Origin of the sequence: Curtobacterium sp. MMLR14_006 (assembly GCF_001864985.1) — a bacterium.
Taxonomy (GTDB): Bacteria; Actinomycetota; Actinomycetes; order Actinomycetales; family Microbacteriaceae; genus Curtobacterium.
On the sequence record NZ_MJGU01000023.1, the window covers coordinates 397,718 to 455,388 of the forward strand.

At 73.1% G+C, this 57,671-nt stretch carries 43 protein-coding genes, 3 tRNA genes and 1 other RNA gene (2 of these 47 running past the window's edge); 36 read left to right on the top strand and 11 right to left on the bottom strand.

Annotation, left to right across the window (positions count from 1 at the left end; all coding sequences use genetic code 11):
- Together BIU94_RS13760 and BIU94_RS13765 are read left to right on the top strand one after the other, a co-directional pair.
- Positions 1–937: the 3' portion of an MFS transporter gene (locus BIU94_RS13760; protein ID WP_071261243.1), read on the top strand. 443 nt of this gene lie to the left of the window's left edge; 937 of the gene's 1,380 nt are visible here — the last part of the coding sequence; the start codon falls outside the window, past its left edge; its stop codon occupies positions 935–937.
- A 10-nt stretch (positions 938–947) separates the two neighbouring features.
- On the top strand, positions 948–1,502 hold the full coding sequence (locus tag BIU94_RS13765) for a substrate-binding domain-containing protein (protein ID WP_139196399.1): 555 nt from the start codon (positions 948–950) through the stop codon (positions 1,500–1,502).
- Between the two features lie 7 nt (positions 1,503–1,509).
- Here the strand turns inward: BIU94_RS13765 and BIU94_RS13770 are convergent, their stop codons facing one another.
- Entirely contained in the window at positions 1,510–2,091 is a 582-nt protein-coding gene (locus tag BIU94_RS13770) for a TetR/AcrR family transcriptional regulator (protein ID WP_071261249.1), read from the bottom strand.
- 212 nt (positions 2,092–2,303) lie between these two features.
- Here BIU94_RS13770 and BIU94_RS13775 point away from each other — a divergent pair, with 212 nt between their 5' ends.
- Positions 2,304–3,557 (top strand): multidrug effflux MFS transporter, encoded by a 1,254-nt coding sequence (locus BIU94_RS13775; RefSeq protein ID WP_175472228.1) that lies wholly within the window; start codon positions 2,304–2,306, stop codon positions 3,555–3,557.
- 151 nt (positions 3,558–3,708) lie between these two features.
- Positions 3,709–5,817 (top strand): helicase HerA-like domain-containing protein, encoded by a 2,109-nt coding sequence (locus BIU94_RS13780; protein ID WP_083404840.1) that lies wholly within the window; start codon positions 3,709–3,711, stop codon positions 5,815–5,817.
- A gap of 44 nt (positions 5,818–5,861) precedes the next feature.
- On the opposite strand, the gene BIU94_RS13785 is transcribed toward BIU94_RS13780, so the two are convergent.
- A complete protein-coding gene (locus BIU94_RS13785; RefSeq protein ID WP_071290567.1) occupies positions 5,862–6,506 on the bottom strand; it encodes a hypothetical protein in 645 nt (214 codons plus the stop codon).
- A 308-nt stretch (positions 6,507–6,814) separates the two neighbouring features.
- A tRNA-Ser gene (locus tag BIU94_RS13790) sits at positions 6,815–6,902 on the bottom strand.
- 123 nt (positions 6,903–7,025) lie between these two features.
- On the opposite strand from BIU94_RS13790, the gene pta reads away from it, so the two are divergent.
- Together pta and BIU94_RS13800 are read left to right on the top strand one after the other, a co-directional pair.
- The gene (gene pta, locus BIU94_RS13795) at positions 7,026–9,134 is read left to right on the top strand and encodes a phosphate acetyltransferase (protein ID WP_071261253.1); all 2,109 of its coding nucleotides are present in this window, start codon (positions 7,026–7,028) and stop codon (positions 9,132–9,134) included.
- Between the two features lie 51 nt (positions 9,135–9,185).
- Positions 9,186–10,382 carry an acetate/propionate family kinase gene (locus BIU94_RS13800; protein WP_071261255.1) on the top strand — a complete coding sequence of 399 codons (1,197 nt, stop codon included), beginning with the start codon at positions 9,186–9,188 and terminating at the stop codon, positions 10,380–10,382.
- A gap of 165 nt (positions 10,383–10,547) precedes the next feature.
- Here the strand turns inward: BIU94_RS13800 and BIU94_RS13805 are convergent, their stop codons facing one another.
- Entirely contained in the window at positions 10,548–11,222 is a 675-nt protein-coding gene (locus tag BIU94_RS13805) for an NAD(P)H-binding protein (RefSeq protein WP_071261257.1), read from the bottom strand.
- Between the two features lie 37 nt (positions 11,223–11,259).
- On the opposite strand from BIU94_RS13805, the gene ffs reads away from it, so the two are divergent.
- The 13 genes from ffs (at position 11,260) to BIU94_RS13870 (ending at position 33,515) form a co-directional block, all read left to right on the top strand.
- Positions 11,260–11,356, top strand: an RNA gene (ffs, locus tag BIU94_RS13810) — signal recognition particle sRNA small type.
- A 438-nt stretch (positions 11,357–11,794) separates the two neighbouring features.
- Positions 11,795–19,222, top strand: coding sequence for a choice-of-anchor G family protein (locus BIU94_RS13815; RefSeq protein WP_071261264.1), 7,428 nt, complete (start codon positions 11,795–11,797; stop codon positions 19,220–19,222).
- A gap of 154 nt (positions 19,223–19,376) precedes the next feature.
- Positions 19,377–22,109, top strand: a complete 2,733-nt coding sequence (locus BIU94_RS13820) for a DNA polymerase III subunit gamma and tau (RefSeq protein ID WP_071261267.1) — start codon at positions 19,377–19,379, stop codon at positions 22,107–22,109.
- Positions 22,109–22,708, top strand: coding sequence for a recombination mediator RecR (gene recR / locus BIU94_RS13825; RefSeq protein WP_071261271.1), 600 nt, complete (start codon positions 22,109–22,111; stop codon positions 22,706–22,708). Before BIU94_RS13820 ends, recR begins: the two co-directional genes overlap by 1 nt.
- Positions 22,709–22,824: 116 nt before the next feature.
- Entirely contained in the window at positions 22,825–24,090 is a 1,266-nt protein-coding gene (locus BIU94_RS13830) for an aspartate kinase (RefSeq protein WP_071261273.1), read from the top strand.
- Positions 24,091–24,133: 43 nt separating this feature from the next.
- Entirely contained in the window at positions 24,134–25,186 is a 1,053-nt protein-coding gene (locus BIU94_RS13835) for an aspartate-semialdehyde dehydrogenase (RefSeq protein WP_071261275.1), read from the top strand.
- Between the two features lie 404 nt (positions 25,187–25,590).
- The gene (locus BIU94_RS13840; RefSeq protein ID WP_083404841.1) at positions 25,591–27,078 is read left to right on the top strand and encodes a malate:quinone oxidoreductase; all 1,488 of its coding nucleotides are present in this window, start codon (positions 25,591–25,593) and stop codon (positions 27,076–27,078) included.
- Between the two features lie 58 nt (positions 27,079–27,136).
- Entirely contained in the window at positions 27,137–28,243 is a 1,107-nt protein-coding gene (locus tag BIU94_RS13845; RefSeq protein WP_071261278.1) for an Rv2578c family radical SAM protein, read from the top strand.
- A gap of 155 nt (positions 28,244–28,398) precedes the next feature.
- On the top strand, positions 28,399–29,622 hold the full coding sequence (locus BIU94_RS13850; protein ID WP_139196059.1) for a sensor histidine kinase: 1,224 nt from the start codon (positions 28,399–28,401) through the stop codon (positions 29,620–29,622).
- Between the two features lie 5 nt (positions 29,623–29,627).
- Entirely contained in the window at positions 29,628–30,794 is a 1,167-nt protein-coding gene (locus BIU94_RS13855) for a hypothetical protein (RefSeq protein WP_071261282.1), read from the top strand.
- Positions 30,781–31,482: a response regulator transcription factor gene (locus BIU94_RS13860; RefSeq protein WP_071261287.1), complete on the top strand. Its 702-nt coding sequence runs from the start codon at positions 30,781–30,783 to the stop codon at positions 31,480–31,482. Before BIU94_RS13855 ends, BIU94_RS13860 begins: the two co-directional genes overlap by 14 nt.
- Positions 31,482–32,108 (top strand): thymidine kinase, encoded by a 627-nt coding sequence (locus BIU94_RS13865; protein ID WP_071261290.1) that lies wholly within the window; start codon positions 31,482–31,484, stop codon positions 32,106–32,108. The genes BIU94_RS13860 and BIU94_RS13865 overlap by 1 nt, the downstream gene beginning before the upstream one ends.
- A 363-nt stretch (positions 32,109–32,471) precedes the next feature.
- Entirely contained in the window at positions 32,472–33,515 is a 1,044-nt protein-coding gene (locus tag BIU94_RS13870) for an LLM class flavin-dependent oxidoreductase (protein WP_071261296.1), read from the top strand.
- A 131-nt stretch (positions 33,516–33,646) separates the two neighbouring features.
- Here the strand turns inward: BIU94_RS13870 and BIU94_RS13875 are convergent, their stop codons facing one another.
- The 5 genes from BIU94_RS13875 to BIU94_RS13895 form a co-directional block, all read right to left on the bottom strand.
- A complete protein-coding gene (locus BIU94_RS13875) occupies positions 33,647–34,264 on the bottom strand; it encodes a response regulator transcription factor (RefSeq protein ID WP_071261306.1) in 618 nt (205 codons plus the stop codon).
- Positions 34,261–35,286 (bottom strand): sensor histidine kinase, encoded by a 1,026-nt coding sequence (locus BIU94_RS13880; protein WP_071261308.1) that lies wholly within the window; start codon positions 35,284–35,286, stop codon positions 34,261–34,263. Before BIU94_RS13880 ends, BIU94_RS13875 begins: the two co-directional genes overlap by 4 nt.
- Positions 35,287–35,428: 142 nt before the next feature.
- Positions 35,429–35,502, bottom strand: a tRNA-Pro gene (locus BIU94_RS13885).
- A 92-nt stretch (positions 35,503–35,594) separates the two neighbouring features.
- The gene (locus BIU94_RS13890; RefSeq protein ID WP_071261310.1) at positions 35,595–36,551 is read right to left on the bottom strand and encodes a metallophosphoesterase; all 957 of its coding nucleotides are present in this window, start codon (positions 36,549–36,551) and stop codon (positions 35,595–35,597) included.
- Positions 36,548–39,106: a transglycosylase domain-containing protein gene (locus BIU94_RS13895; protein ID WP_071261312.1), complete on the bottom strand. Its 2,559-nt coding sequence runs from the start codon at positions 39,104–39,106 to the stop codon at positions 36,548–36,550. Before BIU94_RS13895 ends, BIU94_RS13890 begins: the two co-directional genes overlap by 4 nt.
- A gap of 50 nt (positions 39,107–39,156) precedes the next feature.
- On the opposite strand from BIU94_RS13895, the gene BIU94_RS17500 reads away from it, so the two are divergent.
- Positions 39,157–39,315: a DUF4177 domain-containing protein gene (locus BIU94_RS17500; RefSeq protein ID WP_139196058.1), complete on the top strand. Its 159-nt coding sequence runs from the start codon at positions 39,157–39,159 to the stop codon at positions 39,313–39,315.
- On the top strand, positions 39,312–39,773 hold the full coding sequence (locus BIU94_RS13900) for a RidA family protein (RefSeq protein WP_071261319.1): 462 nt from the start codon (positions 39,312–39,314) through the stop codon (positions 39,771–39,773). The genes BIU94_RS17500 and BIU94_RS13900 overlap by 4 nt, the downstream gene beginning before the upstream one ends.
- A 78-nt stretch (positions 39,774–39,851) precedes the next feature.
- Here BIU94_RS13900 and acs read toward each other — a convergent pair whose 3' ends face one another.
- Positions 39,852–41,804, bottom strand: coding sequence for an acetate--CoA ligase (gene acs / locus BIU94_RS13905; RefSeq protein WP_071261321.1), 1,953 nt, complete (start codon positions 41,802–41,804; stop codon positions 39,852–39,854).
- 576 nt (positions 41,805–42,380) lie between these two features.
- On the opposite strand from acs, the gene BIU94_RS13910 reads away from it, so the two are divergent.
- The 11 genes from BIU94_RS13910 (at position 42,381) to BIU94_RS13960 (ending at position 51,691) form a co-directional block, all read left to right on the top strand.
- On the top strand, positions 42,381–43,403 hold the full coding sequence (locus BIU94_RS13910; protein ID WP_083404842.1) for a CpaF family protein: 1,023 nt from the start codon (positions 42,381–42,383) through the stop codon (positions 43,401–43,403).
- Entirely contained in the window at positions 43,400–44,233 is an 834-nt protein-coding gene (locus BIU94_RS13915; protein WP_071261323.1) for a type II secretion system F family protein, read from the top strand. The genes BIU94_RS13910 and BIU94_RS13915 overlap by 4 nt, the downstream gene beginning before the upstream one ends.
- 84 nt (positions 44,234–44,317) lie before the next feature.
- A complete protein-coding gene (locus tag BIU94_RS13920) occupies positions 44,318–44,515 on the top strand; it encodes a DUF4244 domain-containing protein (RefSeq protein ID WP_071261325.1) in 198 nt (65 codons plus the stop codon).
- On the top strand, positions 44,499–44,831 hold the full coding sequence (locus BIU94_RS13925; RefSeq protein ID WP_071261334.1) for a TadE family protein: 333 nt from the start codon (positions 44,499–44,501) through the stop codon (positions 44,829–44,831). Before BIU94_RS13920 ends, BIU94_RS13925 begins: the two co-directional genes overlap by 17 nt.
- 19 nt (positions 44,832–44,850) lie before the next feature.
- A complete protein-coding gene (locus BIU94_RS13930) occupies positions 44,851–45,291 on the top strand; it encodes a hypothetical protein (RefSeq protein ID WP_071261336.1) in 441 nt (146 codons plus the stop codon).
- Entirely contained in the window at positions 45,267–48,074 is a 2,808-nt protein-coding gene (gene topA, locus BIU94_RS13935; protein ID WP_071261339.1) for a type I DNA topoisomerase, read from the top strand. Before BIU94_RS13930 ends, topA begins: the two co-directional genes overlap by 25 nt.
- Complete coding sequence (gene tmk, locus BIU94_RS13940; RefSeq protein ID WP_071261341.1) at positions 48,071–48,706, top strand: dTMP kinase; 636 nt, start codon at positions 48,071–48,073, stop codon at positions 48,704–48,706. The genes topA and tmk overlap by 4 nt, the downstream gene beginning before the upstream one ends.
- Positions 48,707–48,731: 25 nt before the next feature.
- Positions 48,732–49,874, top strand: coding sequence for a DNA polymerase III subunit delta' (locus tag BIU94_RS13945; protein WP_071261344.1), 1,143 nt, complete (start codon positions 48,732–48,734; stop codon positions 49,872–49,874).
- A gap of 170 nt (positions 49,875–50,044) precedes the next feature.
- On the top strand, positions 50,045–50,680 hold the full coding sequence (locus tag BIU94_RS13950) for a TetR family transcriptional regulator (protein ID WP_071261346.1): 636 nt from the start codon (positions 50,045–50,047) through the stop codon (positions 50,678–50,680).
- Between the two features lie 44 nt (positions 50,681–50,724).
- Positions 50,725–50,800 (top strand) — tRNA-Thr (locus tag BIU94_RS13955).
- 450 nt (positions 50,801–51,250) lie between these two features.
- Positions 51,251–51,691 (top strand): BLUF domain-containing protein, encoded by a 441-nt coding sequence (locus BIU94_RS13960; RefSeq protein WP_139196049.1) that lies wholly within the window; start codon positions 51,251–51,253, stop codon positions 51,689–51,691.
- A 60-nt stretch (positions 51,692–51,751) separates the two neighbouring features.
- Here BIU94_RS13960 and BIU94_RS13965 read toward each other — a convergent pair whose 3' ends face one another.
- Positions 51,752–53,422, bottom strand: coding sequence for an HAD family acid phosphatase (locus tag BIU94_RS13965; protein ID WP_071261353.1), 1,671 nt, complete (start codon positions 53,420–53,422; stop codon positions 51,752–51,754).
- 155 nt (positions 53,423–53,577) lie between these two features.
- Between BIU94_RS13965 and BIU94_RS13970 the strand changes: the two genes are divergently transcribed.
- The 4 genes from BIU94_RS13970 to BIU94_RS13985 all read left to right on the top strand — a co-directional run.
- Positions 53,578–54,573, top strand: coding sequence for a Gfo/Idh/MocA family protein (locus BIU94_RS13970; protein ID WP_071261355.1), 996 nt, complete (start codon positions 53,578–53,580; stop codon positions 54,571–54,573).
- Between the two features lie 72 nt (positions 54,574–54,645).
- Entirely contained in the window at positions 54,646–56,154 is a 1,509-nt protein-coding gene (gene dacB / locus BIU94_RS13975; RefSeq protein WP_083404844.1) for a D-alanyl-D-alanine carboxypeptidase/D-alanyl-D-alanine-endopeptidase, read from the top strand.
- 23 nt (positions 56,155–56,177) lie between these two features.
- On the top strand, positions 56,178–56,798 hold the full coding sequence (locus tag BIU94_RS13980; protein WP_071261358.1) for an isochorismatase family protein: 621 nt from the start codon (positions 56,178–56,180) through the stop codon (positions 56,796–56,798).
- Positions 56,799–56,869: 71 nt separating this feature from the next.
- A protein-coding gene (locus BIU94_RS13985; protein WP_071262144.1) for an NAD-dependent succinate-semialdehyde dehydrogenase crosses the window boundary here: on the top strand, positions 56,870–57,671 show its 5' portion. Its footprint extends 626 nt past the window's final position; the window shows 802 of its 1,428 coding nt (coding positions 1–802); its start codon is at positions 56,870–56,872; the stop codon falls past the right edge of the window.

Here is a 57,671-nt window from a genome sequence, read left to right on the forward strand (position 1 = left end):
CTGGGTGGTGCCGGCGCTCGTCGGACCGGCGCTGGCCGGCATCGTCACCGACGTGTGGGACTGGCACTGGGTGTTCGCCGGTGCGCTCGTGATCGCCGTCGCCGCCTTCACCCTGCTCGTGCCGACCCTCGGCCGCCTGCACCCGCCCGCCGAGGCCCTGCGACCGCCGTGGCAGCGGACCCGGATCGGGTGGTCGGTCGCCGCCGCGGTCGCGATCCTGCTGCTCAACGTCGCCCCGGACCTGGCCCCGTGGGGGATGGTCGCCGCCGTCGCGGTCGGCCTGGTCGGCACCTGGTTCGCGCTCCGGCCGCTGCTGCCCGCCGGCACCTTCACCGCGGCGGCCGGGTTGCCGTCGGTCGTGCTGCTGCGCGGTCTGATGGCGGCGTCGTTCTTCGGCAGCGAGGCCTACGTGCCCTTCCTGCTGCAGGCGGAGCACGGGCTGCAGCCCTCCACCGCCGGGCTCGCGCTCACCGTCGCCGCGCTGAGCTGGGCGGGTGCGAGCTGGGCCCACGGGAAGGCCGGCGAGGAACGCCTGACCGCGCAGCGCACCTTCGGCGTCGGGCTCGCCCTGGTGCTCGTGAGCCTGCTGACGGCGTTCGCGGTCGCCGCCCTGCACCTGCCGTGGTGGGTGCTCGTGGCCGGTTGGTTCGTCGGCGGTGCCGGCATGGGGGCGATCTACCCCCGGACCTCGATGCTGACGCTGCGCTTCTCCGGCGAGGGCGACGACGGCTTCGCGAGCTCGGCGCTGACGATCGCCGACGCCTCGGGGAGCGTCATCGGCCTCGCCGCCACCGGCCTGCTGTTCACCGCGACGGGCGGCGCGCAGGGGACCGTCGCCTTCCCGCTCGTCTTCGGCGCCATGATCCTGTTCGCCGCACTGGCGATCGCGGCGGTCCGGCGACTCGGACCCGTCCCGGCGCCGCGGACGGGCGGGTAGCGTGGCCCGCATGCGCTCCGTCGTCGCCGTCGGCGCCCTGGTGACGGTCCTGGCACTCGCCGGCTGCCAGGGCACGACCTCCGTCGCGCCCACGCCCGTGCAGAGCACCGACCTGACGAGCTCGGACGGCGGCTTCGACCAGCAGGCCGTCATCGGGGTCGTGGTCGTCCACGACGACGCCGCGCTCGCCACCGAGCTGCGCACCGGCCTGCGGGACGCCGGCTTCCGCCCCGTCGTCCGGGTGGCACCGGCATCCGGCGCTGCGGCGGCCCAGCGCTCGGCGGTCGCCGGGCTCGTCCGCTCCGGCGCGAAGGCGCTGCTGGTCCGTGCCGCCGACGCCTCCGCGCTGACCGGTGTCGTCCGGACCGCGCACGACGCCGGCGTCGTGGTGGTGTCGCTCGGCGACCCGCTGCCCGCGACGGGCACCGGTGGTGACGGCGTCTCCGCCGACTACCGGGTGCAGGGCGAGGCCGACGACGCGGAGCTCGCAGCCACCGCGGTGGACGTCGTCCGGTCCCTGCAGCGCGGCGAGAAGCCGTCGTCCGACGACGCGGGTGACGACTAGCGAGCGGTCAGTTCCACCACGCCGGGAACGACAGCGTGATCGTCTCGACCAGTGCCTTGCGGGAGCGGCGGGGGCCGGCGAGCCAGGCCTCGATGGCGCCGACGAACCCCTGTGCGACGAAGCCGGCGGCGACGTCGTCGAGCAGCGGCGGACGTGACGACGGGTCGAGCTCGTGGATGTGCTGGGCGCTCGACACGGTGAAGTGCTCGACGAGCAGGCGGTGCAGCGAGGCGTCGTTCGGGTCGGGCAGGGCCTTGCAGTAGATGTCCCGGTGGGCCGTGACGTGCTCGACGACCGCGTTGATGCCGCGGCGGGTGATGGCGGCGAGCTCGGCGGCGTCCGCACCCCGGGCGGCAGCGGCGCGTCGGGCTGCGGCGTCGTCCTCGCGGATGCGGTCGAGCTCCGGCGTCAGGACGTCGGCGAGCAGCGAGCCGGGGGAGACGGCGTGCGAGTAGAACGTGGCGCGGTTGATGCCGGCGGCGCGGGTGACGTCCGCGACGGTGATCGTGGAGACCGGGCGGTCGGTGGCGAGCCGGAGGATCGCCTCGCGCAGGGCAGCGGTCGTGTGCAGGATCCGGGCGTCCACCATGACACCCACCCCCTTCTGATGCTGATCGTGCCGGGAGTCCCCGAGCAGTCCGACGGTACCGCACGGCGTGCCCGGCGGGACCTCGGGACCACCGGCAACACGCGGCACCGCTTCGTGAGCGCTCTCGCGACCCGTAGGATGGTTCCGCGGACGAATCGATTCGATCGAGCCGCGATCACCCTCCCCGCCCCGAGGTCGAAGGACTGCTGCTCGTGACCGCGCCCGCCACCACCGGTTCGATCCGGGTCCCGCACCCCGGAGACTCGCTCTCCCGCGGGCAGCGACTCGTCTACGTCTTCGTCCTCGGCGCCCTGACCGCGCTCGGGCCGTTCACCATCGACCTGTACCTGCCGGCGTTCCCGGCGCTCAAGGAGCAGTTCGGCGTCACCGACGGCGCCGTGCAGCTGACCCTGACGGCGACGACGCTCGGGTTCGCGGTCGGACAGCTCCTCGTCGGGCCCTGGAGCGACAAGGTCGGTCGCCGCCTGCCGCTCATCGTGGCGACGACGGTGCACATCGGCGCCTCGATCGGCGCCGCGACCGCGCCGGACATCGAGCTGCTCGCGGTCTTCCGCGTGCTGCAGGGCATGGGTGCCGCGGCCGGCGGCGTCGTCGCGATGGCGACCGTCCGTGACCTGTTCGGCGGCAAGCCGCTCGTCCGCATGCTGTCGCGCCTGGCGATGGTGAACGGCCTCGCCCCGATCCTCGCGCCGCTCATCGGCTCGCAGATGCTCCGGTTCACCAGCTGGCGCGGCATCTTCGTGTTCCTCGCCTGCTACGGCCTCGCCGTCGTCATCGCCTCGATCCTGCTCATCGTCGAGACCCTGCCGCCGGCCCGCCGCCAGGAGGCCGGGCACTCGACCATCGGGCAGCGGTACAAGGCGCTGTTCTCGGACCGCATCTTCGTCGGCGTCGCGCTCATCGGCGCGATGGTGTTCAGCGGCCTGTTCTCGTACCTCAGCTCGTCGCCGTTCCTGTTCCAGGGCGTGTACGGACTCGACGCGCAGCAGTACGGCCTGCTGTTCGCCGTGAACTCGGTCGGCGTCGTGCTCGGCGTGCAGATCTCCGCGCGGCTGGCCCAGCGCGTCGGGCCGCAGTGGATCCTGGCGTGCTCGACGGCGACGCTGCTGCTCGCCTCGGTCGCGATCATCGTCCTCGACCAGCTCGGCGCCGGGCTCGTCGGCGTGCTCGTGCCGCTGTGGTTCTTCATCGCCGCCTGCGGCTTCTCGTTCCCGCTCGTGCAGGTCATCGGCCTCGCCGCCCACGGCAAGGAGGCGGGGACCGCCGCGTCGCTCCTCGGCGCGCTGAACTTCGGCGTCGCCGGGCTCATCTCGCCGGTCGTCGGCTGGCTCGGCATCACGACCGCGACGCCGATGGCGATGGTGATGGGGTCGACCGCGGCCATGGCGATCGTGGTGCTCTGGGTCGTCGTCCGCCCGAAGACGGTGCCGGCGCTCACGCACTGACGAGCCGGTCGGCGCGGTCGGTACGGCAGGGTGGTTTACCCGACGACCCGGGACGACGAGATGGACGTCGCACGACGACGATCTCGTCGCACCGGATCGGGGTCGCGGCGGGACCGTACCGCGTCCGGAGCCGCGTCCATATGCTGGCGGCATGAGCGACGCGGTGGAGCAGGCACGGGCAGCGGCCGAGGCGGCCAAGCAGGCGGCGGACGAGGCACGACGGCTCGCCGAACAGGCCGCCCAGCGCGCCGAGGAGCTGGCCGCCGCGCTCGCCGCGCAGGCTTCGGCCACGGCGCAGCAGGGCCTCGCGTCCGACGCAGAGCCCGCCGCCGCCGACGCCCCGGCCCCCACCGGCCAGGAGGCCCGGCTCACCCCCGACGCGGAGCCCGCGTCGGCCGCGACCCCGCGACCCGACGCCGCCAGGGCACCGGACGCCGCCCCGGCCGCGACCCCGCCTCCGGACGCCGCCCCGGCGGTGGCGGTGACCGCCCCGCAGCCGGCGGCCGCCCCGCCAGCCGGCCCCGTGCCTCCCGACCCGGCCGGAGTGGCCCCGCTGGGACCGGACGCGGTCGCCGCCGTCCGCGCCGGGTACACCGTCGCGGGCAGCGCACTCGAACTCGGCGCCCTGGTGAACGGTGAGGCGGACCCCGACGTCCAGGTCCGCATCCCGCTCGGCATGCTGAACCGGCACGGCCTCGTCGCCGGGGCCACCGGCACCGGCAAGACCCGCACGTTGCAGCTGCTCGCCGAGCAGATCGCCGCGAACGGCGTGCCCGTGTTCGCCGCCGACGTCAAGGGCGACCTGTCCGGACTCGCGGCGGCGGGGGAGCCGAACGACAAGCTGCTCGCCCGGACCGCCGGCATCGGGCAGCAGTGGTCCGGTACGGCCAGCGCGACGGAGTTCTACTCGCTCGGCGGCCGGGGCACCGGTGTGCCGATCCGGGCGACCGTCTCCGGGTTCGGACCGCTGCTCATGGCGAAGGTGCTGCGCCTGAACGACACGCAGGAGTCCTCGCTCGGACTGGTCTTCCACCACGCCGAGCAGGCCGGCCTGCCGCTGGTCGACCTGGCGGACCTGCGGAGCGTGCTGACGTTCCTGGTGAGCGACCAGGGCAAGGCGGAACTCGCCGAGCTCGGCGGGCTGTCGAAGCAGACCGCCGGTGTGATCCTGCGCGAACTCGTCACCTTCGCCGACAAGGGCGCCGACCGGTTCTTCGGCGCGCCCGAGATCGACACCCGGGAGTTCCTGCGCACCGCTCCCGACGGCCGCGGCATCATCAGCCTGCTCGAGGTGCCCGGCGTGCAGGACCAGCCCGAGGTCTTCTCGACGTTCCTGATGTGGCTGCTGGCCGACCTGTTCAACGAGCTGCCCGAGGTCGGCGACCAGGACGAGCCGGAGCTCGTGTTCTTCTTCGACGAGGCCCACCTGCTGTTCAGCGGTGCCTCGCGCGACTTCACCGAGCAGATCGTGCGCACCGTCCGGCTCATCCGGTCGAAGGGCGTCGGGGTCTTCTTCGTCACGCAGACGCCGAAGGACGTGCCGAGCGACGTCCTCGCGCAGCTCGGGTCGCGGATCCAGCACCAGCTGCGCGCGCACACCCCGGACGACGCGAAGGCCCTGCGCGCGACCGTGTCCACCTACCCGTCGAGCGACTACGACCTGGGCGAGGTGCTCACCTCGCTCGCGACGGGCGAGGCGATCGTCACCGTGATGAACGAGCAGGGGGCGCCGACGCCGGTCGCGTGGACGCGCCTGCGCGCACCTCAGGGGTCGATGGACCCGCTGCCGGCGGCGGACCTGGAGGCCCGCGTCGCCGCGTCGCCGCTGCTCGCCACCTACGGCACCCCCGTCGACCCCGACTCCGCCCGCGAGGTCCTGGCACGCCGGATGGAGGCCGCGGCCGCCGAGGCCGTTGCTGCGGAGGCGGCGAAGGACGCCGCGGCCGCTGCAGCCGCAGCCGAGGAGGCCGCCGCGCGGACCGCCGCCGCTGCCGCGAAGGAGGCCGCCGCGCAGGAGAAGCGCGAGTCGAAGGAGCGAGCCGCTGCCCAGCAGGAGTACGAGCGGGCCCAGCGCGAGTTCGAACGCGCCGAGCGCGCGGCCGCGTCACGGCGGTCGAGCCGGTCCGGGCGGAGCACGCGCACGACGACGAGCCGGAAGGCCGACGACCCGCTGTCCGAGCTGCTCGGCTCGGGCCTCGGACGCACCATCGCGAAGGAGGTCGTGCAGGGGATCTTCTCGACCCTGCGCCGTCGACGCTGAGCGCGCCGGACAGGCGTGTGAGACGCCGGGGTCAGGCGCCGGAGTCAAGCACCGAGCAGCCCGTTCGTCTCGATGAAGAGCAGGGCCGCGACGACCACGGCCGCGAGCCCGCCGACGAAGAAGTGCGCCCCGCGCTGCTCGTACCAGGTACGGCTCGACGGGAAGCGCTTGGCGAACGCCCGGGCGGGGACGGGCCGGGGTTCGTCGAGGACCTGGACGCCGAGGGCGTCGACCACCTGTTCGAGGCCGCGGTCGCCCCACACGTCGGCGCGGATGCGGAACAGGTGCATTCCTTCCGCGTCGAACGCCACGAGCTCCCGTGTCGTCCGGTCGACGGAGGCGCCGAACGTCGTCGCGAGCACGAGGCTGTGCACGCGCTCGCGGGGGACCCGGCGGTGCGGGGTGACCACACCGCGGATCGTCAGCCCCTCGGGGTCGATGCCGATGTACGCCGTGCTGAGCCGGACGAAGGCCACGGCGACGACCACCACGACCGCCAGGACGGCGGCTGCGGCCACGGTCCACCCGCGGAACGGGAACGAGACCCAGAGCAGGGCGACGGCGAGCGGAACGGCGGAGAACACGATGCTCAGGGCGGTGGACCGGACGAGCGACCGGCGCGGGCGCAGGACCACGTCGTACACGTCGGCTCGCAGGCTCGGTGTCGCGGGCACGGTCGTGTCCCCCATGCGCATCTCCTCGTCCCCTCGGGTGCGGCGGGCACGCCGACGGGCCGCCCCTCGAGCGACGCCCCTGCCGCTCGGTGCACCGCGGTCGACTCGTCCCGGAGCCGTCCGCTCGGGTCAGCATAGGTGACCGAGGGGGCCCGGGGACAGCCCGTTCCACCCCGTTCAGCCGGATTCCGAGGAGTGCGCGGTCGACAGGGGACACGCTCGTCGGCCGGGTGGGGGACCAGTGCCGCCGGGTCGGACGACGAAGGGCCCGCGTCTCGTGACGCGGGCCCTTCGGCCTTGCTCGCAGCCGTTCCTGCTCGCTCTGGCGGAGAATGGGGGATTCGAACCCCCGAGGGCTTGCACCCAACACGCTTTCCAAGCGTGCGCCATAGGCCACTAGGCGAATTCTCCTGGGCACCGTCTCGCGACGGCGACACCCAATGCTACAGGTTCTTCGAGGGTGCTCACGACCGCGTGTCGCGGGAGCGCTCCCTCCCAGTCGTCGTGACGTGTCCGACGACTACCCTGAGGGACGTGTCGACCCGCATCTACATCACGTCAGCAGAAGGACACACGGGCAAGAGCACCGTCGCCCTCGGTGTCCTCGAGACCCTCGCGCGATCCGTCGGCCGGGTCGGTGTCTTCCGCCCCGTCGCCCGGTCGGTCGACGAGCCGGACTACGTGCTCGAACTGCTCCTGCAGCACACCGCGGTCGGGATCTCGTACGACGACGCGGTCGGCGTCACCTACGACGACGTGCACGCGGACCCCGACGCGGCGCTCGGCACGATCGTCAGCCGCTTCGCGCAGGTCGAGCGGCAGTGCGACGCGGTCGTCGTCCTCGGGTCGGACTACACCGACGTCGGCAGTCCCACCGAGCTGTCCTTCAACGCGAAGGTGGCCGCGAACCTCGGCGCACCCGTCCTGCTCGTGCTCGGAGGCCGCGACGCCGCCGAGCGCGGCGCACGCACCCCGGAGGACATGGCGCAGGTCGCCGACGTCACGACGAGCGAGCTCCGCGCGGCGCACGCGCAGCTGCTCGGCGTCGTCGTCAACCGCGCCGACCCCGACGCCCTGCCCGCCGTCGTGGCGAGCGTCGAGCGCGCCGTGCACGACGACCACCCGGACGTCGTCGTGTGGGCGATCCCGGAGGACCGCGTCCTGGTCGCGCCGACCGTCCGCGCGCTGCTCGAGACGACCGGGGCGACGTTGGTCCGCGGCGACGAGGCACTGCTCGACCGCGAGGCCCTCGGCACCGTCGTCGCCGGCATGAGCATGGAGAACGTGCTGCCCCGGCTCATCGAGGGCGGCATCGTCGTCGTCCCCGGTGACCGCAGCGACGTGCTCATCGCGACGCTGCTCGCGAACCAGTCCGAGACGTTCCCGAGCCTCGCCGGGGTGATCCTGAACGGCGGGTTCGAGATCGCGCCGCAGGTGTCCCGACTGCTCGAGGGCCTGTCGAGCTCGCTGCCGATCGCGCAGAACGACCTCGGCACCTACGACACCGCCCTGCGCATCACGCAGACGCGCGGCCGCCTGGCGGCGGACTCGCCCCGCAAGGCCGACCTCGCCCTGGCCCTGTTCGAGCAGCACGTCGACGCCGAGGTGCTCCGCGACCGTCTGCAGCTCGCGCCGTCCGGCGTCGTCACCCCGCTCATGTTCGAACACGGCCTGCTCGACCGGGCCCGCGGGTACGGCAAGCACATCGTCCTGCCGGAGGGCGAGGACGACCGGATCCTGCGCGCGGCGTCGACCCTGCTGCAGCGCCAGGTCTGCGAGCTGACGATCCTCGGCGAGCCCGCCGCGATCCGCACCCGGGCCACCGAGCTCGGCCTCGACCTCGAGGCTGCGCACCTGGTGTCCCCGTTCGACCCCGAGCTGCGGGAGCGCTTCGCCGAGGAGTACACCCGGCTCCGCGCCCACAAGGGGATGTCGATCGAGCTCGCCCGCGACACCGTGACCGACGTCTCGTACTTCGGCACGATGATGGTGCAGCTCGGCCTGGCCGACGGCATGGTCTCCGGCGCGAAGCACACCACCGCGCACACCATCCGCCCGTCGTTCGAGATCATCAAGACCCGCCCGGACACGTCGATCGTGTCGAGCGTCTTCCTCATGGCGCTCGCCGACCGGGTGCTCGTCTACGGCGACTGCGCCGTCATCCCCGACCCGACGAGCGAGCAGCTCGCCGACATCGCGATCTCGTCCGCCGAGACCGCGACCCAGTTCGGCATCGACCCCCGCGTCGCGATGCTCAGCTACTCGACGGGCGACAGCGGTTCCGGCGCCGACGTCGACAAGGTCCGTGCCGGCACCGCGTTCGTGCGGGAGCGCCGCCCCGACCTGCTCGTCGAGGGGCCGATCCAGTACGACGCCGCCGCCGACCCCACGGTCGCGTCGACGAAGATGCCGGACTCGCCGGTCGCGGGCCGGGCGACGGTCTTCGTCTTCCCCGACCTGAACACCGGCAACAACACCTACAAGGCCGTGCAGCGCTCGGCCGGCGCGGTCGCGATCGGCCCGGTCCTGCAGGGCCTGCGCAAGCCGATCAACGACCTGTCCCGCGGCGCGCTCGTCGGCGACATCGTGAACACCGTCGCGATCACCGCGATCCAGGCCGGCACCGCGACCGACGCGGCCTGAACCGCGCGACGCACGCCGTGCCTCCCGTCCGACAGAGAAAGTGACCCACCCGTGACCGCAGCCCTCGTCGTCAACTCCGGATCGAGCTCGTTCAAGTACCAGCTCATCGAGCTCGAGGGCGAGCGCACGCTCGCCTCCGGACTCGTCGAGCGCATCGGCGAGTCGTCCGGCGCCTGGAAGCACACCAACGCGCTGACGGGGGAGTCGTCGTCGAACGACTCGGCGTCCGTGCCCGACCACGCCGCCGGGTTCCAGGCGATGATCGACGCGTTCGGGAAGGTCGGCCCGTCGTTCGACGAGCACCCGCCCGCCGTCGTCGGCCACCGGGTCGTGCACGGCGGCACCGACTTCGACCGCGCGACCGTCGTCACGGACGAGGTCGAGCAGCAGATCGAGCAGCTGAACAGCCTCGCGCCGCTGCACAACCCCGCGAACCTCGAGGGGATCCGGGCTGCGAAGCAGGTGTTCCCGGACGTCGCGCAGGTCGCCGTGTTCGACACCGCGTTCCACCAGACCATGCCCCCGGAGGCGTACACGTACGCGATCCCGGCGGACCTCGCCGCGGAGCACCGGGTGCGCCGCTACGGCATGCACGGCACGAGCCACAAGTACGTCTCCGAGCAGGCCGCCGTGTTCCTCGACCGCCCGCTGTCCGAGCTGAAGACCATCGTGCTGCACCTCGGCAACGGCGCGTCGGCCGCAGCGATCGACGGCGGGAGGTCGATCGAGACCTCGATGGGGCTCACGCCGCTCGAGGGGCTCGTCATGGGCACCCGCTCCGGCGACCTCGACCCCGCCGTGCTCATCCACCTGCACCGCGAGGCCGGGCTGTCCTTCGACGAGCTCGACACGATGCTCAACAAGGAGTCCGGCCTGCTCGGCCTGACCGGCAACGGCGACATGCGCGACGTGCAGGAGGCGGCCCTGCACGGTGACGAGGTCGCCGAGTCGGCGCTCGCCGTGTACCGCCACCGCATCCGTCGGTACGTGGGCGCCTACACGGCGCAGCTCGGCGGGCTCGACGCGGTCGTCTTCACCGCGGGCGTCGGCGAGAACAACGCGCTGCTGCGCCGCCGCGTGCTCGCCGGGCTCGAGCACCTGGGCATCGAGATCGACGACGACCGCAACGAGCTGCACTCACGGGAGGCCCGGGTCGTCTCCACGGACACCTCACGTGTCGCGGTGCTCGTCATCCCGACGAACGAGGAGCTCGAGATCGCCCGGCAGTCGGCTGCGGTCGCGCTCTGACACCGGCGCGGCCGTCCCGGCGGGCGCGGCCGTCCAGGCGGGCGCGCCGCTTCGCGGTGCCGCGCCGTGCCGTCGCTTCGCCGTGCCGTCGCTTCGCGCCCCGGTGCGGTCATCGCGCCCCGACGCACCGGGGCGCGATGACCGCAGCGGGGCGCAGGCGGTGGGTCAGCGCAGGGCGTCGAGTGCCGCGGGGATCGGGGTGTTGCCGTTCGTGACCTCGAACTGCACGCCGACCGCCGAGTCGTCGAGCAGCGCGTGCAGCACGACGGTGGCGACGTCCGCCCGCGTGACCGACCCGCGGGGGACCGTCCGACCGACGTCGACCGTGCCCTGCGGCGGGGTGTCCACGAGCGCACCCGGCCGGACGATCGTCCACCGCAGGCGGCGTGCGCGCAGGTTCGCGTCCGCCTCGGCCTTCGCCCGCAGGTAGACCTGGAACACGGCGTCGTCGTCCTTCGCCGGCACGACCGCGAGCTCCGGGTCGTACGTGTCCGCCGCCATCGCCGACACCATCACGTAGCGTTCGATGCCCGCCCGCTCGGCGGCGTCCGCGAGCAGGATCGCGGCGTCGCGGTCGACGGACAGCTTGCGCTCGGCGCCGCTGCCCGGCCCGGCACCGGCGGCGAACACCACCGCGTCGACACCGCGCAGCCGCAGCGCGAGCTCGTCGTCGCCGAGCTGCTCCAGGTCCGCCACGATCGCCCGGGCGCCCTGCTGCTCGACGTCGGAGACGTGCGCGGGGTTGCGGACGATGGCGACGGCGTCGTGTCCGGCGTCGGTGATCTGGTGGGCGAGGAGCAGGGCGATCTGGCCGTGTCCTCCGGCGATGGCGATCTTCATGTGTCCGATCCTGCTCCTGCCATCCGGTAGACTGCTCTGCGGCTCCTCACGTGACGCCATCCAGGCCAACTCCCCCAGGGCGGAAACGCAGCAAGGGTAACCGGGCTCTGGCGGGTGCGTGAGGAGTCTTCTCGTTCCGGGGGGTAACCGGGGCTGCGCTCATCTCGAGAGCGGGTGCGTGAGGAGTCTTCTCGTTCCGGGGGTGGGTGACCGGGGCTGCGCTGATCTCGCGTCCTGGTCCTCCTCGCTCCGGGGGCCATCCGGGCTGTGCCCCCTGTAGGGGTAACGCAGGGGGCTGACAAGCCGGCCGTCCGTGTGCGACGATCCCTCCACGGACCCCCAACCAGGGTCCCGACCTCTCCCGTCTCACCAGCGGGGGAATCCGGATCAGGTGGCGGGTGCGCCCGCCAGGATGAGAGACACGCATGCGCAGGCACGCGTCGCTCCGTGGTACCTCCGTACCCACACGAGCGGACGAACGGACACGACGGACCATCGGCACCGACGGCCGGGCTCGACGACGAGCACCGGGCGATCGGCGACTGCTGCTGCGCGGAGGGGTCGTCGCCACCGTGGCGGCGCTCGTCGCGGCACTCGCGGTCATCCAGCCCGCGGCGGCGGCGCAGAACGACGTCGCCGAGGCCGAGGGGGTGCTGCTCAGCGGATCCGGCATCGTCGACGCCGACGGCATCGTGCAGCTCGGCGGCGCCTACTCGAACCGCGGCGCCACCGGGGGCGCCGGGACGGCGAACCAGCCCCTGGACCTCGAAGCCCTGCGCACGGTCGGCGTCGACCTCGGCAACGACGTCGACCTGCTCGGACCGAACGGCCTGCTCACCCTCGGGGTCGACGGGCAGTACGCCACCACGGCGGCGGGCGGGGCGACGGCGTCGTCCGGCCTGCTGACGAACGACGGCGGCATCGGGGTCGGCACCGGGTCCGGCACGGGCGCGGCCACCCTCGACCTCCAGCCGCTCTTCTCGCGCGTCGGCGCGGACGCGACGCTGCTGTCGCGGTCGCAGCTGCGGGTCGGTGCGCTCGCCTCGCGCCTGCAGACCACGCGCGGCGCGACGGTCGAGAGCACGTCCGACTACCGCATCGCCGACGCGAGCCTGGGGTTCACGAGCCCCGCGGTGGCGGCGCTCACCACGTCGCTGGGGAGCGACCTCGGCGCGTTCTCCGACCGGGTGGACGCCACGGTCGGAGCCGACGGGGCACTGGCGGGCACCACGACCGCGCTGACCGCCCAGCTGCAGCGCCTGCTGCGGGGGACGGCCCTCGGACTCGTCACCGTGAACGGCACGACGGTCCGGGCGACCGTCGACCTCGACCTGCGCGACACGCTCACCCGCGTGCTCCAGCAGCCGCTGACGGACGGGGCGGTCACCATCACCCCGTCCACCGGCTCGATCACCGTCGACCTCGACGACCTGACGACGTTGAACGGGCAGCCCGCGAACACCCCGGTGCTCACGGCGGCGGCCGTCGACTCGATCAACCGCAGCATCACGACGATCCTCGGCACGCGGCTGCCGGCCGCGCTGCAGACCGCGGTCGTCAGCACGATCAACGCGACCCCGGTGACCGTCGACGTCACCGCGAACGTCTCGCTCGCGGGCGCGCCCCTCACCGGACTCGCACTGCGCGCCGACACCACGCTCGGGGACCTCGCCGGCACCGGCGCCGCGACGGCCACGGTCACCGCCACGCGCGGACCGCTCGGCCTGACGACGCTGGCCACGCTGCTCGCTCCGGCGGTGAACTCCGTCGTCGTCCCCGCACTGCAGACGATCGTGCGGCCGCTCGTCACCGGGGACGCCCTGACCGGCCTCGGCACGACGCTCACCGCGACGACGACCGGGGTCTCCACGGCACTCGCACCCGTGGTGCTGCTGCTCCGCCAGGTGATCGACCTGACCGTCAACGCCCAGGACACCACCACCGGCTTCCGCGACCCGCGCGGGTACGACCCCGGAGCGCGGAGCGTGCACGCGCTGCGGCTCTCGGTGCTGCCCGGACCGGACGTCGCCACCGTGGACCTCGCCACCTCGACGGTCCGCGCCGCGGCGGTCACGCCGCCGACGATCACCGCCCCGACGGCGGGCCAGCAGTTCAGCGTCCCGTCCGCGACGTCGACCCGCACCATCCGGGTGAGCGGCACCGGCGAACCCGGCGGCTCGATCGCACTCGACCTCGGCGGTGGCCGCACCGGCGCCGCCACGGTGGCCGCGGACGGCAGCTGGACGACCACCGTCCCCGGCGTGCCGACCGGCGACCAGACCGTGACCGCGACGCAGACCGTCGCCGGTGCGGCGGCCGGGACGACGACGCAGTCCTTCTCCGTGGTCGCCCAGCGCGCGCTGGTGGTCACCAGCCCGACGGCCGGCCAGACCTTCACCACCACGGGCACCACCACCCCGGTGACCCTGACCGGCACGGCGACCGCGAACGCGGGCATCGACGTGGACCTCGGCGGCGGCCTGACCGCGTCGGGCACCGCCGACGGCAGCGGCGCGTGGAGCGTCACCGTCCCGAGCGTCCCGGTGGGGGACCAGACCGCACGGGTGACCCAGACCGTCGGTGACAGCACGTCGGCAGCCGTCACCCGGGCCTTCCGGGTCGTCGCCGCCGCGGACCTGACCGTCGACCGTCCGACCGAGGGCCAGGACCTCCCGCTCGTCGGCGACACCCGGTCGATCGCGTTCTCCGGCACGGCGCAGGCCGGTGCCCGGGTCGACGTCGACCTCGGCGACGGCCGCACCGCGACGACGACCGCGAACAGCGACGGCTCGTGGTCGGCCACGGTGGCGGACGTGCCCGCCGGGCGCTGGACGGCCCACGTGACCCAGACGACCGGTGGCTCGACGAGCGACCCGGTCGACCGCACGGTCACGGTCACCGCCGCACCGGCGCTCACCGTCGACGCACCGGTCGACGGCTCGACCGTCACGGTCGCGGACGACTCGTCGACGACGCCGGTCACGGTGAGCGGTTCGGCGGCACCCGACGCCCGGGTGCACGTCGGCATCGGCGGCTCGTTCACGAGCGACGTCGACGCGGACGGCGACGGCCGGTGGACGACGACCTTCGTCGGCGTGCCGGTCGGCGACCGCACCGTCACGGCGCGGCAGACCGTCGACGGCGCCACCTCGGCGCCGGTCACCTCGACCTTCTCCGTCGCCGCCGGCGACCCGCTCGTGGTCACGTCGCCCGACGACGGCGACGTGGTCACGGTCCTCGACGCCGACACGACGACCGACCTCGACCTGACGGGCACGGCCGAGCCGCGCGCCGCGGTCCGGGTGTCGCTCGGCGACGGTCTCACCGCGACCACCACCGCGCTGGCGGACGGGTCCTGGGCCACGACGGTCGAGGACGTCCCCGTCGGGCGGTACACCGTCACCGCGACGCAGACCGTCGGCGGGACCACCGGGTCGGCGGTCCAGCAGGTCGTGACGGTGCAGGCGGGTGCTCCGCTCGCCGTCACCGCACCGACCCAGGGCGCGACCGTCCGGGTGGCGACCGACGACTCCGTCGTCGACGTCACCGTCCGGGGCACCGCGCAGCCGGGGGCACGGATCGACGTCGTCCTCGACGACGGCGACCCCCGCAGCACCCGGGCCGACGCACAGGGCGACTGGTCGCTCACGCTGCCGTCGGTCGCCACGGGGGGCCACACCGCCGCCGTCACCCAGACGGTCGGCGGCGAGACGTCCGCTCCCGTCGAGCGCGACCTGACCGTCGCCGCCGGCGCCGCGCTCGTCGTCGAGGCACCGGGGGCCGCGCAGCAGGTCCCCGCGGGCACCGACGGCACGGCGGACGTCGTGGTCCGCGGCACGGCGGAACCGGGCGCGACCGTCGCGGTCACCGTCGACGACGGCGACCCGGTCCGGGTCGTGGCCGACACCGAGGGCAACTGGGTGCTCCCGAGCAGCCCGCTCGGCATCGGCGAGCACACCGTCCGCGCGGTCGAGACCGTCACGGGGACCGACGGCCCGGTCGTCACGCGCGACTTCACCGTCGTGCCGGGCACCGGCGTCGTGATCGACTCCCCGGCGAGCGGCTCCCGCTTCGTCGTGGTCGACGGCGACGCCACGGCCACCGTCCCGGTCACCGGCACCGCGGAGCCCGGTGCGACCGTCGTGGTCTCCGCTGGACCCGGCACCCGTGCCACCACGACCGCGGACGCAGCGGGCGCGTGGCGGTTGGTCCTCGACGGCCTCGCACCGACCGGCGACCGCACCGTGACGGCGTCGCAGGAGGTCGACGGGGTGACGACGACCGCCGTCCCGACGACGTTCACCGTCGACACGGCGAGCGCCCTGACGGTCACCGGACCGGGGACGGACCCGATCCTGGTCGCCGGTCCGGACGTGCAACGCGACGTCACCCTGACCGGCGCCGGCCAGCCCGGCGCCACGGTCCGGGTGACCGGCGACGGGTTCGCCGACCAGCGCACGACGATCGGCGACGACGGCACCTGGACGGTGTCGTTGCCGGACCTCGGCGTCGGGTCGCACCCGGTGTCGGTGACGCAGACCCTGCCGGGCACCGTCTCCGATCCGCGCACCTCCGACCCCGTCGACCGGACGGTCGAGCTCGACGCGGCCCCGCCGGTGCGGGTCAGCACACCCGACGCCGGAGCCGTGCTGCTCGTGCCGGACGCCGACGCGACGCGCGACGTCGCCGTGACCGGCACGGCCTCGGCCGGTGCCCCGGTCGCCGTGCGGCTGGGTGACACCACCCTGACGACCACCGCCGACCGCGACGGGACCTGGACGGTCACGTTCCCCGGGGTGGGGGTGGGCACGGTGTCGCTGACCGCGAGCCAGACGGTCGGCGGCACCACCGCCTCCGCTCCGGCGCAGACCGTCACGGTGCGGGCCGGCACCCGCCTGACGCTCGTGACCCCGGCCGACGGTGCGGTCCTGACCGTCGCCGACGCGTCCGGGACCGCGGACGTGCGGGCGAGCGGCCGCGCCCAGGCCGGTGCGGAGGTCACCGTCCGCCTGTCGACGGGGGAGACCCGCACGACCGCAGCCACCGCGGACGGCGACTGGGCGGTGACCTTCCGGGACGTCCCGGTCGGCGACCACCGGGTCACGGCCACGCAGCTCGTCGGCGGCGGGACCTCGGCACCGGTCTCCGCCGCGGTGTCGGTGCGCGCCGGTGCGCCGCTCGCGGTGACGACCCCGGCCGACGCCACGACGGTCACGGTCGCCGACGCCGACGCGACCACGGACGTCCGCTTCGCGGGCACCGGTCAGCCGGGCGCGACCGTCACGGTCGACCTCGGTGACGGCGGCAGCGCCACGGCTCGGGTGGACGGTGACGGCGACTGGTCGGCGACCGTCCGCGAGGTGCCCACGGGATCGTTCACCGCCTCGGTCACCCAGTCGGTCGGCGGCACCACGAGCGCGGCGGTCGAACGACCGGTGTCCGTGCTCGCCGCCGCACCCCTGACGGTCCGGCAGCCCGGGGACGACCCGATCACGGTCGCCGACGACGCGGCGACGACCACCGTCACGGTGGCCGGCGACGCCCAGCCGGGTGCGACGGTCACGGTGACCGTCGACCGCCGCGACCCGGTCGAGGTCACGGCGCGGGACGACGGTTCGTGGACGGTCGACGTCCCACGGCTCGGCGTCGGCCCGCACACCGTGCAGGTGACCCAGACGGTCGGCGGATCCACCTCGACCGAGCCCGTCCGGGTGCCGTTCGAGGTCGAGGCCGCGGCGCCCGTCGAGATCGACTCGCCGACGGCCGGTCAGGTGGTCACGGTCGCGGACCGCGACGCGACCACGACGATCACGGTGAGCGGAACGGCCGAGCCGGGAGCGACCGTGCTCGTCGACCTCGGCGACGGGCACACCGCGTCGACCACGGCGGACGGCGACGGCGCGTGGACGGTCTCCGTCCCGGACGTCCCGGCCGGCACCACCACGGTGAGCGTGACGCAGCGCGTCGGCGACACCGAGTCCTCGCCGGAGACGGTGACCGTCCGCGTCGTCGTGGCCGACCCGATCACGATCGCGACCCCGGCGGACGGGTCGACGGTCCGCGTCGCCCAGCGCGACTCGCTCGCGACCGTCACGGCGTCCGGTGCGGCGCAGGCCGGTGCCGCCGTGCGGGTGTCGGTGGACGGCGGTGACGCACGCTCCGTGACCGCCACCGACGCGGGCACCTGGAGTGCGCGGCTCACCGACCTCGGTGTCGGCGACCACACGGTCCGGGCCACCCAGACCGTGGGGGACTCGACGTCCGGCCCGGTCCGGAGCACCTTCACGGTGGCACCGGGCGCGGCGCTGACCGTCACGGCGCCGACCGACGGGACGACGTTCACCGTGCCGGCGAGCGCACCGACCACGACCGTCCCGGTCAGCGGTCGCGGCGAGCCGGGCGCGACGGTCCGGATCGTCCGCGACGACGAGGACGCGGTTGCCGCGACCGTCGGCCCGGACGGGGTCTGGTCGGCCGTGCTGCCCGCGGTCGGCCGCGGAGACCACACGGTCACCGTCACCCAGGTCGTCGGCGGCACCACGTCGGACCCGGTGGTCCGGACCGTCACCGTCGCGGTGGCGCCCGCCGCCGCGGTCGTCATCACCCGGCCGGTCGACGGCACCGCCTACCGGGTCCTCGGCGGGACGACGGACGTCCGCGTCGTCGGCACGGCCGCACCGGGCGCACCGGTGACGGTCCGCGTCGACGACGGCACCGCCGTCACGACGGTCGCGGACGACGACGGCACCTGGGCGGTCACGGTCACCGACGTCGGCACGGGCGCGCACAGCGTCACGGCCCGGCAGACCGTCGACGGCGGCACCACGGACGCCGCGGCGGTCGGGTTCACCGTGACGGCCGCTGCGCCGGTCACCGTCACCAGCCCGACCGACGGGCAGCGGATCCCGACCACGGGGACCACGGCCTCGGTGCCGGTGCGCGGCACCGCGGAACCGGGCGCGGTCGTCACGGTGGACGTCGACGGGCACACCGTGACGACGACCGCCGGCGCCGACGGCTCGTGGACCGTCACGGTCGGCGACGTCCCGCCGGGCGACCACACCGTGTCGGTGACCGAGACCGTGGGCGGCCGGACCTCCGCGCCGGTCACGACGGGCATCACCGTGGTCGTCGCCCAGCCGACGGCGATCACCATCACGAGTCCGGTCCCGGGGCAGCTCGTCCCGGCGACCGGTCCCGATGACACGGGGACGTTCCGGGTGACCGGGCACGCCACGCCGCGGGTCGCCGTCCGGGTGACGCTGTCCGACGGTCAGGTCCGGACGACCACCGCCGACGACGACGGCGACTGGACCGTCGTGTTCGACCGCGTGCCCGAGGGGGACTGGATGATCACCGCCAGCCAGTCCGTCAACGGCACGACCTCGACGGCTCCGCCGGTGCGGATCGTCGTGGACGCGATCGAACCGGTGGCCATCACGTCGCCGGCACCGGGCGAGCACCGCACGGCCTCGGCCGACGGCACGGTGGCGTGGCGCGTCACCGGGACCGCCGAACCGCGGGCGGTCGTGACGCTCGTCGTCGACGACGGGAACCCCGTCACGACGACGGCCGACGACACCGGCGCGTGGTCGGTCGTGGTCCGGATGGCGGTCGGGCCGCACACGATCCGCGTGACGGAGACGGTGGGGACCGCGACCTCGGCGCCGCAGACGGTCAGCGTGACGGTCGACGCAGCCGCTGCGTCGGGCACACCGGGCACGCCGGGCGGGGTGGTGGGGCCGGGCACCGGCGCCGGCGGCCTCCCCGGCACCGGCACCGGCGGCCTCCCCGGCACCGGCACCGGCGGCCTCCCCGGCACCGGCAGCGGGAACGGGAGCGGGGCCGGCCCGGTCACCGGCGGCCTCGCCTTCACCGGCGCGGACGTCGCGCCGATCGCCGGGACGGCGACCGGTCTGCTCCTCCTCGGGGTCCTGCTGCTCGGCCTGTCCCGCCTGGCACGCCGCGTCCGCAGGGGTGGCCACCGCACCCGCGGCTAGGCCCCGTCCGCACCGCGCCTCCCGCCCGTCTCCGCACGGACGGGAGGCGCGGTGCGTCCCCGGCGTGCGACGCGCCTCGACGAGGTGGTCCGGAGCACCGCACCGACCTGTGGACGGGCACGCGGGTGTCGGCCGTCCCGGCTACCCTTGCTGCGTGGTCACCGCCCTGTATCGCCGTTACCGGCCCGAGAACTTCGCCGAGCTCATCGGGCAGTCGCAGGTCACCGACCCGCTGCGCACCGCGCTCCGGACCAACCGTGTCAACCACGCCTACCTGTTCAGCGGCCCGCGCGGCTGCGGGAAGACGACCTCGGCCCGCATCCTGGCGCGCTGCCTGAACTGTGCCGAGGGTCCGACCGACACCCCCTGCGGTGTCTGCCCGAGCTGCGTCGAGCTCGCCCGCGACGGTAGCGGCTCGCTTGACGTCATCGAGATCGACGCCGCCAGCCACAACGGTGTCGACGACGCCCGTGACCTCCGCGACCGCGCCGTCTTCGCACCGGCACGTGACCGCTACAAGATCTTCATCCTCGACGAAGCGCACATGGTCACCCCGCAGGGGTTCAACGCGCTGCTCAAGCTGGTCGAGGAGCCGCCGGAGCACGTCAAGTTCATCTTCGCGACGACCGAGCCCGAGAAGGTCATCGGCACGATCCGCTCCCGCACGCACCACTACCCGTTCCGGCTCGTGCCGCCCGCGGCGATGCTCGAGTACGTCGAGCAGCTCTGCACGCAGGAGTCGGTGGGCGTCGCCCCCGGCGTGCTGCCGCTCGTGGTCCGCGCCGGTGGCGGTTCGGTCCGCGACACCCTGTCCCTGCTCGACCAGCTGATGGCCGGCAGCGAGGACGGCGCGATCGCCTACGAGCGAGCCGTCGCGCTGCTCGGGTACACCGACGCGGCCCTGCTCGACGACGTCGTCGACGCGCTCGCCGTGGCAGACCCCGCGTCCGCCTTCGCCGCGATCGACCGCGTGGTGCAGACGGGGCAGGACCCCCGGCGCTTCGTCGAGGACCTGCTCGAGCGGCTGCGCGACCTCATCGTCGTCGCCGCGACGAACGAGAGCGCCGCTGCCGTGTTGCGCGGGGTCTCACCGGAAGAGCTCGACACCATGACCCGCCAGGCCGGCGTCTTCGGCGCGACCGGTCTGTCCCGCGGGGCGGACATCGCGAACCGGGCGCTCACCGAGATGACGGGCGCGACCTCGCCGCGCCTGCACCTCGAGCTCATGACGGCACGCATGCTCGTGCCCGAGGCCGACGACACCCAGCGCGGTGCGCTGGCCCGCGTGGAGCGGCTCGAACGGCGGGTGGGGGTCGGCGACGCCGGTGGTCACCAGGCGACCTCGAGCGTCGCGGCGGCCCCCGTCGTCGCCCAGCCGGACGCACCGGCCGCGCCGCGACGCGAGCAGCCGGCCGCCGCGGCTCCTGCGCCGACGCGCACCGCTGCTCCCGCCGCTCCTGCCGCTCCTGCTCCGACCGCTGCTCAGGCTGCTGCGACCGGCGCTCCCGCCGCCGCGCCGCAGGCCGACGCCGGCGCGGTCGCCCGGGACGCCGCCGCGTCGTGGGCCGCGGTCGCGCCGAGCGCTCCCGAAGCACCCGCCGCGTCGGACGGCCGGTCGCAGTCCAGCGGCGTGGGCACGGCATCGATCCCGGCCCAGGCGCCGACCGAGGCACCGGCCGCGCAGACCGGGTCGACGTCGGCGACCCCGGCCAGCCCGGTCAGCCCCTCGTCGACCGGTCAGGGCACCACCATCGGCGACGAGCCGGCGGTCCGCACCGTGGGTGCGGTCGGCTTCCAGCAGATGCGCGACGCGTGGCCGCAGATCGTCGAGCACGTCCAGCGCGCGAAGCGCTCGGCGTGGTCCGTCGTGGTGACGGCGCAGGTCACCGCGCTGCGCGAGGACGTGCTCACCCTGACCTTCCCGAGCCAGCAGGACGTCGTCTCCTTCAAGGAGATGTCCGACCCGGACGACAGCGTCAGCGAGCTCCTGCGGTCCGCGATCATGGACGTCATCGGGCTCCGCGTGAAGTTCGTCGCGCGCGGTCCGGGCGGTGCCGGGCAGCCTCGTCAGCAGCAGCAGCAGCAGCAGTCGGCGCCGGCCCCCGCCCCGCAGGCCACGCCGAGCACGCCGACACCTGCGGCGCCGCAGGCCGACGCAGCCGCCGCGCCTCAGGCCGCCGCGCCCCAGGCCGCGGTACCCGTGGCTCCGGCTCCGGCTCCGGCTCCGGCCGCCGCTGCGCCCGCCGCCTCGTCCGCTCCGGGACGGACGGCCCCGACGCCGGACCCCGAGGCTCCGGCGCCCGCATCCGCACCCTCCGTCGCATCCGCTCCTGCTCCCCAGTCGTCGGGGGCGCCGGTGACGGACTGGGCCGTCGCGACGATCCCGGCGGCCGACCCCACCGCCGACGCCGTGCCGGAGTCGGTCGAGCCGAGCTGGGCGGCACCCTTCGGGGCCGTCCCGGCCTCGGCGCCCGTCGCCCCGGCCGAGGTCGTCGAACCGCAGGGCCAGCCGACCGCCGCCGCGCCGCAGTCCGGTGGCGGGCAGCCCACGGGCACCGCACCGGCTGCCGCACCCGGCGTCCCGGTCGACGACTACCCGCTCGACGACGAACCGTACGACGACGGCGCACCCTTCCCGGACCCCGCCGCCGGCTCGTCCCCGCCCCAGCGGCAGGCGCCGGGTCGATCCGCTCCGGCGCAGGCAGCCACGGCGTACGCAGCCCCCGCGCAGGCAGCTCCGGCGCAGCCCGCCGCGGCAGCCGCACCGCGGACCGCGCCGCCCGCGCGTCGCGCCCCGGTCGCCGGTCGCTACGGCGAGGCGGTCGTGCGTGAGATCCTCAACGCCCAGTTCATCGAGGAGACCGCTCTCCACCAGGACGGTGCCTGATGTACGACGGCATCGTCCAGGACCTCATCGACGAGTTCGGTCGCCTGCCCGGCATCGGTCCGAAGTCGGCGCAGCGCATCGCGTTCCACATCCTGCAGACCGAGTCCTTCGACCCGACGCGGCTGTCCGAGCTGCTGGCGGACGTCAAGCAGCGGGTCCGCTTCTGCGAGATCTGCGGCAACGTCACCGAGAACGTGCAGTGCAGCATCTGCCGCGATCCCCGGCGCTCGCCCGCGGTGATCTGCGTGGTCGAGGAGGCCAAGGACGTCGCGGCGATCGAGCGCACCCGCGAGTTCCGCGGGCTGTACCACGTGCTCGGCGGCGCGATCAGTCCGATCGACGGCATCGGTCCCGACGACCTGCGCATCCAGCAGCTCATGACCCGGCTGGCCGACGGCACCGTCGACGAGGTCATCATCGCCACCGACCCGAACCTCGAGGGCGAGGCGACGGCGACGTACCTCAGTCGCCTGCTCGTGCCGATGGGCATCCGGACGACGCGTCTGGCCTCGGGCCTGCCCGTCGGCGGCGACCTGGAGTACGCCGACGAGGTCACGCTCGGTCGTGCGTTCGAGGGACGGCGCGTGGTCGGCGGCTGACCGCCGCGCAGGATCGTTGCGTCAGGGGCGTCCCGCACGCAACATCCCCGGATCACCCTCTAGCATTGGGACACCGCGAGACCTCGCGGTGTCGTCGTCCCCGGGAGTACCAGCCAGTGGCCTTGATCGTGCAGAAGTTCGGTGGATCCTCCGTCGCGGACGCCGAGAGCATCAAGCGCGTGGCGAAGCGGATCGTCGAGACGAAGAAGGCCGGCAACGACGTCGTCGTGGCGGTGTCCGCGATGGGGGACACCACCGACGAGCTCGTCGACCTCGCGCACTCGGTGACGCCGATCCCGGCCGGACGCGAGCTCGACATGCTGCTCACGGCGGGGGAGCGCATCTCGATGGCGCTGCTCGCGATGGCGATCAAGAGCCTCGGGGTCGAAGCGTCGTCGTACACCGGCAGCCAGGCCGGGATGCTCACCGACGCCCAGCACGGCAAGGCCCGCATCGTCGACGTCACCCCGAAGCGCGTGCGCGAGGCGCTCGACTCCGGCCACGTCGCGATCGTCGCCGGGTTCCAGGGCTTCAACCGCACCACGGGCGAGATCACCACGCTGGGCCGCGGCGGGTCCGACACCACCGCCGTCGCCCTCGCCGCCGCGCTCGACGCCGACGTCTGCGAGATCTACACCGACGTCGACGGCATCTTCACCGCCGACCCCCGCGTGGTGCCGAAGGCCCGCAAGGTCGACCGCGTCACGAGCGAGGAGATGCTCGAGCTCGCCGCCTCCGGCGCGAAGGTCCTCTACATCCGTGCCGTCGAGTACGCCCGACGGCACGGCGTCACCCTGCACGTCCGGTCCTCGTTCAACAACAACGAGGGCACCATCGTCTACAACCCTGTCGAGGGGGAAACCGTGGAAGAACCGATCATCACCGGGATCGCCGGAGACCTCTCCGAGGGCAAGATCACCGTCGTCGGCGTGCCGGACCAGCCCGGCAAGGCCGCCGAGATCTTCACGAACGTCGCGCGCGCCGGCGCGAACATCGACATGATCGTCCAGAACGTGTCGGCCGCGTCGACCGGGCGGACGGACATCTCGTTCACCCTGCCGAAGGACCAGGGCCAGACCGTGCTCACGGCGCTCGAGGTCGCGAAGGCCGACATCGGCTACGAGAGCATCCAGTACGACGACCAGATCGGCAAGCTCGCCCTGGTCGGGGCCGGCATGCGCACGAACGCCGGCGTCTCGGCGCAGCTCTTCCGCGCCCTGCACGACGCCTCGATCAACATCGAGATGATCTCCACGTCGGAGATCCGCATCTCCGTCGTGACCCGCGCCGACACCCTGAACGAGGCGATGCGCGTCGTCCACAGCGCGTTCGGTCTGGACGCCGACGCCGAGGCCGTCGTCTACGCCGGCACCGGCCGCTGACGCCCACCGCACCGCAGAACTGCCGAACCACCAGGAGCACCGCATGAGCACCCTCACCGTCGCCGTCGTCGGCGCCACCGGCCAGGTCGGCGCCGTGATGCGCCGCCTGCTCGAGGAGCGCGCGTTCCCGGCCGACCGGGTCCGCTTCTTCGCGAGCGCCCGGTCTGCCGGCACGACGCTGCCGTTCCGCGGCGAGCAGATCGTCGTCGAGGACTCCGAGACCGCCGACCCCTCGGGCATCGACATCGCGCTGTTCTCCGCAGGGGCCACCGCCTCGCGTGCCCTCGCGCCGAAGTTCGCCGCTGCGGGAGCGCTCGTCGTCGACAACTCGAGCGCCTGGCGGATGGACCCCGAGGTCCCGCTCGTCGTGAGCGAGGTGAACCCGCACGCCATCGACCAGGCGCCGAAGGGCATCATCGCGAACCCGAACTGCACGACGATGGCGATCATGCCGGTGCTGAAGGTCCTCGACACCGAGGCCGGGCTGCGCCGACTCGTCGCCACGACCTACCAGGCCGTGTCCGGCTCCGGGCTCGCCGGCGTCGACGAGCTGCTCGGTCAGGCGAAGGCCGCGCTCGAGCAGGACACCGCGGCGCTCACCCACGACGGCACGGCCGTGACGTTCCCGGAGCCGGTCAAGTACGTCCGCCCGATCGCCTTCGACGTCGTGCCGCTCGCCGGCAGCATCGTCGAGGACGGCCTCGGCGAGACCGACGAGGAGAAGAAGCTCCGCAACGAGAGCCGGAAGATCCTCGAGCTGCCCGACCTGCTCGTCGCGGGCACCTGTGTGCGCGTGCCGGTCTTCACCGGGCACTCCATCTCGGTGCACGCCGAGTTCGCGCAGCCGCTGTCGCCGGAGCGCGCGACCGAGATCCTGGCGAGCGCGCCGGGCGTCGAGCTCTCGGACGTCCCGACCCCCCTGCAGGCGGCCGGCAAGGACCCTGCGTTCGTCGGCCGCATCCGCACCGACCAGTCCGCGCCCGAGGGGCGGGGCCTCGTGCTCTTCGTGAGCAACGACAACCTGCGGAAGGGCGCAGCGCTCAACGCGGTGCAGATCGCCGAGACGATCGTCGCGCGTCGCGCGGTCGCCGCGTAGCAGCAGCCCGGCCTGGAGGCCCGTCCCGCGTCAGCGGGGCGGGCCTCGCGTCGTACGGGGGCCGGTCGGGGCTGGCGCCGCGGCACGCTCCGTTCGCAGGCGCAGGCGCAGGCGCAGGCGCAGGCGGAGGCGCAGCCGCGTGGCGCGCCGCGCGCGCTCGGCGGCGAAAACAGGGGCGAGGGCGAGGGCGAGCGCGAGGCGACCGTCCCTGCCCGCCCGGCACCGGCAGCGGTCCTGGCGGCCCGGCGGCGGGTCACCGGTCCGCCGGACGCGCGCCGGGCCTCCCGAGCGGCCACGGCGTCCCGGCCAGCCGAGCTGACCGGCCAGCCGAGCTGATCCTCCTGTCGCGGTGACCGGCTTGTCGCGCTGATCGGCCTGTCGGCGCGCGCCGGTAGGATCGACGCGTGGCAGTGAAGCAGGTGGACCCCATCGACGTCGTCCTCATCGGCGGAGGCATCATGAGCGCCACGCTCGGCGCGATCATCCACCGGCTCGAGCCGTCGTGGAAGATCCGGGTGTACGAGCGGCTCGGCAGCGTGGCGCAGGAGTCCTCGAACCCGTGGAACAACGCCGGGACCGGGCACTCCGCCCTGTGCGAGCTGAACTACACGCCCGAGCTGCCGGACGGTCGCGTCGACATCGCCAAGGCGGTCACGGTCAACGAGCAGTTCCAGGTCTCACGGCAGTTCTGGGCGCACCTGGTCGAGACCGGCGCGCTGCCGAACCCCTCCGACTTCATCAACCCGACGCCGCACATCTCGTTCGTGTGGGGCGCGGAGAACGTCGAGTACATGCGCAAGCGGTACGAGGCGATGCAGGGCCACCCGCTCTTCGCGGGGATCGAGTTCTCGGACGACCCGGCGCAGATCCGCAAGTGGGCGCCCGCGCTCATCCCCGGGCGCAAGAAGGACCAGCCGATCGCGGCGACCTACTCCGCCGCGGGGTCCGACGTCGACTTCGGCTCGCTGACCCGCCAGCTGTTCGACCAGCTCGAGGTCGACGGGGTCGAGTTCGAGCCGTCGCACCAGGTCACGAAGCTCTCCCGCTCGACGGTCAGCGAGGGCTGGGTCGTCGACGTCCGCAACGAGATCGGCCGATCGACCCAGCGCATCGCCGCGAAGTTCGTCTTCGTCGGCGCTGGGGGCGGTGCGCTGCACCTGCTGCAGAAGTCCGGCATCCCGGAGATCCGGGGCTACGGCGGCTTCCCGGTGTCCGGTGAGTTCCTGCGCACCGACGACCCCGAGGTCGTGCAGAAGCACGCGGCCAAGGTCTACGGCAAGGCCAGCGTCGGCGCACCGCCGATGTCCGTGCCGCACCTCGACACCCGCATCGTCGACGGCACGGCGTCGCTGATGTTCGGGCCGTACGCGGGCTTCAGCCCGAAGTTCCTCAAGCAGGGCTCCCTGCTCGACCTGGTCCGCTCGGTCCGTCCGCACAACCTGCGGCCGATGCTCAGCGTGGCGTTCTCGAACTTCGACCTGGTCCGGTACCTGATCGGCCAGCTGCTGGCGTCGCGGAAGACGAAGTTCGACGCCCTGCGCGACTTCATGCCGAACGCCGAGCCGGAGAACTGGCACCGCATCACCGCCGGGCAGCGCGTCCAGGTGATCAAGCCGGACAAGGACAAGGGCGGCGTGCTGCAGTTCGGGACCGAGGTCATCACCTCGGCCGACGGGTCGATCGCCGGGCTGCTCGGAGCGTCGCCCGGGGCGTCGACGGCGGTGCCGATCATGCTCGGCCTGCTGCGCCGGTGCTTCCCGGACCGCTGGGACGGCTGGCAGGACGACGTCCGCACGATGGTCCCCACCTACGGGCAGGACCTCGGCGACGACGCTGCCCTGGCGGACGCCACGCTCGAGCGCACGGCGAAGGTGCTCGGCCTGCACCACTGACGGCCGCCACGACCGGGCACGGCTTGCGGCTGGTTCGAACATGTGTTCGAATGTCGGCATGCGGTGGAGTGGACAGGCGATCGACGCGGCACAGGACGACGCGCTCCCGGGCATGGAGTCGAACAGCGGGTTCGTGCGGAGCGTGACGACGCCGGAGTTCGCCGGGGTCACCTTCCACGAGGTCCTGGCGAAGAGCGCGCTCAACCGGGTGCCGAGCGCCGACGGGTCGGGGACGTACGGGTGGACGATCAACCCGTACCGCGGGTGCAGCCACGCGTGCGTGTACTGCTTCGCCCGTCCGACGCACACGTACCTCGAGTTCGACGGGGGAGCGGACTTCGACCAGCAGATCGTCGTGAAGACGAACGTGGCCGACGTGCTGCACCGGGAGCTCACCAAGCCCACCTGGGACCGCCACCCGGTCGCCCTCGGCACGAACACCGACCCCTACCAGCGCGCCGAGGGCCGCTACCGCCTGATGCCCGGGGTGATCGAGGCGCTGGCGGCGTCACGGACGCCGTTCAGCATCCTCACCAAGGGCACGCTGCTCCGCCGTGACCTGCCGCTCCTGGTCGAGGCGGCGAAGGTGGTGCCGGTCGACCTGGCGATGTCGATCGCGGTGTACGACGACGACCTGCAGCAGTCGGTCGAGTCCGGGACCCCGACGACCTCGGCGCGGCTCGCGACCGTGCGGGCCGTCCGCGACGCCGGGCTCGACTGCGCCGTCTTCCTCATGCCCGTGCTGCCGTACATCACGGACACGAAGGCGCACCTCGACGACGCGGTCGGTCGGGCCGCGGCCGCCGGGGCGACGAGCATCGCGTACTCGGCGCTGCACCTGCGCCCGGGCGTGAAGCCGTGGTGGTTCGAGTGGCTGGGCCGGGAGCGACCCGACCTGGCGCAGCGGTACCGGGCGATGTACCTCGACAACACGTACGCGCCGAAGGAGTACCGGCGGTGGTTGTCCGAGCGCATCCGCCCGATCCTGGCCGCGCACGGCGTCGGCCTCGGCCGGGTCGACCCGGCGACGGGGTCGATGGGGTTCTCGGAACCGCGGACGTTGCCGCAGGAGCAGTCGATCCCGGCCGTGTCGCCCCTGAAGCGTGCCGATCCGGGCTTCGACCGCCGGCTCCTCCGCCCGGTGGCGGCACAGACGCTGTTCTGATCGCACCGGTCCGCCTTCGGGGGACAGCAGGGACCCGCGAGGTGCCGGTATCATCGACCTGGCCACCGGACCGATCCCGATTCGGGGTACACGGTCACCGTCCCGGTGGTTGGATCGTGGTCGGCGTTCCCGTCGCCGCCCGGAAGGACTCCCTCGTGCTCGGCATCCCCACGCACCTCGCTCCGCGAGTGAACGCGTGGTCGACGGTGCGCGCCTTCCACGCGGCGGCCATCGGGTCGATCGTCGCCGCGGCGCTGGCGCTCGTGCTCTACCGGGTGGCCGAGCCGGACATCCGGATCGCGGGGGCGGTGCTCGCACTCGTCCCGATGCTCGGCATGGTCGCGGTGCACGTGCAGTTCGGCACGTGGCGGTCGGCGGTCGCGTTCCTGGCCGTCGGCGGGGTGTGCGCCTGGTGGTTCGCGCTCGTCGTCTCGCGTGAGGTCCCGACCGGCTGGGTGGCGTCCTACCTGCTGTCGCTCTCGGTGATCCCGCTCATCCTCGTCGGCGGGGCCGGTGCGGTCCCGGGGCGTGTCGCGCTCTGGTCGGTGGCGGGCTTCGTCGTCGGTCGTGCGGCCTCGGCGGTCGCGGTCCTGCAGACCGGTGGTCCCGCCCGACCCCTCGTGCTGGCCTGGGTCACGGTGGTCTTCGTCGTCGCGCTCGTGCTCGTCACCAGCCGCTCGACCGGGCGGTCCGAACGGGTGCAGCCGGAACTCCTGCGCTCCGCGCGCGAGGAACACGTGTCGGCGTACCGCGCGGGGGTCGAGGCCGAGGCGTCCGCGATCCTGCACGACACCGTGCTGAACCACCTCGGGGCGATCGCCCTGGCCCCGGACGGCCCCATCGACCGCCAGCTCGCCGCGACGGTCGACGCCGACCTCGCCGTGCTCACCGGCAAGGAGTGGCTCGCGCCGCAGACCGGTCCGCGGCCGGGTGCCGCCTCGGACGCCTTCGAGCGGATGCTCGACGAGCACCGGGCGAGCGGCCTCGACGTCACCGTCTCCGGCGACCCGTCCGCGCTCGACGGGCTCGACGAGCGGGCACTCACCGCCGTGGTCCGTGCCGTCGGCCAGTGCCTGGCGAACGTGCAGAAGCACGCCGGCACCGACGCCGCCGAGGTCAGTGTCTTCGACGACAGTGCCTCGTGCACGGTGATGGTCGTCGACGACGGCCGGGGCTTCGACGAGCAGGAGACCGGTACCGACCGGATGGGACTCCGCGGTTCGGTGCGCGAACGCATCGGTCGCGTCGGCGGTGACGTCCAGGTGTGGTCGTCGCCCGGCTCGGGGACGAGCGTGATGATGTCCGTGCCCTACGCGCCCGCCACCGGCGCGATCGCGGTGCCGGTGTCCGGCGACGACGACTCCGGGCGGCGCGGGTGAGGCCCGTGTCCGGCGCCAGGCGGACGGCGCAGCAGTACGACCCGCTCGGCGCGATGGGGTCGCGGCCGCTGGCGATCGTCATCGGGGCCGCGAGCGTGCTCTGGGCGTTGCTCGTGTCGCTCTTCGACCGTGACGTGGTCGGCAGCCCGACGTTGAGCGCGCTCACCGTCATCCTGGTCGCGGCGTCCGCCGGCGTGGTGTTCGCGGCGTCGAGTCCGTTCCGGGCGCCGTTCCCGCGCTCGGCGTTCGTCGCGCACGTCGGCCTGCTCGCGGCCGCCTCGGTCGCGAGCGTCGCCGCCCAGTGGGGGCCGGACGAGAGCGCCCTGAACGACTTCATGTCCCTCATCACCGCGACCGGGATCGTCATGGTCGCGCCGTACCGCCCGTGGACCGACCTGACCGTCGGCGGGCTCGTGCTCGCCGCCGTCAACGCGGTCACCTGGGGCGCGGGGGCCGCCGTGTTCCCGAACCAGGTGCCCGTCGTGGTGGCGGGCTACCTGGCCGCGGCGCCGACGCTCGTGCTGACGGCCGCCGCCGCGGTGTTCGCGTGGACCTTCGCCGGGCTCGCCGAGCGGGTGCAGATCCGGGCCGGGTCGTACTCGGTGGAGCGCGCCGAGCGTGACGGCATCGCCGCGAGCGTGCAGCAGGACCGCTCGACGATCCTGGCGCGTGACGTCGCGCCGTTCTTCGCCGAGCTCCGCACGCGCGACACGATCACCGACACCGACCGTGCACGGGCCCGCCGCATCGCGGACGGCATCCGCCGGTCCATGGTGGCGGACGCCGACCGCACCTGGTTCGAGCAGGCCGTCCGCACCGACGGCGGCGAGACACCGACGGTCGACGACCCGGACGGGCTGATCGCACGCCTCGACGCCGACCAGCGATCCGTCGTCCGGACCTTCGTCCGGGCCGCACTGCAGGCGAGGACCGTCGACCCGGCCGGGTTCCACGCGACGGTCCGCCGGGCGGACGAGGCGACCGGGCACACGACCGACGCCTCCGCCGACCGGGCCGTCCTCACGCTCGACCTCGCCGTGGACGACTCCGACGTCGGCATCCACCGCACCTTCGACCCCTACCTCGCCGTCCTCCGCGTGACGTTCCCCGACCTCGACGTCGCGGTCCGCCCCTCCGCCCTCGCACTAAGGTTCTCCTATGACCAGCACTGACCCGAACCGGCTCTCGGAAGGTCTGCCGTCCCTGCCGAACCCGGGAGCACGACGCGTGCGGTTGGCCATCCTCGACGACCACGAGGTGCTGCTCGACAGCCTGTCCAGCTGGATCGCGGTGAACGCGTTCGACTTCGACCTGGCCCTGACCGCGCACACCTGGCTCGAGATGGTCCACAGCGACAGCTTCCCGACCGACCTGGTGTTCCTCGACTTCCAGCTGAAGGAGCCGGTCTCGATCGAGGCCCGCGTGCGTACCTGCCGCGCCGCCGGTGCGAAGGTGATCGTGCTCTCGAGCGTCGACAGCCGCGAGTCCCGCGACCGTGCCCTCGCCGCAGGCGCCGCGGCGTTCCTGTCGAAGTCCCTGCCGATGCGCGAGGTCATGGACGTCGCCCGCGAGATCATGGGCGTCGCCCGCGAGACCCCGCAGCCGCGCGAGTGGCGTCCGCTGCCGACGGGCGCGCAGGCGCACCAGCGCCCGAAGCTCAGCGCCGGCGAGGAAGAGGCGCTGCGCCTGTACGTCTCCGGCCACTCCACGAACGAGGTCGCCGCGCAGATGAACGTGCAGTACGAGACCGCGAAGACCTACCTGCGCCGCGTGCGCGAGAAGTACAGCAAGGTCGGTCGGCCCGCGTCGAAGAAGTCCGACCTCATCCGTCGCGCCGCCGAGGACGGGTTCCTCGCGTAGTGGCGAAGCTCTACTTCCGCTACGGCGCGATGAACAGCGGCAAGAGCACCGGGCTCCTGCAGGCCGCCTACAACTACGAGGAGCGCGGCCACCGGGTACTGCTGGCGAAGCCCGCCGTCGACACGAAGGGTGACCGTGAGATCGTCTCGCGACTCGGCGTGACCCGCACCGTCGACCTCGTGTTCGCCCCCGACGCCGACGTGCGCGACGCGGTGACGACGGCCGGGGCGACCGACCCCGGGTCCGACCGGCTCGACGGCATGGTCCGGCCGGTCAGCTGCGTGCTCGTCGACGAGGCGCAGTTCCTCACCCCGCGCCAGGTCGACGACCTGCTGCGGATCGCCGTCCTCGACGAGGTCCCGGTCATCACCTACGGCATCCGCACCGACTTCCGCACCGAGGCCTTCCCCGGCAGCGCCCGTCTGCTCGAGGTCGCGCACTCCCTCGAGGAGCTCAAGACCATCTGTCGCTGCGGCCGCAAGGCGGTCTTCAACGCGCGGACCGTCGACAGCCGCTTCGTCTTCGACGGCTCGCAGGTCGCGATCGACGGCGTCGACGTCGCCTACGAGTCGCTCTGCGCCAACTGCTACCTGACGGAGTCCGGCGGTCGCCTCGACGGCAACTGACCGCTCGGGTCCGCCGGTCACGACACCCCGCTCGGGTCCGCCGAGCGGTCACGTTCCGTCGTCGGTGCGCCCGTCGGGCCACCGGACGTGACCGGTCCGCGAGGTGCGCACGGCACGTCGTGACCGGTGCGCGCCCGAGACGTGACCGGACGCCGGCCGGGAGGCGCGGCACGGCCCCGCCCCGCGCCTCCCGGCCGCCGCGACGCGGTTCCAGGGCGCGCCACGCAGCTCCGCCGAGTAGTCGCGAACCGTCGCCCCCGCGATCGCCGGGTGACGCCCGGCGACCGCCCGCCGACCAGGCGACGGCACGTCGTGACCGGTCTCCGGTGGAATGCGCGCAGGACGGCGGGCGTTGGTGCACACATGACCGACGACACCCTGCACCTGTCCGTCCTGGACCTCGCCACCCGTGAGTACGGCCAGTCCAACACCGAGGCCCTGCAGGGCTCGATCGACATGGCCGTCCACGCCGAGCAGCTCGGCTACGAGCGCTTCTGGGTCGCCGAGCACCACGGCATGCCCGGCATCACGTCGTCGGCTCCCGCCGTGCTGCTCAGCGCCGTCGGTGCGGCCACCTCGACCATCCGCATCGGCTCCGGCGGCGTGATGCTGCCGAACCACGCGCCGCTCGTCGTCGCCGAGCAGTTCGGCACCCTCCGTGCGCTGTACGGCGACCGGGTCGACCTCGGCCTCGGGCGTGCGCCCGGCACCGACGGGGCGACGGCGATGGCGCTCCGCCGCACCGACCGCCTGGACGTCGACGACTTCCCGGAGCGGCTCGCCGACCTCATCGGGTTCTTCACCGGGATGGACGAGGGCAACCCGCTCGCGGGCATCCGCGCCGTGCCGGGCTACGGCGACGTGCCGGAGTTCTGGCTGCTCGGGTCCTCCGGCTACAGCGCCCAGGTCGCGGGTGCGCTCGGCGTCTCGTTCGCCTTCGCGCACCACTTCGCCTCGGACAACACCGAGGCGGCGCTCGCCCTGTACCGCGACTCGTTCCGGCCGTCGCGCTTCCGGCAGACGCCGAACGCGCTGATCGGCGTGCAGGTCGTCACCGACGAGGACCCCGCCGTCGTGGACGAGCAGAGCGCTCCCGGCATGATCTCCTTCATCCGGATGCGCTCCGGCCGGAAGCCCGAACCGGTCTCGATGGACGAGGCGCGTGCGTACGAGTTCACCGACCTCGAGCGTCGGTTCATCGCCGCCCGCACCGAGCGTCAGGCCTACGGGAACGCCGAGCAGGTCGCGGAGAAGATCAACGCACTGGTGGCGTCGACCGGGGCGAACGGCGTGATCGTGTCGCCCGGTGCGGCACAGGCCCGGTACCGCCACCAGGCGCTCGACGTCGTGGCGCGCCTGCACGGCGAGGGGCGCCTCGTGCCCGCCGGCGCGGCCGCGGCGGTCTAGTCAGCGCGGTCCCGCACACGCGGTCTCGTCCACGCGGTCCTGTCCACGCGGTCTCGTTAACTTCGTGAGCAGGAGTGGTCGGGTCGACGACGCGCACTCGACCACTGCTGCTCGCGGAGTGCGGCGGTGCCTCAGGTGAGCAGGCCGAGGCGCGTCGCGGCGGCCACGGCGGCGACCCGCGAACCGACGTCGAGCTTCCGGAACACGTTGTAGACGTGCCGCTTCACCGTGCCGATCGCGAGCTGCAGGTCGGCGGCGATCTCGGCGTTCGTGCGTGCGGCCGCGACGAGGCGGAGCACCTCGAGCTCGCGGTCGCTCAGCGGTGCGCCCGCACGGGCCTCGGTGACCAGGTCGACCGGGAACGTCACCGGCGCCGCGTCGGCGTGCGCAGCCCGGGCGATGCGGTCGACGAGCTCGCGGCTCGGGGTGTCCTTCGTGACGAAGTCGACCGCGCCCGCGTCGAGGAGCGTCCGTCGGAGCACGGCGTCCCGGTGCATGGTGAGCACGACGACGTGGATGTCCGGCCGGGTGCGTCGCACGGTCGCGATCGTCGTCCGCGCCGGGGGACCGTCGAGCTCGACGTCGAGCAGCAGCACGTCGATCGCCGCGGCCTCGGGGGAGTCGAGGACGTCGGCAGGACGTTCACCGTGTGACACGACGCGGATGCTCGGGACGGCGCCGAGGATGGTAGCCAGGCCCTCGCGGAAGAGCCGGTGGTCGTCGACGATCGCGACGTGGGTGATGGTCACAGGGTCCCCCTCGGGATGGTCAGCCGGACGGTCGTCCCCGTGCCCGGAGCGCTCTCGACGTCGAAGCGCGCCCCGATGACGGCGGCACGCTCCCGCATCGTCTGCTGACCGAGCCGGCCGTCGGCGTGGTCCTCCGGTGCGAACCCGGGCCCGTCGTCGGACACCGTCACCACCAGGGCCCGCCTGCCCCAGGCGAAGTCCACCGTCGCGGTGGAGCCGGGCGCGTGCTTCGCCCGGTTCGTGAGCGCCTCGAGCAGGATCGTCAGGGCTTCCTCGGCCTGCCAGACCGGCAGCCGTGCCGGGGTGCCGGTCGAGTGCACCGTCAGTCGTTCGTCGTCGCGGAACAGGTCCTTCGCGTGCCGGGCCAGCGCGTCGTCGAGCAGCGCGTCACCGACCCGGGCGTGCAGGCTCACGGCGAGGTCCTGCACGTCGCCGAGCGCCGACCGGAGCAGACGGCTCGCGGCGTCGAGCTGCTCTGCGCGCTCCGCCGCCGGGGGATCGGTGAGCAGGACGAGGTCGAGCCGTTGCAGTCCGGCGAGGATCCCGTGCGCCACGCGGTCGTGCAGGTCCCGGGCGATCTGCGTCCGCGAGTCGAGGTGCGCCGTGGTGACCCGCTGGCGCAGCGCCTCGGTGTAGGCGACGGCGCCGGCGGGGAACCGGCTCCAGATGCCCGAGTGCAGGGCGCGGGTGGCGCGGATGACCTCGGCGGTGGTGACGGCGCCGACCTCGTCGACGAAGACCGGCACGTACGCGTCGAAGAGCATCTCGGCCGCGAGCATCGCGCCGGCCGGGTGCTGCGCGTGCTCAGCGTGCAGGGCACCCGTCGCCAGGTGCGCCGGGTCGAGGTAGGCGTTGCTCACGACGCTGCCGTCGGCGCCGGCGGCGTACCGCTCGTGGGCGTCCGCGATCATCGACGTGATGTTCTCGGTCAGGCTCTCGGCCAGCGCGGGGTCCTCGGCGAACTCGGGGAACTGCGCGCCGATCTCGGCGAGGACGTGGGCGAGGGAGCGGTCGTTCGGCATGTCGTTCGTGAGCGTAGCCGGAGCCGCGGCCGACGACGGACGGGAACCGACCGGGTGGGTCGTCGGACACACGGCTGTGGGGAAAGCAGAAGGCCCCGGTTCCGGAGAACCAGGGCCTTCTTCGTACTGTCTCAACACAGTGTCGGGGTGACAGGATTTGAACCTGCGACCTCCTCGTCCCGAACGAGGCGCGCTACCAAGCTGCGCCACACCCCGCGGTGTGATCACTCCGTACCGGAGCAACCCCAGAAGTCTACCCGACGATGGGGTGTGCTCACGACCATGCGCTGCACGCCGGGCGCGTCGGCTCAGACGGTCCGTGCGGTGAGCGTGACGACGACCGCCTCGGGGCGGCACGCGAAGCGGACCGGGGCGTAGATCGACGTACCGATCCCCGCCGAGACCTCGAGCCACGACCAGTGGTTCCGGTGCTCCCACTTGTGCAGGCCGCTGGCGAAGCGCCGGGGCAGGTCCGAGTTCGTGACGAGTGCGCCGACGCCGGGCACCGCCACCTGGCCGCCGTGGGTGTGCCCGGCGAAGATGACGTCGGCACCCTGGGTCACGAACGCGTCGAGCACCCGACGGTACGGCGCGTGGGTGATGCCGAGGGCGACGGCGGCGGGACCGTCCTCGTCCTCCGACCACGGGACGTCGCTCCGCATCTCGTCGACGTTCGTCGGGAGCAGGTCGAGGCGGTCCCAGTCGCGGTGCGCGTCCGAGGTGCCGAACAGCTCGAACCGCGACCCGCGGAGCTCGATCGCGTGCGCGTGGTCGTTCACGTCGAGCCAGCCGAGCGACTCGAAGAACGCGGTCTGCCGGTCGACATCGAGGCCGACGGGCTCCGCAGCGTGGCCCATCCGGCTCGGACCGGAGAAGTACCGGAGCGGGTTGCGGGGGGAGGGGGCGTAGAAGTCGTTCGACCCGTACGCGAACGCCCCGGGGACGCCCCGGAAGGGCTCGAGGGCGTACTCGACGGCGGCGTTCGCGGTCGGGTGACCGAGGTTGTCGCCGGTGTTCACGATGAAGTCCGGCTCGACGAGGCTGAGGTCGCGGAGCCACTGCTGCTTGTCGGCCTGCCACGGCGCCATGTGGATGTCCGACAGGTGCAGGACGGTGACGTCACGCGAACCCTCGGGGAGCACCGGGACGGTCTCCCAGCGCAGCCCGAAACGTCGCCGCTCGACCAGGGACCCCCACGCCGCCGAGGCGGCGCCGGCGGCCGCACCGGCTGCGAGGACCCCGAGCGCGGTGCGACCGCGGGTCACTTGCAGCGCTCCGGTGCCTTGCCGTTCTTGTCGCCGAACAGCTGGATCGTCACGGTGGAGTCCTTGGCTGCGGCGGCGTCGGCAGCGGGGTCGACGGCAGCGACCCGGCAGGCCTTCTTGCCCCCGCCCTTCGCGTAGTCGTCGGAGACGGCCACGTTCGAGAACCCGGCGTCCTCCAGGGCCGATCGCGCACCGTCGAGGGACGCGCCGGCGACGTCGGGGACGTTCGCCTGGGTGCCGTCGGACGTGTAGACGGTGACGGTCGAGTCGCTCGACAGGAGCGCACCGGAGGCGGGGGAGGTGGACTCCACCGAGCCGGGCTGGCCGGTACCGGGGCGCTGGCCGCCGTCGACGTAGCGGAAGCCGGCGCCGGAGATGAGCGAGCGTGCCTCGTCGGCGCTCTTGCCGGCGACGTTCGGGACCGGGCTGCTGTTGCCCCGGATCGCACCCTGACCCGGGTCAGTGAACGCGCCGGCCGGGTAGAGGGCGTTGATCGGGGTCATCGCCTGTCGCCAGACGTCCGCGCGCGCACCGGCGTACGTCCCGTTGACACCGTTGCTGAAGTGCCGGAGGTTCGTCTTGCCGCCGTCCGTGTTGCCCTGCCAGTAGGCGGTCGCCACGCGGGAGCTCGCTCCGACGAGCCAGATCTGCTCGGCTTCGTTGGTCGTACCGGTCTTCGCGAACATCTGGGTGCCGTCCGCCGTCTGCGCGCCGACGGCCGTGCCGCTCCGGATCGTGCCCTTCATCGCGTAGACCGCGGCCTGCGCGAACGCCGGGTCGACGGCCTGCTGGCAGTCCTTCGGCTGCCCGCCGAGCTGCTTGCCGGACGGCGAGGTGATCTGGTCGATGGCGATCGGCTTGCAGTAGATGCCGTTGTTCGCGACCGCGGCGTAGGCGGCGGCCATCGTCATCGGGGCGATCTCGTTGGTGCCGAGGATCGCCGAGGGGTTCGTGGTGAGTTCGTTGCCGTCGGCGCGGTGGACCCCGAGCGACTTCGCGATGTCGCGGATGTCGCAGAGGTCGAGCTTCTGCGCCATCGAAGCGAACGCGCCGTTGATCGACCCGGCCGTCGCCCCCAGGACGCTCCAGTTGTGGCCTTCACCGGGGGCGTCGTTCGTCACCTCGAACTGCGTGTAGTCCGTCTGGCCGCAGATCGTCCAGGGCGACATCGTGCGCTCGGCACCGCTCACGGTCTCGTTCAGCCCGTGGCCCGTCTTCACCCAGTCGAGGAGCGTGAACAGCTTGTACGTCGAGCCGGTCTGGAAGCCCGTTGAGCTGCCGTACCTCTGGTCGACGCTGTAGTTCAGCGACGTGGACGTCGGCGCCGACTTCAACGACTCGTCGAAGTCCTTGTTCTGCGCCATCGTGATGATGCGACCCGACCCAGCCTCGATCGAGTTGAGCGTCGCGCCGAGCGCGAAGTTCGTCTCGGCCTTGTTGTCGTACGTGTTGAGCAGCTGCTTCTGCTGCGCGTTGAGGTCGAGGTTCAGCGTCGTCTGGATCTTGTAGCCGCCGTTGCGCCAGGCCTTGTCGCGGGCCTTCTGCGACGAGCCGAGCTGCGACATCTCGAGCACGACCTTCTTGGCGTAGTCGCAGAAGAACTGCGACCCGTCACCGACGGATGCCCGGCAGCCCTGCGACGGCTGCGTCAGGTGCACGTAGTCGGCGGGCTTCGCGAGACGTGCCTTGCGGTACTCGTCCTCGGAGAGGTTCTTCTGCGCGTACATCGACCGCAGGATGACGTTGCGGCGGGCGACGTTCGCGTCGTACTTCTTCGGGGTCGACAGGTTGCGGGCCTCGGGGTACTGCACGATCGCGATGAGCGAGGCGGCCTCGGCCGGGGTCAGGTCCGTGGCGCTCTTGTTGTAGTAGTGCTGCGCTGCGGCCTGCACGCCGTAGGTCTGGTCGCCGAAGTAGGCGATGTTCAGGTAGGCGGTGAGGATCTCCTTCTTGGAGTACTTCTTCGCCAGGCCGATCGCGAGCTTCATCTCCTCGAGCTTGCGGGGGATCGTCTGCTCGACGGCCTCCTTGTAGGCCTTCTCCTGCTCCTCCTTCGTGGGGAGGTCGAGTGCCTGCTGCATCTTGATGTTGCGGACGAGCTGCATGGTCAGCGTCGACCCACCGCCCGAGTCGCCGAGGCCACCGGCGATGCTGCCGACACCGGCGCGGACGAGCGAGGTCATGTCGACGCCGCCGTGGTCGTAGAAGCGCTTGTCCTCGCCGTCGATGGCGGCGTTCTTCAGCTGCTCGCTGATCTGGTCGAACTTCAGCTCTTCGCGGTTCTGGTCGTACAGGGTCGCGAAGTGCACGGACTTGCCGCCCTGGTAGGCGTACAGCTCGTTGCGCTGCGGCAGGTCACCGATCTCGATGTACTCCGGCAGCGACTCGAACACACCGATCGTCGACGTCGTCGTGACGCCGGCGACCGCGATGGCCGGGGTGACGCCGATCGTGACGAGCAGGCCGGCGAGGGCACTGAACCCGACGAAACCGATGAAGGCGCCGACTGCTGAGACGGGCTTGGTCCGCGAGGCAGACGTCTTCTGGGCAGACATAGGATGCAGCCTAAACGACACCCACGACTGAAAGGCTGGCAAGGAACCGCATGACTCGCTGGGAGTACTTCACCACGCCGCTGATGATCCACACCACCACCGCGATCCTCAACAACTACGGGGACGAGGGCTGGGAGCTGGTCCAGGTCGTCACCGGGCCCGAAGGCGGTCTCGTCGCCTACCTGAAGCGCCCGAAGGCCGACGCGTGAGCGTCGCGGACCGACTGACCGAGCTGGGGCTGACGCTCCCGCCGGTCGCCGCCCCCGTCGCCGCCTACGTCCCCGCGGTCGTCACCGGCCAGTACGTCTACACGGCCGGGCAGCTGCCGTTCGTCGACGGCGCACTGCCCGTCACCGGCAAGGTCGGGGCGTCGGTCGATGCCGAGACCGCCACTGCGCAGGCCCGCGTGGCCGCGCTCAACGCGCTGGCCGCCGTCGAGTCGGTCGCCGGATCGCTCGACCGCGTCGCCCGGGTCGTCAAGGTCACCGTGTTCGTCGCGTCGGAGCCGTCCTTCACGGGCCAGCCCGGGGTCGCGAACGGTGCCTCCACCCTGGTCGGCGAGGTCTTCGGTGACGCCGGCGTCCACGCGCGCAGCGCGGTGGGCGTTGCGGTGCTGCCGCTGGACGCGCCGGTCGAGGTCGAGCTGGTGGTGGAGCTGACCGCCTGACGGCGGCGACCGGCGCGACCGACGTGAGCAGGGCCTCCAGTCCGAGACGGACGGGAGGCCCTGCTCGCGTTCCCGGGACTACATGAGTTCCGCGATGGTCGCCATGATCGTCGGGTCGGCCAGCGTGGTCGTGTCGCCGATGCGGCGGCCCTCGGCCGCGTCGCGCAGCAGGCGTCGCATGATCTTGCCGGAGCGCGTCTTCGGCAGCTCCGGCACGATGACCACCTGGCGGGGCTTGGCGATCGCACCGATGCGCTTGCCCACCCAGTTCCGGAGCTCGGTCGCGGCGGACTCGCGGTCGACGTCGGCGGCGGCCTCGGCGGTCAGGATGACATACGCGACGACCGCCTGTCCGGTGGTCTCGTCGGCGGCACCGACGACCGCGGCCTCGGCGACGCCCTCGTGCCCGACCAGCGCGGACTCGATCTCGGCCGTCGACAGACGGTGTCCCGACACGTTCATGACGTCGTCGACGCGGCCCTGGATCCAGATGTCGCCCTGGCCGTCGAGCCGCGCGCCGTCGCCGGCGAAGTAGCGGCCGGGGAACCGCGACCAGTAGGTCTCGACGAAGCGGTCGGGGTCACCCCAGATGCCGCGGGCCATCGACGGCCACGGTTCGGTGATGGTGAGGTAGCCGCTCTCGCCGGGGTCGGCGCGGTTGCCGTCGTCGTCGACGATCTCCGCGACGATGCCGGGCAGCGGCGTCTGCGCGGCGCCGGGCTTGAGCTTCGTGACGCCGGGCAGGGCGGAGATCATGATCGCGCCGGTCTCGGTCTGCCACCACGTGTCGACGATCGGGGTGCGGTCGTGGCCGATCACCTGGCGGTACCAGTTCCAGGCCTCGGGGTTGATCGGCTCGCCGACGCTGCCGAGCAGGCGCAGGGTCTCGAGGCTGCGGGCCTCGGGGATCTCGCGACCGGCCTTCATCGCCGCACGGACCGCGGTCGGGGCGGTGTACAGGACGGTGACGCCGTACGAGTCGACGATGTCCCACCAGCGGCCGGGCTTCGGCTCGTCGGGCGTGCCCTCGTAGAGCACCTGCGTCACGCCGTTCGCGAGGGGTCCGTAGACGACGTAGGAGTGCCCGGTGATCCAACCGATGTCGGCCGTGCACCAGTAGACGTCCTTCTCCGGGTGCATGTCGAACACGTTCTTGTGCGTGTAGGCCGCCTGCGTCAGGTACCCGCCGGAGGTGTGCACGATGCCCTTCGGCTTCCCGGTCGTGCCCGAGGTGTACAGGATGAAGAGCGGGGTCTCGGCGGGGAAGGCCTCGGGCGTGTGCTCCGGGGCGGCCTTCGCGACCTCGTCGTGCCACCAGAGGTCGCGGTCGTTCCAGGCGATCTCGTTGCCGCCGCGCTTGACCACCAGGACGTGCTCGACACTGTCGGTGCCGTCGCCCTCGAGCGCCTCGTCGACGGCGGGCTTGAGCGCGGACACCGCCCCACGGCGCCAGCCGCCGTCAGCCGTGACCACGAGCTTCGCGCCGGCGTCCTCGATGCGGGCGCGCAGGCTCTCCGCGCTGAACCCGCCGAACACGACGGAGTGCACGGCGCCGATGCGGGCGACGGCGAGCATCGTGACGACCGCCTCGGGGATGAGCGGCAGGTACACGACGACGCGGTCGCCCTGGCCGACGCCGAGGTCGGTGAGCATGTTCGCGGCGCGCTGCACCTCGGCGGTGAGCTCGGCGTACGTGATCCGGCGGGTGTCGCCGGGGGCGCCCTCGAAGTGGATCGCGACCCGGTCCCCGTTGCCGGCGCGCACGTGCCGGTCGAGACAGTTCTCGGCGACGTTGAGCGCGCCGTCGGCGAACCACTTCGCGAACGGGGCGCCGGACCAGTCGAGGGTCTGCGTGAACGGGGTCCGCCAGTCGAGGAGCGTGCGGGACTGCTCCGCCCAGAACGCCTCGCGGTCGGCGGCGGCGGCCTCGTGCAGGTCCGCATTCGCCACCGCGTCGGCGACGAACTCGGGCGGCGGCGGGAAGGTCGCGCCGTCGTCCTCGCGGTGGTCGGTCTGGGTCGGAGTGGACATCGATGTCCTTTCGCGTCGTTGCGTCCTCAGGGTGCGGAACGGATGCTACCCCTCGGCCGGACCGGGGTGCGGCGCTGTTGCCCCGCGTGGCGGCGCGCCCGGACGGCGCGTCGGGGGTTGCCCCTCCCGAGGGTTCGTGGGGTACAGTAGATCCCGCTGGACTCGTTTCCGGCGGCATCGAATCGGATTCCCCCCAATCCTCCGATGTCCAGGCGGCACCTGTTCCCCCCAACCGGTGCCGCCTCTTCTTTTGCCCGGGGTCCGGCTCGCGGCACACCGTCCCGCCAGACTGTCGAGTGACCCTCGGATCCGCATGGGCACGCGGGTCGGTGGACAGAACGGTCCACGATCACGTGCGGTGTGTCAGTCGTTGACATAGCGGTTGCGATGCAAACGCATGCTCGACCCGGCGACGATCCTGGGGTGGCCGGGGACCTCCAGCGCGGGAACGCCGAACGGGGTACGGGATTCCGTTCCGGGGGACAAAACGGAGCACGGCTCGTGCGCTGCTCCGTCGTGCACAAACCTGTGCCTGCGGACTCGGTGACGGACCGCGGACCCCTACGGTCGGGCGGCATGCACCGCCTCCGTGCCGCACCTGCTCCCACCCCGTCCGCCGTGGTGCCGTTCCTGCCCGGCGTCCCACCGCCGTCGCGACGACGAGCGGACGCGGTCCTCGAGTTCGAGGAACTCGCCGACCTCGTCTCCGACGCGGCCGTCACCGACGTGCTGGTGCTCGGCGGCGTCGGTACCTGGGTCGACCGCGGTGCCGGCCTGCTGGCGGTGCAGCCCGTGCTGCCGGAAGCACGGACGCGCGAGCTCGCCACCCGCCTGGTCGCACTCGGCGGGCGGCACGTCGACGAGACCACCCCGTGCGCGGACGTCCGGCACGGCGACGGCGTGCGGGTGCACGTCGTCCTGGCGCCCGTGTCCGTGGGCGGGACCGCGCTCTCCGTCCGCCTGCCCCACCCCGAGCCGCCCACCCTCGACGCCCTCGAACGCAGCGGCACCTTCGACGACGTGCCCCGGGCCTGCGTCGACCGGGCGGTCGCGGCGCGCCGCAACGTGCTCGTCACCGGCGCGACGGGCAGCGGCAAGACCACCCTGCTCGCGGCGATGCTCGGCGCGGTCCCGACCGACGAACGGATCGTCACCGTCGAGGACGTCGCCGAACTCCGCATCGCGCACCCGCACGTCGTCGCGCTCGAGGCCCGGCAGGCGAACGCCGAGGGCGCCGGAGCGCTCGGTCTCGACCGCCTGGTGCGCGAGGCCCTGCGGATGCGGCCTGACCGCCTCGTCGTGGGGGAGTGCCGCGGCGCCGAGGTCCGGGAGCTCCTCGCCGCGCTGAACACCGGCCACGACGGCGGCGCCGGCACCGTGCACGCCAACGGGCTCGACGACGTCGCCGCACGCCTCGAGGCGCTCGGCGCACTCGCCGGCCTGGGTGTCGAGGCGCTCGCCCGCCAGGCGGTCAGCGCCGTCGACCTCGTCCTGCACGTCGAACGCCGTGCCGGCGGACGGCGGCTCGCCGGCGTCGGCGTCCTGCGGGTGGGTCCGGACGGGAGGCTCGTGGTGCGCCCCGAGGACCCGACCGGGTGAGCAGGCGGCCAGCACCCGACCCCGCGCGCGCCGCCGGCACGCTCGACGAGGTCGCGACGCTGGCGGCCGCCGGCGTCCCGCAGCCGCGGGCCTGGGAACTGGTCGGGGGCCTGCCGGACCCCGGCACCCCTGCCGCCCGCGACGTCCTCGTCGTGCTCCGGGTCGCCGAACGCACCGGAGCCCCGGTCGCCCCGACGCTCCGCCGCCTGGCCGCGGCGCTCCGACGGACGGCCGCGTCGGACCGGGCGGTCCGCGTCGCGCTCGCCGGGCCGCGGACGAGCGCCCGCGTGGTCCTCGCGCTCCCGCTCCTCGGCCTCGCCCTCGGAGCGGCCTGGGGAGCCGGGGCGGTACAGGTGCTCGTGTGGTCGCCGGCGGGCTGGGCCTGCACGGCGCTCGCCGTCGTGCTCGTGTCCGTCGGACGGACCTGGACCGCACGGCTCGTGCGCGCGGCGACGCCGGACGGCCGCGTGCCCGGGACCCTGCTCGACGCCTGGGCGGTCGCCGTCTCCGGCGGCGGGTCCTGGACCGCGGCGGGGGCAGCCGTGACGGCCGCGACGGACGGGACGCCCCTGCCTGCGGCGGAAGTGGTGCGCCTGCGCGAGGTCCTCAACCTGGCGCAGCGTGCCGGGGTCCCCGCGGGAGCGCTCCTGGCACGGGCCGCCGAGGACGTCCGTGACGAGGCGGCCGCGGCGGGCCTCGTCCGGGCCGAGCAGCTCGCCGTCCGTCTCGTGCTGCCGCTCGGCGTCTGCGTGCTGCCCGCGTTCGTCCTGGTCGGCGTCGTCCCGGTCGTGGTCGGTGTCCTCTCCTCCACCGTCACCGGCATCCGGTGACCTCTCCACAGATGTCCACTGCCCACCACGACGGACCGCCGTGCTCCGCGACGCTGGTGGCACACGACAGAGAGGAACGAACCCATGAGCACTCCCACCCCACCGCGCCGTCGCCCCCGGCTCGCTCCGCGCCTGCGCGACGAGCAGGGCTCGGCGACCGCGGAGTACGCCGTCGTCATCCTGGCCGCCGTCGCGTTCGCCGGCGTGCTCGTCGCCGTCATGCGCTCGGGCGAGGTCCAGACGCTCCTGACCGACCTCGTCCGCGGTGCCCTCGCACCGTGAGCGCGGGGCGGTCACCGTCGAGTTCGCGGTCGTCCTGCCCGCGGTGGCCCTCGTGCTCACGTCGCTCGTCGCGGCCGTGCTCGTCGTCGACGGGCGGGGCCGACTCGAACTGGCGGCCGCCACGGCGGTCCGGGCGCTCGGCCGGGGTGACGAGACCGCGGCGCGGGCAGCGGTCGACCGGATCGCTCCCGGCGCATCGATGCGGGTCAGCCGCTCCGACGGCCTGGTGTGCGTCGACGCAACGCGGGCCGGCACCGGGCCGTTCGCGGCGGTCGCCGTGCACGCGACGACGTGCACGGTCGACGGGGGCCGGTGAGGCGGGTTCGGCGACCGTCGTGCTGGCCGTCGTGCTGGCGCTCGGCGTGTCGGTCGCCTCGGCGGCGCTCGCCGCCGCCGGCTCGCGCGGTCAGGTCGTGCACGCGCAGGGGGTCGCCGACGCCGCTGCGACCTCGGCCGCCGCCGCGGTCGTCGGACTCGTGCCCGGCGCGCCGTGCGCCGTCGCCGCCCGGGTCACCGCGGCGGACGACTCCGTCCTCACCGGCTGCGACACCCGTTCCGCGACGGTCCGGGTCCACGTCCGCGTGGGGTCCGGACCGTTCGCCGTCGACGCGGACGCGGTCGCCGGTCCGGCGGACGAGCAGCCCGGACACTGTGTGTATGGTGTGCCTGTCGGCCACCGGTCACCGATGTCCCGGGCGACCCGGACACGATCGTGGCCGGGGCCGACCAGCACCATCGATCAAGGAGACACGTGCCAGGCACGAAGAAGCTCGTGATCGTCGAGAGCCCCGCGAAGGCGAAGACGATCGCGCAATACCTCGGTGACGGATACGACGTCCAGGCCTCGGTCGGACACATCCGCGACCTCGTCGAGCCGAAGAACCTGCCGGCCGAGCTGAAGAAGGGCTCCCTCGGCAAGTTCTCGGTGGACGTCGACAACGGCTTCGAGCCGTACTACGTCGTGTCCGACGCCAAGAAGAAGACCGTCTCCGAACTCAAGCGCGCCCTGAAGGACGCCGACGAGCTCTACCTCGCAACAGATGAAGACCGCGAGGGCGAAGCGATCGCATGGCACCTGCTCCAGGTCCTCAAGCCGAAGGTCCCCGTCAAGCGGATGGTCTTCCACGAGATCACGAAGGAGGCCATCCAGCGCGCGCAGGAGGCCACCCGTGAGCTCGACACGGCCCTCGTCGACGCGCAGGAGACCCGCCGCATCCTCGACCGCCTGTACGGGTACGAGGTCTCGCCGGTCCTGTGGCGCAAGGTCGGCCCCGGCCTGTCCGCCGGTCGCGTGCAGTCCGCCGCCACGCGGCTCGTCGTCGACCGCGAGCGCGAGCGCCTGGCGTTCGTCTCCGCGAACTACTGGGACCTGTCCGCCCGCTTCGAGCGGACCGGCGAGTCCGCGTTCTCCGCACGCCTCGCCCGGATCCAGGGGACCCGCGTCGCCTCCGGCCGCGACTTCGACGACCGCGGCACGCTGAGCGGTGACGTCGTCCGGCTCGACCAGGCGGCCGCCGCCTCGCTGACCACCGTGCTCGAGCGCGCCGGTGACGCCACCGTGCGCAGCGTCGAGTCGAAGCCCTACACCCGTCGTCCCGCGGCGCCGTTCACCACGTCGACCCTGCAGCAGGAGGCCGCGCGCAAGCTCCGCCTGTCGCCGCGGCAGACCGCCCGTGCCGCCCAGACGCTGTACGAGAACGGGTACATCACCTACATCCGTACCGACTCGGTCTCGCTCTCGCAGCAGGCGATCAACGCCGCCCGCAAGCAGGCGGCCGACCTCTACGGCGCGGCGACCGTCCCGGACAAGCCGCGGCTGTACGCCAGCAAGAGCAAGAACGCGCAGGAGGCCCACGAGGCGATCCGCCCCGCCGGTGACTCCTTCCGCACGCCGCAGCAGCTCGAGGGCACGCTGACCGGCGTCGAGTGGCGGCTCTACGACCTCATCTGGAAGCGCACGATCGCGTCGCAGATGGCGGACGCCAAGGGCTCGACGGCGTCCATCGTCCTCGGCATCGCGTCGGGGGAGTCCGTCGAGGGCCTCGCGGTCACCGCGAACGGCACCGACGCCGAGTTCACCGCGTCCGGCACCGTCATCACCTTCCGCGGCTTCCTCAGCGCGTACGAGGAAGGCCGCGACGAGGACCGCCACGAGTCCTCCGACCGCGCCGGGCAGGACGTCGCCCTGCCGGACGTCAAGCAGGGCGAGCACCTCGAGGTCCACGACGTCGAGGCCAAGGGGCACGACACGACGCCGCCGCCGCGCTTCACCGAGGCGAGCCTCATCAAGACGCTGGAAGAGCTCGGGATCGGGCGTCCGTCGACCTACCCGACGATCAGCCCGACGATCATCGACCGCGGGTACGTCTCGCTGCGCGGGACCCAGCTCGTGCCGAACTGGATCGCGTTCAGCGTGGTGCGCCTGCTCGAGGAGTACTTCGGCGAACTCGTCGAGTACGACTTCACCGCCGAGATGGAAGAGGACCTCGACCGGATCGCCCGCGGCGACGCCGACCGGGTCGACTGGCTCAAGGGCTTCTACTTCGGTGGCGGAGCCGAGGACCAGCGCGGGCTCCGCACGGTCATCGACAACCTCGGTGAGATCGACGCCCGCGAGATCAACTCCGTCGAGCTCGCACCGGGGCTGACCCTGCGCATCGGCCGCTACGGCCCCTACATCGAGGTCCCCAGCGACGACCCGGAGAAGCCGCGCCGCGTCAACGTCCCCGAGGACCTGGCCCCCGACGAGCTGACCGCCGAGAAGGCCAAGGAACTCGTCGACGCCCCGGTGCTCGGCGACCGGGTGGTCGGCATCAACCCGGAGACCGGGAAAGAGGTCCTGGCGAAGGACGGCCGGTTCGGCCCCTACGTCACCGAGCGCACGCCGGAGCCGGAGCCCACCGCGGACCCGTCCACGGGCGAGATCGTCGAGTCCACCCCGGCCGCCGAGGCGGTGCCCGAGAACACCACGGGCGACGGCACGGCCGCCGCGAAGAAGGCACCGGCCAAGAAGGCGCCCGCGAAGAAGACGACGAAGAAGCCCGCCGCCCCGAAGGAGCGCACGGCCTCGCTGTTCAAGTCGATGGACCCGCAGACCGTCGACCTCGAGACCGCGCTGAAGCTCCTCGACCTGCCGCGCGTCGTCGGGCAGGACCCGGAGACCGGCAACGACATCACCGCGCAGAACGGGCGGTACGGCCCCTACCTGAAGAAGGGGACCGACACCCGCACGCTGCCGGGCGAGGACGCGATCTTCGACATCGACCTGCCCGGGGCGCTCGAGCTCTTCGCGCAGCCGAAGTACGGCGGCAACCGCACCGCGAGCGCCGCGCTCAAGGAGTTCGACGCCGACCCCGTGTCGGGCAAGCCGATCAAGATGAAGGACGGTCGCTTCGGCCCCTACGTCACGGACGGCGAGACGAACGCGACGATCCCGCGCGGCGAGGACGTCGAGGCGGTCGACCACGCCCGCGCGGTGCAGCTCATCGCCGACAAGCGTGCCAAGGGACCGGTCAAGAAGAAGACGCCGGCCAAGCGGGCACCGGCCAAGAAGAAGTGACCGGTCGCTTCATCACGCTCGAGGGCGGCGACGGCGCGGGCAAGACGACCCAGGCCGAGATGCTCACGGCGTGGCTCGGCGAGCACGGTCGGACCGTGGTGCGGACCCGTGAACCCGGCGGGACCGCCCTCGGCGAGCGGATCCGCGAGATCGTGCTGCACGAACGCGGCCACGTCTCGCCCCGCGCCGAGGCGTTGCTCTACGCGGCCGACCGTGCGCACCACGTGCAGACCGTCGTCCGTCCGGCCATGGCCCGTGACGAGGTCGTGCTGCAGGACCGCTACACGGACTCGTCCGTGGCCTACCAGGGCGTCGCGCGCGGCCTCGGAGCGGAACAGATCCGCTCGGTGTCCGACTGGGCGTCCGAGGGCCTGCGCCCCGACCTGACGGTCCTGCTCGACCTCGACGTCACCGTCGGCCGGGCACGGGTGGCCGCGGCGCGCGGGGACACCTTCGACCGCCTCGAGTCCGAGGCCGCGGCGTTCCACGAGACGGTGCGCCGGGCGTTCCTCGACATGGCCGAGGCCGAGCCGGACCGCTTCCTGGTCGTCGACGCCGCGGCACCCGCCGACCACGTGCAGGACGTCATCCGTGCTGCCGTCGCGCCGCTCGTCGGCATCGACGGCGCATGACGGTGGTCGCTGACAGGATGGTGCCGTGAGCGTGTGGGACGGCCTGACCGGCCAGGAAGAAGCAGTCGCGTCGCTCCGCAACGCGGCCGAGTCGACCGACGGCACCGGCGGCATGACCCACTCGTGGCTCATCACCGGCCCGCCCGGGTCCGGCCGCTCGAACGTCGCGACCGCCTTCGCCGCGGCGCTGGTCGGGAACGGCCCCGACGACGACCACACGTTGCGGCAGATCGTCGCGAAGACCCATCCCGACGTCTCGGTGCTGACCACGCAGCGCGTCATCATCACGATCGACGAGATCCGGCAGCTCGTGACCTCGTCGCACTACTCGCCGTCGGTCGGGCGGTACCGCGTCGTCATCGTCGAGGACGCCGACCGCATGACCGAGCGCACCTCGAACCTGCTGCTCAAGGCGCTCGAGGAGCCCCCGGAGCGCACCGTGTGGATCCTCTGCGCCCCGAGCGAGGCCGACCTGCTGCCGACGATCCGGTCGCGCGTGCGGTCGGTGCGGCTCCGGGTACCCGGCATCGAGTCCGTGGCGGACCTGCTCGTCGCCCGCACCGGCGTCGACCGGGTGCTCGCGATGGACGCCGCACGCCAGGCGCAGAGCCACATCGGCATGGCACAGCGCCTCGCCACGAGCGCTGACGCCCGCGACCGCCGCCGCCGGACGCTCATGACGGTGCTCAGGGTCCGCAGCGTCGGCGACGCCGTGATGGCGGCGGCCGACCTGCTCGCCGTCGCGGACGAGGACGCCAAGGCCATCACCGAGCAACGGGACGCCGAAGAACGCGACGCCGCGCTCCGCTCGCTCGGGGTCGAACCCGGTGGGACCGTCCCGCCGGCGTTGCGTTCGCAGCTGCGCGCGCTCGAGGACGACCAGAAGCGTCGCGCCACCAGGAGCCTGCGCGACGGGCTCGACCGCATCCTGGTCGACGTGTCGTCGCTGTACCGCGACCTGCTGCTGCTCGGACTCGGCGCACCGGCGGAACCCGTGAACCTGGCGATGCGGGAGCAGCTCGACCAGGCCCTGCAGACCGTCTCGCCGGCGGCCGCGCTCGAGGTGCTCGATGCGATCGCCCTCGCCCGGCAGCGGATCGCGGCGAACGTGGCGGCGCTGCTGGCGCTCGAGGCGCTGCTCGTCACCATCGTCCGCGCAGCGCGCTGACCGACGGGTCCGATCCGGCAGACGCGCCGGATCGGTCCCGAGCGCCATCATCCGCCGGACCGCACGATGGGCGGTGACACCACCGGACGTGACGGTGCGTGGCGGACGCTGGACGGGCCTCCCGGCCGACCGGACGGTGACCGGCGAACACCGCGTGCGACAATTCCGGCATGCCCGATGCCGAACCCGGCCTGCGCGAGCGCAAGCGCCGCGCCACCCGCCGTGCGATCCAGCAGGCCGCGCTCCGCATCGCGCTCGAGGACGGGCTCGGCGCCGTCACCGTGGAGGCGATCTCGCGGCGTGCGGACGTGTCCTCGCGGACGTTCTTCAACTACTTCCCGAGCAAGGAGCAGGCGATCCTCGGCGACGACCCACGGCTGCCGGAGGACGAGTCGCTGCGGACGTTCGTCGACGGCGGGCCGGTCGGCGACGTGCTGGCCGACCTCGGGGCGCTGCTCGTGCACTCGGCGCGTGAGCTCATCGAGGAGCGGGGGCTCATCGCCGAGCGGCAGCAGGTGCTCCGGGCCAACCCCGAGCTGTTCAGCCGTCGCATGGAGTCGATGCGCGAGTTCCAGGGAGCGATCCAGGCCGCGGTCGCGCGTCGGCTGGAACGCGACGACCCGGGGTTCGCCGCCGACGCGGACGCGCTGCGGCGGCGGGCCGGCCTCGTGTCGTCCGTCGCCCTGGCCGCGCTGCGGCACGCGTGGTGGGAGTGGTCGGCCTCCGAGGCGGGTACGGACCTCGTCGACGAGCTCGAGCGCTCGTTCGCGGAGCTCGGCGTGCTCGTTTCGCGTTCGCTCGTCTGAGCCTGTATAGTCATTGACCGTGCCGCTCCGGAGACGGAGCGTCCGCCGCCTTAGCTCAGTCGGTAGAGCGATTCACTCGTAATGAATAGGTCGTCGGTTCGATTCCGACAGGCGGCTCCACGAAGCAGGGCCCCGATCAGCGTTCAGCCGCAGATCGGGGCCCTGCTGTGTGTGCGGGGGTGCAGCATCTTCGTCGTCTGACGACCGACTCCAATCCGAGACGGACAGGGCTCCGAATCAGTCCGGTCGTTCTGACCCGTTACGGGTGTGCCCGCGTCGTCGACCCGAACGTCAGCGCGGGCACACTGCGACCGATCCGACCGATCCGACCGATCCGACCGATCCGACCGATCCGACCAATCCGGGCGACCCCGGTCTCCGAACACCTGGTGTAACGGGATCAGGGAAGGCCCCGTCCGGACCCGTTCGGGTCGGGTCCGGGCGGGTCGCCCGCCGGGCCTGATGGGCCGATCCGGACCGATGCGTCGCCGGTCCCCGTTCTGGGGCTGACCCGGAGTGCGCAGTGCGCGGCAGCATGGTGCTCCGAGGCTCGCAGCACTGGAGGTCGTCTTGCTTCTGTCACTGGTCTACATGAGCGCCGCGGCCGAGCCGTTCGAGCAGCCGCAGCTCGAGGCGCTCCTCGAGCACGCCCGCGCTCGGAACGCCGCCGCCGGCCTGTCCGGCATGCTCGTGTTCAAGGACGGGCGGTTCATGCAGCTGGTCGAGGGACCGGAAGCCGCCGTGCTCGAGACCTACCAGCGCATCATCGACGACCCTCGCCACACCGACGTCGGTCTGCTCGTCGAGGAGCGCATCCACACCCCCCGGTTCGGCGAGTGGACGATGGCGTTCCACCGCGACGGCGACGGGGACCTGCCGGACGGGTTCGACGCGTTCCTGGCCGACGGGGACCGGAGCGGGGACACGAGTCGGTCGCGCGAGCTGCTCCGGTGGTTCCGCACGCACCCACTGGCCGCGCCGGACGCCGCCAAGGGCAAGCACCGCCGCTGACGGCAGCGGCGCCGGCCGCGGCACCGGGAGCGGTACCGGCGCGGGCGCCGGTGCCGGCCGTCAGGGCAGGTAGTACGTCGGGTTCGGCAGCTTCACGGTCCGGTCCGCCGAGCCGCCGAGCAGGTCGCTGTACTGGTCGCCGAGGTTCGCGACGACGTCGTAGCCGCCGCCCGACCGCGACTCGATGTGCGCTCGGGTCTGCGCCTTGTACTCGACGGTGGTGCACTTCGCCGCCGCGCACGTGACGTACGACGGCTGCTGCGAGGCGCCGACGCCGGTCCACTTCGTGTAGTAGGTCTGCGTGCCGTGCTGCGTCGCCGAGAACTGCGGGTAGCCGACGCGGTGCAGGTTCTCGATCGTGGCGGCCCGCTGGTCGTCGTTCCGGCCGGTCAGCCCGATGACGGTGCAGCCGGAGCGCGCTGCGACCGACACGAGCGAGGTCATCGACGGGGTCGCCGGGAAGCGTTCGTCCTGCACCCACTCGTCCTGGCGGGCGGGGTCGAAGACGAAGTGCATGTCCGCGACCTCCATGTCGTAGGTCCAGAGGGTGGTGTCGTCGGCGTCGAGGACGATCGCCGGGTTGCGGTGGAGCCCGCGGCCGACGGCGCACTGCGCGGCGATGACGGGCGCCTGCCCGCGCACGATCGCACGCAGTTCGCGGATGTAGGGGGAGTCACTGCGGTCGGCGAGGCCGGTGCCGGGGTCGCCGTAGTAGGTCGCGATGGTCTTCTTGACGACGTCGATGTTCGGGATGCCCTCACCGCCCTGGGTCGCGCCGGAGGACCCGTCGGCTGCCGTGGTGAACTGCGTCCGCGGGGACAGGCGCGGCTCGGAGACACCGGGCAGGTCGGCGGAGGGCAGGGAGTAGGTCGGGTTCGGCAGCTTCAGGGAGCGGTCGGCGTACCCGCCCTGCAGATCGCTCCACTGGTCGCCGATGTTCAGGGCGATGTCGTACCCGAGGTCCTGCTCGATGTGCTTGCGGGTCAGCGCCTTGTACTCGACGGTGGTGCACTTCGCCGTGGCGCACGTGACGTACGAGGGCTGCTGGGACGCGCCGGCCCCGGTCCACTTGGTGAAGAAGCGGTCTTGCGTGAACGCGGTGTACCCGACCTTCGTCAGGTTCTGGACCGTCGCGGCCTTCTGGTCGTCGTTCCGTCCGGTGAGCCCGAACACGGTGAACCCGAGTGCCTGCGCACGGTTCACGAACCGGACCATCGACGGCACGGCCGGGAAGCGTTCGTCCTGCACCCACTCGTCCTGCCGGGCGGGGTCGAAGACGAAGTGCATGTCCGCGACCTCCATGTCGTAGGTCCAGAGGGTGGTGTCGTCCGCGTCGAGCACGATCGCCGGCTTCTCGCCGCGGCGGACGGCGGCGTCGTGGATGCGTCGCAGCTGGGCGCTCTGCCGGGCGACGATCGAGCGCACCTCTCGGACGTAGGGGGAGTCGTCGCGGTCGGCGAGACCGGTGCCGGGGTCGCCGTAGTACGTCGCGATGGTCTTCTTGACGACGTCGATGTTCGGGATGCCCTCACCGCCCTGGGTCGCTCCGGAGGACCCGTCGGCCGCCATCGTGAAGTGCGTCCGCGGGGTCAGCCGGGCATCTGCCGCCTGTCCGGGCGGTCGGCCGTGCGACCCCCACCCGTGGGCGTCGGCCGGAGCGGCACCGAACAGCGTGGCGGTGAGGGCGATCGCGGCGCCGGTGGCGACGGCGGAGAGGACGGATCGGCGCATCGGCGACCTGCAGACCTTCGACTCGGGGGAGACGGCCCCCGTCCGGGGGTCGAGCAGAACGGTAGTGCTCCCCGGACCCGTCGTCCAGACCGTCTGCCCGGATCGGACACCCGGTTCGTCCGGCTCCGCCCCGGGCACCCTGGTAGACAGAGTGCATGACGGTTCGCTGGGGAGTCATCGGTACGGGCGGCATCGCACGGTCCTTCGTGGGCGACTGCGTCGCCGCGGGGGTGGAGTTCGTCGCGGTCGGCAGCCGGACGCAGCAGGCAGCCGACGCCTTCGCCGCCGAGTTCGGGATCCCACGGGCGCACGGTTCCTACGCGGACCTCGTCGCCGACGACGCCGTCGACGCCGTGTACGTCGCGACGCCGCACGCGCGGCACGCCGAGGACGCCCTGCTCGCGATCGCGGCCGGCAAGCACGTCCTGGTGGAGAAGGCCTTCACGATCACCGCGGCCGAGGCGCGAGCGGTGGTCGACGCCGCCCGCACCGCCGGGGTCGCGGTGACGGAGGCGATGTGGACCCGGTTCCTGCCGCAGGCGGCGATGATCCGGCAGGCCCTCGCCGAGGGGCGCATCGGCCGGCCGGTGCTCGTCGAGGCGACGCACCACCAGGCGCTCCCCACCGACCCCGGTCACCGGCTGCGGGACCCGGCGCTCGGCGGTGGTGCCCTGCTCGACCTCGGGATCTACCCGGTCTCGTTCGCGGTCGACGTGCTCGGGGTCCCGACGGCCGTCGCCGCGGCCGGCACGCTGAGCGACCAGGGCGTCGACACGCAGATGGGCCTGGTGCTCACCCACGAGGGCGGCGCGCAGTCGATGCTGCACTTCGGCATGGACCTGCGGAGCCCGAACACCGCGTCGGTGATCGGCGAGTCCGGGCGCATCGACCTCGACGCGACCTGGTTCACCCCGACGACGTGGCGGATCCGCGACGCCGACGGCGAGGTGGTCGAGGAGTTCGACGGACGCGAGGAGCTCACCGGCTACGCGCACGAGGCGCGTGCCTTCGAGGCGATGGTCACCTCGGGCGTCCACGACGGCGGCCCGATGGACCCCGACGAGACCGTCGCGATCATGGCCCTCATGGACGAGGCGCGCCGCCAGGTGGGCGTCCGCTACGCGGCCGACGGCCCACCCGACGCCGCGTGAGCCGGCTCACCCCGCACACGGATCGGGCGCTCGGCCTGGAGGCTCCTGCCGCACTTCCGTAGGATCGTCGCGATGTCCGAGCCGCAGCCCACCCCGTCGTCCGTCCCGGAGCGCCTCCGCGCCGCCGTCGCGAGGGCGCGTGCCTCCGCGGCCAGGCGACCGGTCCCGTGGATCGCCGGTGGGCTCGCCGCCGTGCTGGTGGTCGGCTCCGGCGGGGCCGTCGCGGTCGCCTCCGCGATGACCCAACCGGCCCGGACGACCGCCGGGCCCGCCCCGACGTCGAGCCCGTCGTCCGCCCCGAGCCGGACCGCGACCACGCGGCCGACGGGGAAGCCGAGCCCGACCGCGACACCGACCGCCCGTGCCGTCCCGGACAGTCCCGCGACCCCGGCCCCGCTGCGCACCTGCTCGATCGCCACGGCGGCGTCGGCACCGGGGCTCGGCGACTTCGAGGGCTACGTCATGGACGCGAAGACCGGCGAGGTCCTGTTCTCGAAGCACGGCGAGCGACCGGCGCAGACGGGCAGCGTCATGAAGACCCTCACCAGCGCGACGGCCCTGGCCGTGCTCGGGGGCGACCACCGCATCCCCACCACCGTGACCCGCGAGTCGGCGGGCACGATCGCCCTCGTCGGACACGGCGACGCGACGCTGTCCGCGGGCGCCGGCACCGTCTACCCGGGCGCACCGACGCTTGCGCAGCTCGCTCAGCAGGTCAAGGCGAAGGTCGGCTCCACCCCGGTGACCACGATCGTGACCGACGACTCGTACTGGAGCGACGCGGACGCCTGGGACCCGACCTGGCCGGTGTCCGAGCGCACCATCGGCTACCAGCCGGAGGTCACGGCGCTCATGGTCGACGGCGACCGCGCGAACCCCGCAGCGGCGACGTCGCCCCGCTCCGAGGACCCGGTCGGCCGAGCCGGAGCCGCCTTCCGCACCGCGCTCGCGAACGCCGGGGTCGCGGGGGCGGCATCGGCGCAGATCGTCGAGCGGGCGACCACGAGCTCGGACACCATCGCGTCGGTGTCGTCGCAGCCGGTGTCCACGCTCATCGGGCAGATGATCCCGAACTCCGACAACACCCTGGCCGAGATGCTCGCGCGGGTGTCGTCGAAGGAGTCCGGCGCGAACGGGTCGGCGGCCTCGCTCACCGGCGTCTACCAGTCGGCGCTCCGCTCGTACGGCGTCGACCCCGCCGGCATCGTCATCAAGGACGGCTCGGGCGAGAGCGCCGCGAACGCAGTGTCGCCGGAGTTCGTCGCCCACCTCATGGTCCAGGTCGCCGCCGGCGCGAAGGGCCTCGGCACGCTCGCGGACGCACTGCCGGTCGCCGGGGTGTCGGGGACCCTCGCCAGCCGGTTCACCGGGGCGAACGCCGTGGCCCGCGGCAAGGTGCACGCGAAGACCGGCTGGATCGACAGCGCCAACACGCTCGGCGGGTACATCGAGGCGGCAGACGGGTCCCGGCTCACCTTCGCCTTCTACGCCATCGGATCGTCGCGCGCCGCCGCGTTGCCGGCGCTCGACGCGGTCACCGCAGCGACCTACTCGTGCGGGAGCAAGCTCACCGCGTCGTAGGGCACCGGGTGTTGGATGGGTGCATGGCAAGAGCACTCCTCGTCGTCGACGTCCAGAACGACTTCACCGAGGGGGGAGCCCTCGCAGTGAGCGGGGGAGCGGCGCTCGCGAAGCGCATCTCCGCGTTCCTCGGCCGGCACGCCGACGAGTACGACCTCATCGTCGGCTCGCGCGACTGGCACCACGGCGACGACGACAACGGCGGGCACTTCGCCGGACCGGCCGGACCCGACTTCGTGCACACGTGGCCGGTGCACTGCGTCGCCGACACCCCGGGTGCGGCGTACCACCCGGACCTCGACACCACGACGATCGACGTCGACGTCTTCAAGGGCCAGGGGAAGCCTGACTACTCGGCGTTCCAGGCGCACACCGCCGACGGCGTCGCCCTGCCCGACCTGCTGCGCGAGCACCGCGTGCGCTCGATCGACATCGTCGGACTGACCACCGACCACTGCGTGCGGGCATCGGCGCTCGACGCCCGAGCGGCCGACATGGACGTCGCCGTCTACGACGACCTCGTCGCGGGGGTGGATGCCGACCGCAGCTCCCGCGCGCTCGAGGAGATCCGCGCTGCGGGCGGCCACATCGACCGCAGCGACATGGACGAAGGCCTCGCCAACCCCGGAGGAGCACAACTGTGACGAGCACCACCAGCACCACCACCACCACCGTCTCGGACGAGCACGTCGCCGTCCAGGGCGTCCCGACCGGCCTGTTCATCGGCGGCACCTGGCGCGCCGCGTCCGGCGGCGGGACCTTCGCCGTGCGCGACCCCTCCACCGGCGCGGTCCTCGCCGAGGTCGCCGACGCCACCCCCGAGGACGGCATCGCCGCACTCGACGCGGCGGTCGCCGCGCAGGACGCCTGGGCCTCGACGGCTCCGCGCGAGCGCTCGGACATCATGCGGCGGGCGTTCGACCTGGTCCGCGAGCACGAGGACGACCTCGCCGCCCTCATGAGCCTCGAGATGGGCAAGCCCCTCGCCGAGTCCCGCGGCGAGGTGACCTACGGCGGCGAGTTCCTCCGCTGGTTCTCCGAGGAAGCCGTCCGCATCGGCGGCGACTACCGCACGAACCCGGAGGGCACCGGCCGCGGGATCGTGCTGAAGCGTCCCGTCGGACCCGTCTACGCCATCACCCCGTGGAACTTCCCGCTCGCCATGGCGACCCGCAAGATCGGGCCGGCCCTGGCCGCCGGGTGCACCGTCGTCGTGAAGCCTGCGGACCTCACGCCGCTGACGACGCTGTTCCTCGTCGAGCTCTTCCGCCGGGCCGGTCTGCCGGACGGCGTACTCAACGTCGTCCCGGCCAGCGACGCCAAGGGCCTGTCCGAGCCGATCATCGCGGACCGACGGCTCCGGAAGCTCACCTTCACCGGCTCGACGCCGGTCGGGTCGGCGCTGCTCAAGCAGGCCGCCGACAACGTCCTCAAGACGAGCATGGAGCTCGGCGGCAACGCCCCGCTCATCGTGTTCGACGACGCGGACCTCGACACCGCGGTGGACGCCGCGATGC

What these genes read in the sequence shown, in the direction of transcription:
- BIU94_RS13965 (WP_071261353.1), bottom strand. Translation starts at nt 53,422, where the DNA reads ATGCGCCGATCCGTCCTCTCCGCCGTCGCCACCGGCGCCGCGATCGCC.
- BIU94_RS13920 (WP_071261325.1), top strand. Translation starts at nt 44,318, where the DNA reads ATGAGCACTCCCACCCCACCGCGCCGTCGCCCCCGGCTCGCTCCGCGC.
- BIU94_RS13765 (WP_139196399.1), top strand. Translation starts at nt 948, where the DNA reads ATGCGCTCCGTCGTCGCCGTCGGCGCCCTGGTGACGGTCCTGGCACTC.
- BIU94_RS13870 (WP_071261296.1), top strand. Translation starts at nt 32,472, where the DNA reads ATGACCGACGACACCCTGCACCTGTCCGTCCTGGACCTCGCCACCCGT.
- BIU94_RS17500 (WP_139196058.1), top strand. Translation starts at nt 39,157, where the DNA reads ATGACTCGCTGGGAGTACTTCACCACGCCGCTGATGATCCACACCACC.
- BIU94_RS13785 (WP_071290567.1), bottom strand. Translation starts at nt 6,506, where the DNA reads ATGGGGGACACGACCGTGCCCGCGACACCGAGCCTGCGAGCCGACGTG.
- acs (WP_071261321.1), bottom strand. Translation starts at nt 41,804, where the DNA reads ATGTCCACTCCGACCCAGACCGACCACCGCGAGGACGACGGCGCGACC.
- BIU94_RS13860 (WP_071261287.1), top strand. Translation starts at nt 30,781, where the DNA reads ATGACCAGCACTGACCCGAACCGGCTCTCGGAAGGTCTGCCGTCCCTG.
- dacB (WP_083404844.1), top strand. Translation starts at nt 54,646, where the DNA reads ATGTCCGAGCCGCAGCCCACCCCGTCGTCCGTCCCGGAGCGCCTCCGC.
- BIU94_RS13910 (WP_083404842.1), top strand. Translation starts at nt 42,381, where the DNA reads ATGCACCGCCTCCGTGCCGCACCTGCTCCCACCCCGTCCGCCGTGGTG.
- BIU94_RS13780 (WP_083404840.1), top strand. Translation starts at nt 3,709, where the DNA reads ATGAGCGACGCGGTGGAGCAGGCACGGGCAGCGGCCGAGGCGGCCAAG.
- BIU94_RS13895 (WP_071261312.1), bottom strand. Translation starts at nt 39,106, where the DNA reads ATGTCTGCCCAGAAGACGTCTGCCTCGCGGACCAAGCCCGTCTCAGCA.
- BIU94_RS13805 (WP_071261257.1), bottom strand. Translation starts at nt 11,222, where the DNA reads ATGAAGATCGCCATCGCCGGAGGACACGGCCAGATCGCCCTGCTCCTC.
- recR (WP_071261271.1), top strand. Translation starts at nt 22,109, where the DNA reads ATGTACGACGGCATCGTCCAGGACCTCATCGACGAGTTCGGTCGCCTG.
- BIU94_RS13970 (WP_071261355.1), top strand. Translation starts at nt 53,578, where the DNA reads ATGACGGTTCGCTGGGGAGTCATCGGTACGGGCGGCATCGCACGGTCC.
- BIU94_RS13980 (WP_071261358.1), top strand. Translation starts at nt 56,178, where the DNA reads ATGGCAAGAGCACTCCTCGTCGTCGACGTCCAGAACGACTTCACCGAG.
- BIU94_RS13880 (WP_071261308.1), bottom strand. Translation starts at nt 35,286, where the DNA reads ATGCCGAACGACCGCTCCCTCGCCCACGTCCTCGCCGAGATCGGCGCG.
- BIU94_RS13770 (WP_071261249.1), bottom strand. Translation starts at nt 2,091, where the DNA reads ATGGTGGACGCCCGGATCCTGCACACGACCGCTGCCCTGCGCGAGGCG.
- BIU94_RS13950 (WP_071261346.1), top strand. Translation starts at nt 50,045, where the DNA reads ATGCCCGATGCCGAACCCGGCCTGCGCGAGCGCAAGCGCCGCGCCACC.
- BIU94_RS13845 (WP_071261278.1), top strand. Translation starts at nt 27,137, where the DNA reads ATGCGGTGGAGTGGACAGGCGATCGACGCGGCACAGGACGACGCGCTC.
- BIU94_RS13835 (WP_071261275.1), top strand. Translation starts at nt 24,134, where the DNA reads ATGAGCACCCTCACCGTCGCCGTCGTCGGCGCCACCGGCCAGGTCGGC.